The organism is Blautia sp. AF19-13LB, assembly GCF_003479105.1.
GTDB classification, from domain to species: domain Bacteria; phylum Bacillota; class Clostridia; order Lachnospirales; family Lachnospiraceae; genus Fusicatenibacter; species Fusicatenibacter saccharivorans.
Genome location: NZ_QUGO01000004.1, coordinates 1 through 57,671, shown reverse-complemented (window position 1 = coordinate 57,671; position 57,671 = coordinate 1). Strand labels below are relative to the sequence as shown.

The following is a 57,671-nucleotide window of genomic DNA, read 5'->3' as shown; positions in this document are numbered from 1 at the left end:
TCATCATCTGGCTCTGATTCTGATTTGGATACTGCTTCACCAGGTTCTGCTACTTCCGACTCCGAAATCACGCTCTCTGCAGTTGTTTCCGGTAATGGAGTTTCCTCAACAACCACTTTCTGCTCTGGCTGTTTTTTGTTTCGTACCTTTCCAGCGTACATTTCAATCTCTTCTGTGTCATCCACATCATCCATTTCCTGATCAATTCCACCGATGGTGTATGGGTCATTCTGATATTCAAGCGTGTTTACAGATTTAATGGTTTTGGTCGCTCCATCGAAATCGAAAACATGCCATAAGGTTCCTGGCTGATTTGTCGGAATCGTGTATGTTGCAATGTTTTTGCCTTCGAGGTAAACCTGAACTTTTGCTCCGGAAAGAGACATTTCATTGGCCACTTCACTGTAACTGTTGGTATAATCGTGTACGAAATAGCTGAACTTTTCGTCTGCTTTTACGTTACGTACTGTAATGGTTTCCGGACCATAACTACTTGTATCATCTACGTCTAAGTTTCCAACAGAATTTCCTTCGAAATCTGTCTGTCCGAACCAGATATGATACGGTTTGTCCGACGAGTAGCATGCAAGATGAGAATCCAGATCCCACGGCTCTTCGCCCCAGGTTAATACGATGCGGAGTTCTCCTGCGGTTTCACCGTCCCCATCTCCCGGTACAAGAACAATATTTGCTGTTTCAATCTGGTCTCCCGCTACTGTGATATTTTTGTAATTCGTCACATAGCCTTCTTTGCTGATTTCAAGCGTATAATTTCCATTTTCCATTGAAAGAGTATAGTCTGCATTTTCAAATACTCCTTCTGTCACAGCATCACCCGTTTGATTGTTCCAGCCTTTGCGTACAATGTAGGCTGTTTCTGTAATACCATCTCCCGTGACTGCATCGGTTATCGTTCCCTCTACAGAACCTGTATTAAAATCATCATGGCGCTCCACCATATAGATATCTTCTACATATCTGATTTCACTTTTCTGAACCAGAACTTCCGCAACCTTGTACGTCTGATAAGACGTTGCGGATACTGTAATTTCATAAGTTCCATCCTGCAGATTTTTGGTGCTGTACTTGCCAAACACATCGGTATAGAGAATTCTTTCTGTTTCTGTTCCTTCCTCTCTCCAGGCTCCGGCTCCTCCTGAAAAAACAGCAATTTCATTTTCTTCTGTTTCAAGGTTCCAGGCTCCATGGCTTCCGCCTCCACTGCCGCCTCCGGCTACGCTGTTTCCACCATTGCCGCTGCCTGCTCTGACTTTTCTGGAAATTCTGACTCTCGCGTTTTCTATCGGCAAACGTGTTTTGCTCGAGTAAACATATCCTGTGATACCGCCGCTGGCGTACGTACATTTTTCAACGCGGACTCCATTTTCCTTATGCATTTTTATTCTCAAGTTGTTGTTTTCATCATTTTGAAGCGGTTTGAATTCCAGATCAAAATCGAAATATTTCTTCAATACATCTCCAAGCAGGGAATCTGTATCGAGTCCATTTGTTGAGTATGGATATACCTTGATATCCTCGCATGCGAGACTTCCATTTTCTAAATCATGGTATGCAAATTCTGCCTCAACGCCTAAGCCTAAATCTGCATAATAGCCTGCTAAATCAAAAACACTGTACAAAGTCAACAGACCTTTTATGCCAATACCGCCTTCCATATTTCCCTTTACCTCAAGGGTATCAACACCATGATGAAAATCGAAAATGCCTCTCCATGTTCCATCTTTATATTCAAATCCCTGTGTTGATTCAACGCTATATGAAATATGTAAGGATCCATCTGCTTTGTATGAACAGAAAAGTACAACATCAAAGGTAAAACCGGTAGCCCCTATTGTAATTGGAAAACGCATTAATTCTACCTGACCACTGTCAGCAAATTCTTTTTCCGCCGTAATATCTTCATTTGCATTTTCCGTGACAGCAAGTTTAAGTTCATTTACCGAAACACCATTTACTCCAACGTCAACATTTACAACGCACAGAATTTCAGGAATTTCAAAATCAATTTTTCCTTTTCCTTCATCATTCGAACCAATATTAAATTCAAAATTCTTTTCGTAGCCAACATCAATAACACCACCTGCTCCTATATTAGCCTGTGTTGCAATTCCGTATTCATCCGTGTCAGCAGCTCCTCCGATAAGTGCTGTACCGCCTCCGACAAAATCAATTTTGCTGACCACTTCCCATAATTCTGGCTTTATGCATGTCAGAATCAGTTTCTCGCCATCCTCTGTTACCGTAGTTGCTTTGAGCGCGATACCTGAAATATAAACTTCATTCGCAGGAAGGATCATAACACTTCCTTCTCCGATTTTTTCTGTCTCGGTTGTTTTCGGAAGTGTAACTGTATAGGTTCCATCCGCATTCTCTACAACTGTATAATCTGTGATATTTTCCAGTTCTTTTTTCAATACACCATCTACGTACTGTGTATTATCATGCGGCTCTTCACCAATTGTTGTGTCTTCCTGTCTGATTTCATCAATTTCACAGAAAATCGATTTAACATCTTTCTTGGAAAGCAACGCATGCGGCTGGAACTGGTTTTCTGTATTTAATTCCAGAAATCCTTTCCCTACTGCAATTGCTGCTTCATTTTGATATGTAATACTATCCCAATCTGTCCAACTGTTCGTATCATACGAATGTATTCCATTGAATCCCATTGCATGTACTGCCGTATAAGCCGCAAATTCGCGTGTTGCCGGTTCATCTGGATAGAAAAACGGGATATCCTGCTCCAGATCTTCGATATCCGGTGGCGGCAGGATTCCATATTTCTCTGCGATTTCGATTGCTGCTTCATACGCATTTCCTGCCGTATCCGCATAATAATGGTTTAAGGAATCCGGATCTGTATCCAGGTTCATTTCAACCTTTTCAGCGAGCATCTGCACCCACTCACCGCGTGTATATGTTTTGGTGTCGTCCGATGGATCATCTGACTTCACGTAGGTATATTCAACTTTTGCTTTCAGCTCCACGGTAGTCTGATCCACAAGAATATTCTTGGAAAGCTCCATGACCTTTCCTATGTTTACACTTTGTGCTTCTGCTCTTGCCCGTTCCGGAAATACGCCTGCAACGGTGCTTCCCGTCATAATCAGGCACAGAAACCACGCCAACATTTTATTTCTTCTGTTTTTTTTCTTTAGTGCAACAACAACGGCTGCTCCTGCCAGCACCAGCAGTACAACCCAAACAATAATTTTGGTGTTGTCACCCATTTTCGGTGCAGATTTCAGTTTCTCAGCCTTTAAGGACTGGCCATTTTGCTTTGCGTTTCCAGTTCCCTGATCTTTTGTTAATGTCGTTCCGGAATCCTTGCTGCCCGTTGTCGTACCAGGATTCTTCGTGTCATTTGCTACGTTTCCATTTCCTGGCTTTTCATTATCTGTCGGATTCTTTTTGTCATCTCCAGAAGGATTTTCCTTATTTTCATCATCCTTCTTGTCATCTGATGCTTTTACCGTACAAACCGTTGTCAACGTAACGGTTTCTCCAGCCTGCAGAGATTCCATCTTTTTTGTTGTCTCCGCATTTTCGGCCAGCACAAAATTTTCCGGCAAAATATTTTCCAGTGACAGATTCGTTACTGCTGTATCATTTGTATTGGTTACAGTTAAAGTAACTTTGATTTCTTCACCCTGCTGGTAAGTTTCTTTGTCTGTTGTCAAGGCTGCTTCGATTCCATCCTGAAGCAGCGATGCTGCAAGAGCAGGCTGTGTCATCATTCCGGTGCATAAAAGCAGTGCCAGAAAGACAACTTGTAATTTCTTCCACACTTTCATACGTCTTCTCCCTCGTAAATGTAAAATTTCGATCCTTTTTCTCTGAATATCTGCCGCTTATGCTGTCTTCAGGATCCCTGGCGCCTTCCGTCAATGGAAAGGCGGCTTTTCTTGCTCTGCATCCAATCATTAGCTGAGCAGAGCAATGAATAGTTCATTTTCCTCCTTCTTCTGTTGTATTTCTTTTAGTGTAATACATCCTCCCTTTATTTGCAATATATTTTGTCTTGCGTTTTGCAATGCATATTTCATCGTTATTATGCAATACAATAAAACAGACTGGGATTCCAGTACTCTTTAAAATCAGAATACAGCCAGAAAAAAGCGCACTGAAATAAGCTGTCCCCCAAACAGCTTTTTCTTCATTTTTCGATTTCGCAGATTCGAAAAATTTATTTTTTGTCGAACTTTTTTTGAAACACCTTTGTTATGTTTTATGCTGCCCGTAGTTTCCACATAAGATCCGGAAGCATGCTCCGTTCTTATATTCTCCGGCAGCAGAATGGAGTTTGATATGGCATTTCAGTTAAAAGGCAACCGCAAGGAAACGGAAAACAAAACCATCCGTTTCCCCATTCACCTGATCGATCAGATCGAACAGGCAATTTCCGATTCTGACCAGGACATTACCTTTTCCAGTTTTGTGATTCAGGCGTGTGAGTATGCGCTGGATCACATGGACGCCCCGTCAGAAGAACACAATTAACTTTTATTTTTTTCAAAGCAGATTTTTATGGTTCGATGTGCATTTTCTGGCTGTTCTCTGCTTCTATTTTATCTTACCATGCTTCTTATTTTTTTCAGGACAAGATCCTGTCCTAACTCAACTCCACAACCTCATCATACAGACACACAAACACCTCTTCCACTTCCGCATCTTCATGAAAGTGTCCGAAATACCATTTCTGAAATTCTGTCTCATCCGCCACGCGCTGCAGGTACTGGCGGAGTTCCACCTCATCGTCAGACAGCTCTCCATACCCCATTGCCGCGGCCACATCTCTTGGGGCTGTGTGGGTCAGTATGTAGTCCACCTGGAAATCTTCTTTTTCCAGATTTGCCCATCCTTCTTCGTACTCTTCCCGTGACGGAATTTCTTCCGGGAACCACGAAATTCCCTCCGCGCGGGACATTTTGTCGATGCTGTAAGCACCTCCGAAGGTAAAGAATTTCAGCCCGTCAATCGTAAAGATCTGGCCGCGCATCAGATGGATCATATTGTCCTCAATGATATGCACCTTTCCGCCGTTCCACTGCTCCACGGCGTAGGAATTCAGCTGTTCGAAGTTCTCATGATTTCCGTCGATAAACAGTGTCGTCACCGGCAGACTTCGGAAAACGGCTCTCGTATTCGCTTCGTATGCTGCGGAAAAGCCACAGATGCCGACATCTCCGCAGATGATCAGACAGTCATCCCGGGTGTACTCGTCTTCGTGCTCGTTAAAATAGCGTACAACTTTTTCAATATCAAAGGTGCCATGGGTATCGCCTGTAATGACAATGCTCATTCTCAGCGTCTCCTCTCGTGTTCTCTGTTTCTGTTCTCTAAAGTATCGCAAAACATCATCCACAAATTCTGTCCGCTTTCTCTGCCGCTGCTATCGTTTCTTGCAGAGACACAGACTACGCCGCACTATTCCCGAAAATAAAACACTTCTCCCCGTGCCCGGAACGGCAGCCGGTTTCCTCTCGGAAGCAGAAATGCATGCTCTCGTCTTACCTTCAGGTCATTCTCAATCTCCCCGTCCGTAATAATCAGAATCGGCCCGTCCTTTGGAAAATCGTTCGCCTGTTCCAGACAATCCACGCCCGGCTGCAGTATGGTTCCTCCTCGTCCCGTGACTTTTACCCGTCCGGCAATATCTTCCGGTGCCAGATATCCCGCATCCGTCGCTTTGGCATCACAGAAAATGATTCTCACGAACGGAACATCTTTCGCCGCGGCATAGCTGGCGATGGAGCCAAGTGCCATACCGATCTGTTTTGCACTCATGGAACCGGACGTGTCCACGACCACACCGAAGGTCCGGCTCTCCAGATCCTGCTCGTAATACGCATATCCTGGTCTTGGAATGTCCGGCGTGGCACCCTGCCGTCTGCTCGGCCGCGCATAGGTACGGTGTTTTTCCAGCGGTGGAAACTGTACGTCAAACCACTTCGCCAGCGCGGCATCCCAGGGAATGACCGGCATCGCAAGCGTCCTGATTTCCTGCACCAGCCCGGCCGGCAGGAAACCACGATTGTGCTCCTGATGGTAATCCAATCCCTCCCGCAGTGCATTTTTCAGCAGTTCATCCAGGCTGACCCCGTTTTCTCTTCCAGTAAAATGCGGTCTGTTTCCGTTAAACATATCACCTCTGCCAAAGCCCCGGAAGGTGTTTAGTTTTTTGTACTTTCGGATCTCTTTCACGATCAGATCATAGATACTTTCTGCCGATTTGTTGTGAAGTGTTTCATCATACAACAGCCCATCCGGCGGCATTCTGCCGATCTCCATTTCGTGCAGCCAGTCGTTGATGACGTAGTCGCAGGCGATGTTCCACAAAAAGAAGTCACGCCCATTGCACCGTTTCTGGTGCTGCAGTCCGGCATGGAGATATTCATGCGCGAGAACAAAAATCCACTCTTCCTCCGAAAATCCGCACGACGGATTGGCATAAATGATTCCCTGCTCTGCGTCAACCGCTGCAATATGGATTTCATACCGATGGCACATTTCAATGTCCTCCACAATTTTAAATGTAGCTGCAAGACCTCCAAGCAGCGGATAATGGGACAGGAACCATTCTGCTGCTCTGGAAATGACGGTATTCTTTTTCGTTTTAAGATCGTATCCTCCCGCATCGCAGAGTGCAGATTTGATGGAATGAGTGACTGCATAGGAAAATTTTTCAGCATATGCATTTCTTTCTCCCTTTTTATAAACGATCGGCCGTTCTACCCCGATCATATCCTTTAATTTTTCAGAGTTTGTCCCGCAGATCTGCGCACCATTATCCTGGTGCTTCAACAGATATTCATAAATTTTCTGCTCGCTGTTCAGTTTGATCGGATATGCTTCCGCCGGATCTGCGCAGATCGGCTCGCCGAGGCGGATGTCATAAAGGAATCTGGTGATGTAGATATCACAGGCTTTGTTCCAGAGTGCCGGGACAAATTCGCAGTCGGAAGGGATGCTCGCTTTGTCAAAGTGGCCGAACGCCAGGTGCAGAAGGTTGTGTGCCATCACATAGCACCATTGTTCCGGCGACAGGTTCGCCCGCATGTTGACGTAGATATCTCCATCTTTCGTAACACAGGCCAGACTTCCTTTTGCATTCAGATGGGAGGGCTTTGCAGTGATGTACCCATCCAGTTGATGGAACAGTGTATTTTTTTCCAGCAAACCAAAGCCGGCCTCCACTCTGCGGTACCCGGCCGGCTTTTCTTCTTCGCGGTAATACCTGCTTCGAACGTATGGCATCCTTTTCTCCTTCCTTTTTCATCCGACGAGCCGCGGCAGATCACGGATGATTTCCATCATAAACCAGTCCGGCAGTGCCTCCGCCCCATCAGCTGCGACGATCATCTGGGCGATTTCGAAATTGATGACTGCGAGTTCTTTGATCATGCCCTTGGCGCGGTACGCAAAGGAAAGCATGCCGCCGGAAATTCCCTGCTTGCTTTTCGGCAGTTCTGCAAGCAGTCTGGCGCGGAAGGACTGTGCGAGAAAATACAGCACATCCCGATTTTCCGGCTTGTCCGGCCATTTTGCTTTCTGCGCGATAATGTCATCCAAGAGATGTGTGTTGCGCAGTGTTTTTGTGTAAGCAAGAAACATCCCCGCATGCTGTTCCAAGAGGCAGGCGTACGCCATCATTTTTAATGTTTCCTGCGAAATATCCTGCTCCCCGGCCCGGTATTCCTTCAACGCATCGCTCAGCATGTGCCAGGAACGCGGGGTGGAAAACGGTTCTTCGGTTTTCGGCGGTTCGGAAAAGAGGTGATCCGGCCGCTGGATGATATAGTCAATGACCCACGGATGGAGTCCTTCTGCCTGCGCCCACTTGATCCACTGTCCCACATCCGCTTTCAGCTGCACATGGAACATACGGTTTAAAAGGGCGGACGACATCGTTTTTACGATCGCGCTGTCCTCGGCACGGTTTCCTGCTCCGATCACAATGCTTCCCTCCGGAAGATGGTATTCTCCGATCCGCCGCTCATGGATCAGAGAATAGAAGGCTTTCTGCACTTCCTGCGTACAGGCGTTGAGTTCGTCCAGGAACAGGACATATGGCTCTTTTCTGGCGATCATTTTCGGCGGAAGGAATTCCGATGTCTCGCCCCGGATCTGCGGAATGCCGATAATGTCCTCCGGCGCGAGCTGGCTTCCGAGGAGCGACACGCACGGCAGGCCGACTTCGTCTGCGAATTTTTCCACTAACGCGGATTTTCCGATGCCGGGTGCACCCCAGATAAAGACCGGCCGTACCGGCGCAACCTGAAGCAAAACTTCTAATAATTCATCCTGTGTTACACTAACTGGTAAATGCATCTGATCTACTCCCTTCTGTTCGGATCCTGTTTCTTTGTCAAAGCGGATATCCGCAAGCCGCTTCACTCCTTGCTTGATTCGGTTCAATCACTTTTTCCGCCCTGCCGTGATTTTGCTGTGCTGCATTACAATATTTCTCACTATATTTCTCTGTATTTTCCCGTTTCACTGTCATATTCCAGCACCGGAATTTTTCCGCTCCGCCAAGTGGTTCCATCGAGATAATAGTGACTCTGACCGTCGTGCCAGATACCGTCATATGTCCTGTTTCCGCTGATTTTTGCCGTGGAAATGTGGCCCGCAATCACATCCTTATGGAATGCTCCACGACTTACTGTTCTTTTTCCAACCATCAGCTCCCTGCTGGTCACGCACAGCCAGTCTTTTTCGCCCCATTCGGCAATTCCGGCGTGCACCAGAATCTGGCGCTCTGTTTCATAAAAATAAGGAAGATGGCACATCCAGGTAATCAGTTCCCCCGCATCTTCGAGCATCAGCCGTACTGCTTCTGCATTTCTGGAATCCTCTGAGAGGTGTGCTTCTTTTTCCAGAAACTCTTGAAAATGTTCTTCTTTCAGAAAGCTGTGCAGCGTTTCATAGTCTCCATCTGCATCCGATGCCAGCCATTCCCGGCTGCGATATCGCTCCACACTGCCGATATGCCGGTTGACATCCGCATATTCTTCCAGCCAGTCCAGCAGTGCTTTTTCATGATTTCCCATCAGGGCAATGACTTTTTCCGAACCATATTTTTCCTGCAATGCCCTGACTTTTTCCAGCACCGCCCGGCCATCTGGCCCATAATCTATGTAATCGCCCAACAGAATCAGCTGGTTTTTCCCCGAAAGATCTGTTTTTTTCAGAGCTGCCTCGAATGCCTCCAGAAATCCGTGAATATCCGACATCATATATCGCTTCATTGCTTTTCCTCTGTTTGTTTATACGTAGAAAGTTTCCTTCGTTTCCAGGCAAAGGCATCCCAGTCTTCCATTCTCAAAGCCGCAGCCGCAGTCACACAGATAGACGTTTTCTTTTTTATTCTTCCAGATGGATCCATTTCCCATGTTCTGATGGCCGCAGACGGAAATATATCCATGCACTCCCTCATGAAGAAAAACCTTGTACCACAAATCCCCCATCAGATAATAGTTGTCCAGTTTCCATTTCCCCGGTTCTGCCGTACAGGCATGGGCAAGCAGATACGGCTGACCATCTACCTCGATTTCCACCTGTACCGGCCAGGAAAGGATGCGCTCTGCGAGCTGCTTTAAATCAACTTCCGTCAGGCGTTCCTGTAAAAGATGGAAGGAATTGTACGGATACGGCTGCAGGAGGGCGCGGTCTCTCTCATCCATCCCGTAATAGTGGAAAATGTAATTGGCAAGCCAATGATCGTGGTTGCCGCGGATCACAGTACATTTTTTCCCCAGCTTCAATACCTGAAAATACACGCCCGCCGGGTCTGGATGATCCATGCAGCGGTCAAACAAATCACCAAGCAGATACAGGTGGTCGTCCTCTTTGAGATCAATTTTTTCCAGCAATTTCATGAACCGCCAGCTGTCGTTATGTATATCGGTAATAATATAGTGCATCCAAAATCTCCTTTTCTTTCGCAGCTTTCGTGTCAGCTCCTGCAATCTTCAAAGCTTTTGTTATCCGCTCATTTTTCCCAAAACGGCTTTCCTGCTTGTGTTTTGGCATGTCCTGTTTCAAAAATCTTCCCGCTTGTTCTGCTGGTTCCGAATCCCGGTCTTCTGATACTGGCATCATGGAACGTCTAAAATCGTTCACCCATTGTTGTCCGAACTGTAAAACTCTTCCCCCGTTTCCAGACAGATTGCCGCCAGCCGCCCTCCCGGGAAGCATGCGCCGCAGTCGATCGCAATGTGGTGATATTTTTTATAAATATACCCGGGATTATCATTTTCCGGAATCGTCTGCGTCGGTGTATGTCCTGTTACCAGATTTGTATCCGCAAAGTATTCCTTCTGATAATCTGGTCTGGCCCATACAAGATCGTGCAGGGAATATTCCTCGATCCTCTTTTCCGGTGTGAATCCACCCAGCCCTCCATGCACCAGCAGATACTGTTTTTCTCCCACTGTAAGCTCCTCATACAGACTGAAATCCTCCAGAAAATTCAGTACTTCCTCCCGCATCTCCGAATCCAGCGCCCGAAATTCCCGGATCGTAGCATCACCGCCGTTATACTTCCAGAGAACCAGATTGTCCAGCAGTTCAGCATCCACTTCCTCGATGGCAAGATCTGTGATTTCCTGACAGAGAAACCGCAGACATTCCAGCGCCATCACCTCATGGTTCCCCACGATACAGAACGCATTCGGCATTTCCATCAGTTTCAATATCACCTTAATCGGATGCTCACCCCGGTCTAAAACATCACCAAGAACATAGAGTGTATCTGTATCTTTCAATTCAATTTCTTCCAGCAGCTCCATAAATCTCTCATACTCACCGTGAATATCAGAAATAACGTAAGTAGCCATAAACAGAATCCTCCCTTTTTCATCCATACGAATCTGCATACGTTCTCCATTACCAGCTTATCTTACCATACTTCCTGTTTTTTACCGGACAAACTCTTGTCCCTCCTTTTTTTGCATAATGTACACTCTAGAGCGTGTCTGAAAAAGGCTTTTCGCAAGCTGCGAGTCCCAGTTTGTGGAAATGATTTTTCAGACACGCTCTAATACATCTTCTATTGAACTTTCCTTCATGCGAAATCCCTTTTTCTTGATACTATACCACATCTATTTTTTTCTTCATTGAACTACAAGTTTAATCCTCTTTTTCTTGCTGTTTTCTCGCATTCTATCAGCATTACGCGCTGTTTATACAGCGCCTTTTATTTCTGTACAATTTATTCTCTATATGCAAAAAAGGAACGTTCTATCCAAATCGTTCCTTTTTGTTTGTAGATTATTTTATTTTTCAAATTTCTCAATCACGCACGTATGCGTCTTCGTTTTCTTATCATAAACGCGTATTTGCCGAGTGTACAGTAATGCCCGCGTCCCCCCTTCGTCATCCCACCGTCAGGCGCAAAAAATCTCCCGCCGCACAGAGCCTCTTGCCCTCCGAAACAGTGCCTGTCCGGGGACTTGTGCTCTGTGGGGCGGGAGGCCTTTTACACCGTCCGTCCCCTATTTACTTAATACCCCGTCGACCGCCGCTTTCCATCCGGCATATTTTTTCTCCCGGATTTCATCGTCCATCTTCGGTTCATACACACTTCGTTTCATATTTCCCGCGAGCTTCTCCAGATCATACACACCTGCCGAAATACCCGCCATATAAGCCGCTCCAATCCCGGAAAGCTCCTCCGCGTCCGGAATATTTACGCGTTTATTCGTAATATCGCTCTGGAACTGCATCAGATATCCGTTTCGTGTCGGGCCGCCGTCTACACGGAGTTCCTCGATCCGCATGCCGGTATCCTGCTCCATCGCACGGGCAAGGTCGGTGATCTGGTAGGCGATACAGTCGAGAGCCGCTTTTACCACCTCGGCTTTTCCTGTGGTGCGGGTAATTCCGCTGATCGATGCCGTTGCTTTCTCATCCCAGTGCGGCGCGCCAAGCCCGGTAAACGCCGGAACCAGATACGTGCGGTCTGCCGGATTTGCCTCCCTTGCCAGTCCTTCCGTCTCTTTTGCCGAAGAAATCAGCTTCAGGTCATCCTTCAGCCAGGTAATCACAGCTCCGGTGTAGTTCAGGTTGCCTTCCAGCACATAGTCCACCTTGCCGCCTCTTCCCCACGCAAGCGAAGTCACAACGCCGTGACTGCTTTTAATCGGCTTGTCTCCAATGTTCATCATCAGCGAAGAACCCGTTCCGTACGTCGCCTTGATCATGCCCGGTTTTAAACAGCCCTGTCCGAACAGAGCCGCATGAGAGTCGCCTAATACACCACAGATCGGAACCGGCTCGGAAAACAATCCTTCCATCGTCGTGGTTCCATACACCGCATCGGAATCGCACACCCTGGCCAGCGCACAAGCCGGAATCCCGAACATCTCGCAGATCTTCTCATCCCACGCCAGTGTTTTCAGATTAAACAACTGCGTTCTCGACGCATTTGAAAAATCCGTCTTAAATGCATGATCTCCCGTCAGCTTGTAAACCAGCCAGCTGTCGATGGTGCCAAGGCAGAGCTCCCCGTCTGCAGCACGTTTCTGTCTTTCTTCTCCGCCGTTTCGAAGCAGCCACGCCATCTTTGCAGCAGGAAAATAAGCCGAAAGCTGCAGACCCGTCGCCTCGCGGATCTCCTCTGCGTGCCCCTGCTCCGCAATCTCCTGCGTAATCCCGCTTGCGCGTCCGCACTGCCATACAATGGCCTCTTCCAGTGGTTCCCCGGTCGCCTTATCCCAGATCGCCGTCGTCTCACGCTGATTGCTGATGCCGATTCCGGCGATTGTTTCCGGTGCAACACCGGACTCTGTCACCAGCGTTTTTACCGTCTGTACTGTATTTCGGTAAATCTCATTCAGATCATGGGACACCCATCCCTTTTCATTGACGATCTGCCGATGCGGCAGGTCGGTACGGCGGAGTAAATGTCCCTCCCCATCAAAGAGCAGCGCTTTCGTTCCCTGCGTGCTCTGGTCAATTCCGATGATATACCTTTTCTCCATTTTTTCAGCTCCATTCCTAAAATTTTATAAATATCCAGATTCCCATCTCGAATAACGCTGAATGCACCCTGTTTTTCAACACACCATGCGTCATTTTCTATTGTCGCAGCATTCACCCTGCCCCTATAGGCAAGATCTTTGGCGATTACCACACATTCCAACATCTTCCGCAGAACGATTTATTCCTGATTATATAGAAAAAGTTCCTGCGTTCCCGGATTTTCTTCCGCCCGGGCACGCAGGAACATGGCATACGCAGACCTGCGGCAGTTTACAGTTCCCTGCGGGCTATCACATTCACCGCTGATTCCATTTCTGATTAAGCCAGTAATTCTTTCGCTTTTTTTGCAATGCCCTCGGCATTCAATCCATAATAGTCAAATACTTCTTTGGAAGTTCCCGTAATCACCGGCGCATCCGGCAGAGACATAGGAATGACTTTGCGCGGGCATTCCGCACCGACCACCTGACTCACCATCGATCCAAGACCGCCGAATGGAGCGTGCTCTTCGATCGAAATGACAACTTTTGCCTTCTTTGCAGCTTCTACCAGGCCCTCTTTGTCCAGCGGTTTCACACAGTACATATCGAGCAGTCCTGCGCTGATTCCCTCTTCTTTCAGCATAGCAGCCGCATCGAGCGCCGGGCGGACCATCTCACCGCAGGCTACCAGTAAAACATCGGTGCCTTCCGAGAGAGCCGTTGCCCTATCCATCTCAAACGGGGTATTTTCTTCGCTGTAAATATCCGCAACGGCATTTCTTCCCACTCGGATATAAGCCGGTTTTTCATCGGTAAGGAGCGCCTCAACCAGTTTTGCTGTCTGGAAGCGGTCGCTCGGCAGATAAACGCGCATGTTCGGAATAGCTGCCATTGCTGCGATGTCCTGTGCAGAATGATGGCTCATGCCGAGTGCACCGTAGCTCACACCGCCGCTGATACCGATCAGCTTTACATTGGTGTTGGAGTATGCACAGTCAATCTTTGCCTGCTCATAGCTTCTTGTAGAAAGGAAGCACGCCGGAGATGCCGCAAATGCTTTCTTGCCGCATTTTGCAAGACCGGCAGAAACGCTGACCAGATCCTGCTCCGCAATACCCATCTCCACAAACTGCTCCGGATACGCATTTGCAAACGGTGTCAGGGAAGCACTTCCCCTAGAATCGCTGCAGAGCACCACGATATCTTTATCCGTCTCGGCATGTTTCATTAAAACCTCGCAAATGGCCTGTCTGTTTGGAATCTTATTCATGACAGTGCCTCCTTTCTCTCATCCAGATCCTTCATGATCTGTTCTACTTCCTCCGGTGTCGGCACTTTATGATGCCACTCCGCCTTATTTTCCATCACGGAAGAACCACAGCCCTTCGTTGTGTTTGCAATAATAACCGTCGGTTTTCCCTTGCAGTGTTTCGCCAGCTCAAACGCATGAACGAGCGCGTCCATATCGTTGCCCGGTACGGAAAGAACATTCCATCCGAACGCTGCCCATCTCTCCTCCTGGCTGTCCTGTTTCATGACATCCTCGGTATTTCCGGAGATCTGCAGACGGTTGCGGTCTACGATCGCACAGAGGTTGTCCAGCTTGTAGTTTCCTGCGGACATTGCGCCCTCCCAGACAGAGCCTTCTGCCAGCTCGCCGTCACCCATAACGGTGTAGACACGGTAATCTTTTTTATCCATTTTTCCTGCCAGCGCCATTCCCACGCAGACCGGAAGTCCGTGGCCGAGAGAACCGGAATTCATCTCGATGCCCGGCAGTTTATTGTTCGGATGGCCGATGTACGGGCTGCCGAATTTGGAGAATTTTTCGATGACCTCTTCCATCGGGAAGAACCCCTTTGCCGCAAGTACTGCATAATATGCCTCAACGGAATGACCTTTACTCATTACAAAACGGTCGCGGTCCGGGTCGTCCATGTTCTTAGGGCTGATGTTCATCTCTTTAAAATACAGCGCTACAAGCACATCAATGACACTCATGTCACCGCCAATGTGGCCGCCCTTGCCGGAAACTACCATTTCCACTACTTTCTTCCGCAGATCATACGCCAGACAACTCAATTCCTTGTATTCACTCATGATTTTCATTCTCCTCTTAAATATGCTTTGACATCTTCCTCGATCGGATCATATAAATCCGGGGCAATGCCGATGTATTTGCATGCTTCATACAGAACCGGCACAACGTTCTCGTGGATACCGACACAGTGGTGGATGTATGGTCCTTCCACGATTTTTGCCTCGAGGCGTTTCAGGTTCTGTACCTCAACCCATACGTAGGTTCCCTTCGTGTAAGGTCCCTCGACACCTTTTGCATTTCCAAGCAGCAGGGAGTACTCTCCGTTGTCTCCGTCGAAACGCGCCAGTGTCATTTCGCCTAATTTTGCCTGTGCCTCTACAGCGCCCGGATGGCTGAATGCCAGAGGATAACCGATCGTCGGTTTTTCCTGTGCAACAGAAATCGGCCACGGTCCGCAGTGCTGAAGCAGCTCGCCGTTCTCGTTGTCCGGGTGGCGCACCGTCCAGTCGGCAAAGAAGCTTCTCTTATCGTTTCTGCCGGCAGCCTCTACCATCAGAGCGGTGATGGCGCCATGGATATCGGTCTCACAGACGACCGGAATTCCCTCTTCGTTCAGCAGAGAGTTTGCCGCACACGGCATGATGCCAATCTCACCCTGCAGTGCGTTCCAGCACTGGATCGCGATAGCATTGCAGGAATATTTTGCAGCCAGATTCTTCATCGCAACCTTCAGAGCTGCTACATTTTCCAGTTCTTCCGGTTTGATCTTTACACACATATTGGTATTGCAGTATGCAACAACTTTTTCTACCTCGCTGCCCTCTGCTTTTACTTTTTTCATCTCCGCAGTCAGTTCCGGGAGCGGAATCGGGGAAAGCTGAATGTTGAATTTTTCCAGCAGCTCGCCCTCATTGCACATGGTGGACCAGAAATCGAACGGACGCGGTCCGATCTGAAGGATTCTGGTGTGGCGGAAGGTATCTACCACATTACATACAGCAAGGAAATCCTTGATGCCGCGCTCAAATTCCGGATCGGTCAGACGGCAGTTCGTCATATAGGTGAACGGAACACCAAAACGGCGCAGCACTTTTCCGGTTGCAAACAGGCCGCACTGGCTGTCGCGGAGACGCACACCGTTCTCATCCGGTCTCTCATCGCGCGGTCCCCAGAGGAGTACCGGAAGCCCCATTTCCTTTGCCAGTCTTGCACAGACATATTCCGTTCCGAAGTTTCCGTGCGGGAAGAAAATTCCCTTTACGTTTTCACGGCGGAATTTCTCCTGGATTTTCTCACGGTCCGCCTCATCGTAAAACAGACCCTCCTCATTGATGTCTGTGATATCGACAAATTCAACGCCGAGCTCTTTTAAACGCTCTCTCGTCAGGTTGGCGTATTTTACGGCATCCGGGGCACTGAAAATGCTTCTTCTCGTAGGTGCAAATCCGATCTTAATTGATTTCATATTCATTTCCTCCACTTAATTTTCTTTAAACTCTGCTAAATTATGTCTTGAATTTCCCTGTTCTTTATGGCTCTTATATTACTAAATTCTTTTGAACTTGTCAACATCTATTCAGCTTTATTAAATCTTTTTTAGTAATTTATACAAAAAAGAATGGCTGTTTTTATGCATTTCTTCATATTTCATTTTTTTACAGTTCAGAAGTTGACTTCTTTTTTAATTCATATTAAAATCAATGCATAAGTTTAATATTTTTCAGATAAATACTGAAATAAATTTCAACATCCCGCATGCACAAAACAAACGAAAGCACCATGCGGGCTGATTTTATCGAACAGGAGCTGAACTCTTATGAATATTTCTGCGAAAGAACTGGCAAAGCTGATCAACGTATCGCCTGCCACGGTTTCTATGGTTTTCAATAACAAACCCGGCATCAGCGATGCCACAAGAGAGCTGGTTTTAAAAACCGCAGCCGAGTATGGCTATGCGCCGAAAAAAACTGAAGCCTCCGGCGCTTCCTCCCGCATTATTCAGCTGGTCAATTATAAAAAGCACGGAAAGGTCGCTGCCGACACGCCGTTTTTCTCCCAGCTGACCGAAGGAATCTCCACCGAATGCACCCGCCAGGGCTGTGCGCTTCATATCTCCTATTTTTATGAGACCATGGATATTGACAGCCAGCTCGATGCACTCCGCGCTGTGGACTGTGAGGGCATTCTTCTTCTTGCAACCGAAATGGCTCCGTCCGATTTCCGCAAGTTCCGCGATTTTTCTGTTCCGATCGTTGTCGTGGACTGCTATTACGATGAGCTCGATTACGACTGCGTTCTGATCAACAACATTCAGGGGGCGTTCAACGCCACGAATTATCTGATTCAGTGCGGACACAAAAACGTGGGCTACTTTCACTCGAGCCTCGACATCAGCAACTTCTCCGAACGCGCCGACGGCTACTACAAAGCGCTCCGTGCAAACGGCATCAGCACCTCGCATCCATATGTTCACCTGGTTTCCCCGACCTCGGACGAAGGCTACCGCGACATGCTGCGCCTTCTCGAATCGAAAGCTCCGATCGCGGATGCCTACTTTGCCGATAATGACATCATCGCGGCGGCCGCCATGCGTGCACTGCGTGAAAACGGCTACCGCATCCCGGAGGATGTCTCCATCATCGGCTTTGATGACGTTCCGATGTGCGATATGATGGTTCCGCCGCTTTCCACCATGAAGGTCAGAAAACGCGAGCTTGGCGCCACTGCCGTCCAGCGCCTGCTTGACCGCGTGGCCGATCCGAAACGCGAATGTCTGAAAATGTGCATGGCAACCAAGCTGGTGAAGCGCCAGAGTGTTTCCAGACGTTAAAGCTTTTTGGATGAGGCTGTCGTCCAGCGCGTGTCTGAAAAATCATTTCCGCAAACCGGAACTCGCAGCTTGCGAAAAGCCTTTCTCAGACACGCTCTGTACGGCAGCCTCACCTTTTTATTTTGAAAGGAGTTTTTTTCATGCAATCTGCAAATGACCTGAAACAGCTTTTATTCAGTATCAATCACAAAAGCTATCCCGCCTATAAATCTACCCGCGGTGCCTATCAGTTTCCGCGCTACACACTCTCCATCGACCACGTGCAGGGCGATCCGTTCGCCGCTCCATCGCGCGTCAGCGTTCATGTGAATGGAAGAACTGCCGCTTTCCCGGCATCACTCTATGATACGTATGAAAAGCGCGCCGCCCTCCAGGATTACCTGCTGCGCCAGTTTGCGCGCGCTATCGCACCGTATTCGTTCCGCGCAAAGGGCTCCGGCAAAAGTGGTCTGCTTGGGATAAGCCGCTGCGGGCAGGAAATTCTTGAGCGTACTGCCTGTGTTCTGAATCCTTCCGACGGCAGTCTTATCGTCAACATGGAAATCGGCTTTCCGGCTAACGGCCGCACCATCGCCTCGCAGGAGCTGATCCGCATTCTTTTCGACTTTCTTCCCGGCTGCGTAGAAAAATCACTGTTCTACCGTGCTCTGGATCCAAAAGCATGTGCCAATGTCGCCTATCTCTGTGAGGATCAGCAGGCGATCCGTTCCGCATTAAAAGAAAAAGGGCTTACTGCCTTCATCGCCGACGGCTCCATTCTCCCGCGCGAGACCGGTGTTTCCGATCTGCCGATGAAGCACGCCGTTCCGTTTACCTCACCGGAATCCCTGCGCGTTACCCTCGATCTTCCAAACCGCGGACCTGTTTCCGGCATGGGAATTCCACTCGGTGTCACACTGATCGTAGGCGGAGGCTTCCACGGAAAATCTACCCTTCTGCAGGCTCTTGAGCGCGGCGTATACAACCACATCGCCGGGGACGGCCGTGAATATGTCATCACCGATGCAAGCGCCGGAAAGCTCCGCTCCGAGGACTCCAGAAGCATCAGCAATGTCGATATCTCCCTCTTCATCCACGATCTTCCCGGAAAGAGCGACACCACCTCATTTTCGACTCCAGATGCCAGCGGAAGCACCTCGCAGGCCGCCAACGTGATCGAGGGCATCGAATCCGGCACGAGCCTCTTTCTGATTGATGAGGACACATCCGCCACCAACTTTATGGTGCGCGATGAGCTGATGCAGCGCGTCGTTGCCGACAGCGAAGAACCGATCACACCGTTTATCAGCCGCGTGCGGGATCTGTATGAGAAGCTCGGCATCTCGTCGGTTCTCGTTGCCGGAAGCTCCGGTTCTTACTTCCATGTGGCAGACACTGTCATTCAGATGAAAGAATACGTTCCTTATGACATTACGGATCGCGCAAAAACCACAGCCGCGGAATTTCCGCCGTTTACTGCCTCCATACGCCCTTTTTCCGTTCCAGCCTTTCACCGCTGCCCGCAGCCGGGTAAAGGCCTGACGGGAAGTGACCGCACGAAAGTCAAAGTGATGGGACGGGAATCCATCCTCATCAACAAATCTCTGACGGATCTGCGCGCCGTGGAACAGCTCACGGACAGTGAACAGCTGAACGGGCTGGCTGCGCTTCTTTTAGAAGCAGCGGAGCACAAGATGGACGGTAAGAAAACACTGGTGCAGGTGGTGGATCTGCTGGAAAAACAGATGGATGAAAAAGGTCTTGCTTCTCTTCTCGCCCCGGGAAGGCCAGGCGATCTGGCACGGCCGAGACGGCAGGAAATCTTTGCATGCCTGAACCGGTGCAGGGAACTGCGGTTCTGAGAAAATTTTTAGCAATTCAGAGCCATAAAAAATCTTCAGGCAAACCTTGTTCTTTTCAGAATCTATCGGTTTGGCTGAAGATCTTTTTTATCTTTTATTTTTCAATTATTTATTCCCCGCAGATCCGCACAATCGCCTCCGCGAAGATCACAACGCATTCTTTCAGGCATTCGATTTCCACGAACTCGTCTGCTCCGTGCATACGGTTGTCGACTTCAAGGTCTGCGCATCCAAACGCAACACCGTTTTTCAGATGATGCACATACGTTCCGCCGCCGATCGCAAATGGTTTGCCTGGTTTTCCAGTGACATCCGTGTAGCACTGCAGCAGGTTCTGGACAAACGGGCTGTCGGCCGGGACGTGGTGTGGTGGGAACATTCCGCTGCCTTCCATGGAGAAGCCGCCTTTTTTCATGTTCTGCCCGGCGGTATCGTACAGGTTTTCTTTTGTCGCGCAGATCGGGGCGCGGCAGTCGTAGGAACCGATCAAGGTTTTGCCGTCGTAGTTCATGAGGTCGAGGCTTAAGGTGAGCTCGCCGGACTCTTCATCTGACATGGCGACACCGAGGCCTGCGCCTTTGCCGTCGCCGTGCGGGTAAACTTTTGCAAGGAAACTGATGTCGTTTTTCAGTTCACTCTCTTCCATTCCAACAGATGCGAGAAGCTGCAGCAGTGCGGTCAGTGCGTTGTTACCCATTTCCGGGGTGGATGCGTGGGCGAAGGCACCGCAGGCTGTGATTTTTATATTGCCGTTTTCGGTGTCTTCCAGAACGAAGGAAACGCCGGTCTTCTGCTCAGTCTCGTCAGCGCAGGTTTTCAGGTCTTCTTTTGCCATGCCGGCAAGCTCTGCATATGCTTTGCCTGGTACAACGTTCAGTTTGGTGCCGGCCTGTAAGGATACAAGGCGCACGCCTGTCGTTCCGGCATCGGATGTTTTTTCGAAGTGGCCGCGCATGCCGCCTTTTTCAATGTTGATGACCGGGAATTCGGCATCCGGTGAGAAGGTGCATGGTGCTTCCACTTCTTTCTTATAATAATATTCGAGGTCAGAGCTTCCACACTCCTCGTCGGAACCGAGGACAAGACGGACGTTTTTCTTTAATGGGTAACCGAGTTCTTTGACAGCGCGCATTGCGTAGATAGCTGCGATCGCCGGTCCTTTGTCGTCTGCGGTTCCGCGGCCGAACATTTTTCCTTCTTTGATGCGCGGGGTGAATGGATCGGTCTCCTGCCAGCCTTCGCCTGCCGGTACGACATCGAGATGGGCGAGAATATCAAGGCCCTTTTCTTCCTGATTAAAGTCAGCTGCAATCGCGTAGTTGTCGTAGTTGGTTACGGCAAAGCCGTATTTTTCCAGAATTTCGATTCCCTGCGCCAGTGCTTCTGCCGCCGGTGCGCCGAATGGTTTGCCTGGCTCTGCCGCCTGTTTTTCGCTTGGAATCCGGATCAGGCTTTTCAGATCCTCGATCATTTCGGATTCGTGGTTTTCAATATATGTTCTCAATTCTTCTTTCCGCATCGTAACTTCTCCTTTTCTCTTCTCTGGCACCGTCGCAGTGCCGTTCTTTTCCTATCATAGCGCAGAAAGAGCAGAAAATCCACATTTTCTGCTCTTTCTGCCAAATAATCATTTGTTTTTGTCCAAATTGACTGTAATTTCATAATAATCGCACGGATGCGCCGTAAGCCCCGTCACGCCCTCGCCGGATACCATCGACATTTTGAGGTGTGATGTGAAGAAAAACATGTGGTCATCCAGCAGCATCTGCGTCATCTCGATGGCCAGTTCGGTTCGTTTTTCGGTATCAAACTCGCCGCTTAACTGCTGTTCCAGCATCTCGAGTGTCTCACTGTAATAACCGCCGCGGTTCTTGGAGGAATCCTGCAGGCAGTGCGTTGTAAAGAAATACTCGGGATCGCCCGTCGGTGCGCTGACAAATGCGCTGACATAAACATCCCAGTTTCCTTTTTTCAGCAGTTCCAGATGATTTGCCGTGCACTGGATCTGTACTTCGATTCCGATTTTCTTCAGCGATGCCTGTGCACTCTCCGCGAGAAGCGGCAGTTCCTGGCGGCTCGGATACGTGAGCCAGCAGATGGTCAGGCGTTTTCCGTCTTTTTCCACGTAGCCGTCGCCGTCCTCATCGGTCCAGCCTGCTTCAGCCAGCAGTTCTCTGGAATACTCAAGATCATAGGACTCTTCCTGCACTTTGCTGTCGCCGAATGCAAAGTAAGAGGGGAACGGGCCTTCCGCCACGCTTCCGTTTCCTTCCATCAGCGTATTCACAAAGCCCTCCCGGTCGATCGCTCCGATGACTGCCTCGCGCACGCGGTCGTCCTGCAGCACCTCGGATGATCCGTTGAACTGTCCGAAGAAGGTACGCGACGTATCCGCCGAAGAAATCGTGTATGGTTCATCGCGGAACAGGATCAGATTGGAATACGGCAGGCCGTACGCCGCGTCGAGCTCGCCTGACTGTAACGCCATCGTCATCGTATCGCCGTCGCGGATCGTTTTTACTTCGATCCGGTCGAGCTTTGGCGTTCCGTTCCAGTAATTGTCATTTTTCATGAGTGTCAGTCCCTGATCCGTCTCCACCTGTACTGCGCGGTACGGGCCGGTTCCGGCGACATTGCCGTCATCCGTCACACCTGCCTGCATATCAATGATGCATCCATATGGGTCGGACAGATAATTCAGAAGCGCCGGGACAGGCTGTTCGGTGTGAATCGTTACGATCAGGCCGTCTGCCTCGATGCTCTCAATTTTCAGATCCCCGCGTGCACGGTCATGTACTGCGATCAGATCCTCGAGACATTCTTTGACCGCCTCCGCGTCGAGAGTGCGCCCACTTGTAAAGGAGATGCCTTCATGCAGTGTAATCCGCCATGTTGTATCGTCCACAAGCTCATAGCTTTCTGCCAGCCATGGCTCGATCTCCATAGAATCGGAATAATGAAACAGCGTCTCACCGATCCCATAGCGGATACACGCCCAGCCGGAATAGCCGTTGTGCGGGTTGACATCGGACTCGTCGTTTTCGGCGTTGAATGTCGTGTCGCCGTATACGAAAACTTTTTCATCTGTACCATCTGCCGCTGTGCTCTGACAACCGGAAAACAGTACCACCGCCAGAATGCCGCACAAAACATATGCAATTTTTTTCCTTCTGCCGTTCTTTCTCTGCATTCTGTACTTCTCCTGTTTTCGCAAATGGCACCACCATTTCCGCTGTCTGATTTTCTGTTTCAACAGTTTTCTCACAGACTATACTCCATCAACAGTTTCGTATATTCCTCTTTCGGGTACTCCAATACCTCCCGCGTCTCCCCCTGCTCCACGATTTTTCCCTGCCGCATGACAATCACACGGCTGCAGAGTTCCCGCACCAGCGCAAGGTCGTGGCCGATCCACAGCATCGCAAGTTCTTCTTCCCGCTGCAGTTTTTTCAGCAGTTGAACGATCTGCGCCTGTACCGCCGCATCGAGCGCACTCGTTGCCTCGTCGCAGATCAGAAGAGACGGCTGCACAGCAAGAGCCCGCGCAATTGCGGCTCTCTGGCACTCTCCGCCGCTCGTCTCGCGGGGATAGCGTTTCGCCGTTTCCGGGGCAAGCTCCACTTTTTCCAGCAGTTCCGGCAGACGAAGACAGGCTTCTTTCCGGCTCATTCCCTGATTCCGAAAAGCTTCCAGAATCCCGGTTTCGAGCGTCTGCATTGGATCGAAGGAATCCTGCGGGGTCTGGAAGACCATCTGTATTTTCCGGTAAACTTCGCGCTGCCGCCTGCCTTTTCTTCCGAGGATTTCCTCGCCTTCCAACAGAACGCTGCCTGCATCCGCCTGGACCAATCCGGTGATCAGACGGGCCGTCGTGCTTTTTCCGCATCCGCTCTCCCCGATCAGGCCAAGACATTCACCCGCATCCAGTGTGAAGCTGATGCCGTCCACGGCGGCAAATTCCGTTTCCCGGCCGGTTCCAGCAAAGTTTTTGCTTAAGTTGTTTACTTCCAGCATGTTATGATTATGCATCGTTCTTCCCTCTTCCCGGCACAGCCGCAAGGAGATTTTTTGTATATTCGTCCTTTGGGTGATCGAAAACCGTCCTTGTCTCCCCCTGCTCCACGATGTTTCCATCCTTCAAAACAGCAACCCTGTCTGCCATCTGCTCGAGAACCGCAAGATTGTGCGTCACCAGCACCATCCCCGTCTGCTCTTTCTGCTGCAACGCCTGAAGCTCCCGCAGCACCTGCGCCTGCGAAACCACATCGAGTGCACTCGTCGGCTCGTCCGCCAGAAGAAGCGACGGATGCAGCAGCATTGCGAGCGCAATCCCGACGCGCTGGTTCATGCCGCCGGAGAGCGACGATGGATAGCTGTTCCAGATCGTCTCGCCATCCGAAAGCCCCATATCCGCAAATCGCTGGAGCGTCATATCTTTGATTTCTCTGCGGCTTTTTCTGCCAGACATTCCCCCAGAAATCGGGGTGATGAATCCGCAGCGTTTCTCATGGGCGCGCACGCTTTCACAGATCTGTGCTCCGATTTTCCGGGTCGGACAGAGTGATGCCCCTGTATTCTGGAAAATCATACCAATTTCTGAACCGCACAGACTCCGCAGCTTCTTTTCGGACATGCCCGTCAGCTCCTCTCCGCGAAATGTGATCTGCCCGCCGGTGATGGAGCTATTCTTTCCCATCAGCCGCAGGATCGCTCGCAGCAAGGTACTTTTTCCACTGCCCGACTCCCCGGCGATGCCGACGGTTTCTCCTTTTTCGACGGAAAAACAGATGTTATTTAAAATTTGCTCCCCCTCATAACAGACAGAAAGGCCGCTGATTTCCAGCAGTTTTTCGCTCATGTTTTTGCTCCCTTTGTTTCCATTTTCGTTTGCCCCTTATCCCTGATCCACCGTTTTCCGTACCGCCTCACCAAGCAGATTGCAGACAAGAACGGTCAGAAAAATCGCCAGTCCCGGCGCCAGAATGACCCAGGGCGCGGTCTGCAGCATACTTCTTCCGTTGCTCATCATCGCTCCCCACTCCGCCGACGGCGCTTCCGCACCAAGGCCGAGGAAGGACAGACCCGCGATTTCCAGCATCATCGTTCCGATATCAAGCACCGCTGTGACAATCGTCTGCCCCGCAAGATTCGGCAGAATATGGCGTCCGATCATCTTCCATGTTCCGTTTCCTGTAAGGCGCGCCGCCGCGATGAACGGCATGTGTTTCAGTGCCAGCACACGGTTCCGTGCAAGCCGTGCATATTTCGGCCAGGAAACAAGGATCAGCGACACAACGGCTCCCGTCATGCCGCTCTGCAGAACGCCGGAAAATGCGATTGCAAATACCATACCCGGAAAGGCCAGAAAAATATCGGAGATCTGCATCAGAACCGTATCCGTTTTACCTTCCAGCCAGCCGCTGAAAATTCCGGCGAGTGTTCCGATCAGAGCGCTTGCCGCAACGACAAGAAGTGCTGAAAAAATGCTGACCCGCGCGCCGGAGAGAATCCTTGAAAACAGATCTCTTCCATAGCGGTCCGTCCCCATCCAGTGCGCCGCGGACGGCGGAAGAAGGGACAGTTCCAGATTCTGCTCATACGGATCGTACGGTGCCAGATGGGCCGCACACGCGGCAAACAGCAGCAGCGCACCGGCGAGGATGCCATAAAAAAGGATCTTTCTTTTCTGTTCTTTTTTCATCGCATTCCCTCCAGCTTCGCCCGCGGGTCCAGTGCCCCCATCAGCAGATCAGCAATGAGATGCAGCAGCAGATAGATCGCCGCCATCCACACCAGATATGCCTGAATCACGGGAATATCGTGCATGGAAACGGCATCCACGGCCATTTTTCCGACACCATTCCACATGAAAATCGTCTCAACGATGGCGGTTCCTCCAAGCAGCGAACCGGCGGATAAGAATAGCAGCGTGACCATCCGAAGCAGCACGGATTTTAATATATTTCCGAACAGAATCCGGTTTTCACTTAACCCACGTGCCCGTGCACCCGCCACGTACTCCTGCTCCAGCTCTGCAAGCACGGCAGAACGCACCTGACGGGTGTATTTTGCCGTCATCGAAACCGCAAGCGTCGCCGCCGGAAGCACACAGCTTTTCCATCCCTTTCCCATACTGAGAACCGGAAAAAGATTCCATTTCAGCGAAAAGAAATACAAGAGAAGAAGTGCAGTGAAAAACCCCGGAAACGAATTACCTGCAAAGCAGAACAGGCTGATACTGCGGTCCGCCCACGTATTCTGATATTTTGCACTTAAGATACCGAGCGGAAACGAAAGACAGACCGTCATGGCAAGCGCCAGCGCCGCAAGTGCAATCGTTGCGGGCAGTTTTTCGCAGAAGCTTACAAGCACCGGTTTGCCGGAAACGTACGACTCCCCGAAGTCACCGCGCAGGGCGTTTTTCAGCCATTGCAGGTACTGGACAGCTTTCGGCTCATTCAGTCCCAGCTCCTCCCGCATCGCTTCTTTTTCCGCCTCCGACATCACGCCGCCGCTGCTGCTCTCTTTTAAATCCACCGCATCGACCGAGGAAAGTCCCGTCAGCAGAAAAGCGAGAATCGTCACGCCGAGGAATACCGGAATCAGGCGAAGCAGTCGTTTTAACAGATATTTTTTCACAAATACTCCTTTACTGCTTCACGGCACAAATCGAAAACATCGGTGCCGGGTTATAGAACTCGTCTTTTTCCAGATAAATGCGTTTTCCAAGGCTCGTATCAATGCGGATTTCTCCCGCTGTGTTTTCGCACAGCACCGCCACATCGTACGCCGGCCGGTTTTTGCGGCTGATCGGGAGCTGTGATTTGATCCGTTCGCACTCTTCTAGCATCTCGTTTCCAACCTTGAAATGGGCATGCGCCTCCGGAAGTCCCTTCGTATCGGCAACATCTTCTTTTCCGTAATTGGCATCGAAGTTCAGCAGCACACCGCCCGTTTTCAGCACACGCATCCACTCGCCGTAAGCATGCTCCGCATTCGGCAGCGTCCACGTCAGGTTTCGGGAAATGACAACATCGAACGTTTCATCCGCAAACATCGGATTTTCCGCGTCCATGACCTGGAAGCAGCAGTCGGCATTCTCTTCTTCGGCAAGCTGGATTGCATTCTCAATCATCTCCGGTGTCAGGTCGATGCCGAATACCTCGTGGCCCTCTTTTGCCAGCAGGATCGAGAAAAATCCGGCTCCGCAGCCCACATCAAGGATCTTTAACCGTCTTCCCGCCGGGATCTGTTTTTCAATCTCTTTCATCCAGCGCTTCGCAATCGGGTTTGCAAGTTCGGAGCGTCTCTGCTCTAAAAAGCTCTCGCTCCGTTTCTCCCAGTAATGGACAATCTGCTCTTTGCGGTCGTCGTACTCCGGCTCGCGCACAATTCTTCCGTAAGCAACGACAGGGCCCCCTTCTGTTACCATATCGCCCGGTTTTGCCGCCGGATACCAGAGGCCGTCTTCGGAAGCCGCCTGATATTTTTCGCCGCGGCGGACGGTCACATCACCAAGCTGGAAGGACTGCTCTGCGCTTTTTTCCGCGCGCACCAGAAACATCGGTGTCGATGCATAGTTCAGTCTCTCTTCCTCGCTCCAGACGCGCTTCCAGATTTCGGAATCGGTCTGGATGGAACAGACGCCGAGGGATTCGAGCACCTTCGTATCCCACGCCGGCCGTTCCATCGCAGAGAGCGGCACCTGGCGCGCAATGTTTTCCATGCGGTCAATGTCCGTGCACAGATAATGGTCGTCGAGCTGCTGCTCTTCCACTTTCTTCCGGTCTGCCTCGTACGCTTCTTTTTTCTCCTCGTCATAGAGATAACCGTACCAGTTCGCATCAAAATTGAGCAACACGCCGCCCGGTTTCAGGACACGCATCCACTCTTGGTATGCCTGCTCCGGCTTTTCCAGATTCCAGGTCAGATTTCTGGAAATGACAACATCAAAGGTCTCATCCGCAAACTCCAGATTCTGTGCATCCATCCGCTGCAGCGTCACGCGCTCCAGACCGTATTTCGTATATTTTCCCAGATTCTCTTTCGCCTTTTCCAGCATCTCCTCCGTGTAGTCAACAGCCGTCACCGTATAACCTGCCTCCGACAAAATCATCGGGAAGAATCCCGGGCCGGTTCCGATATCGAGAATCTTCATCTCTTCTTTCTTTTTCTCTGGAAACTGCTCCTCTAATACATGCAGCCACGCTTCTCTCTGGCTTCCCGCCAGTTCTTTTTCATTGACCTCAGAATACCCCTCCGCACGGGTTCCCCAGTAGGAGGCAATTTCCTGTAATAATTCCTGTTCCATATCTTCCGCTTCTTTCTTCTTTTTCTTAACTTTCCCGGCGGGGTCGTTCTCCAACCGCTCAAATATCCCTTTACTCTACCAAAAATCGGCCTTTTTCACAAGCCCCCACGGGGGATATTCTTAACGCCGGCGCAGGGTATTCAGGTGATCGGCGGCGCGGATCTGATTATCTGCGGACGTCAGACAACCGACGGCGATACCGCGCAGGTCGGCCCTTTGATTGCGAAACATCTGACGATCCCGCATGCCGCCTGGGTCGCAGAGGTTACCGATGTCACGGATCATTCCATCACCGTCCGTCAGGATCTTGTGAGTGTTTCCCAGGTTTCCGAACTCCCTTATTCGTGCCTGATTACCATCGAGTTTCTCGAGCGCGAGCTGATCGACATTTTGTTTCCGGATATTTTTAAAGGAGAACCGTCATTCACTCGGTTCTCCTTTATATTGCCAGAATACCATCAGCTTTCTTGTCGCCGTATCCTCGCTGTATGTATATTTTACGGACCCGAGTCCGTAATAGCTGCAAAGATAGCCGGAAGCCTTATCGAGAAGCTCCGGTCGGGCTTCCATGACCTGTGCCATCAGATCATCGGTGGCAAATTTAAATTCGGAATACTCTTTTGTCTCTTCAATATCCGTCTCCATTTCCCACAGAATCTGCGTCGCATCAAATGTATCCATGTACCGGCCGATCTGGCGGTAATACTCGAGGTCATCTGCATTGCACGCCGGGAGCGGCAGATTCGCATCCGCCTGATGCGTGTCCGAAAATTCCGCATCGGAAACGCAGAGAAAATCGTAGTAGATCAGGTCGTCCGGCAGATTGTACTCGCCGCTCTCGCCCTCTGCGAATACCGGATCGCCCCAGGTTACATCGACGTTGTAATAATTGTCTCCGCACTTTACGATATTCCAGCCGTGCGCCTCGCCGGTGTCTGTCGTTCCCGTCACATAAATGACCGGGATGTCCAGGCGGTTCATCAGATACTGGAACGTTCTGGCATAGCCTGCGCAGACCGTCTGTCCGTTCACAAGTCCGCTGTAGAGTGTCTGATTCTCCGGCGCATCTTTCACATAATCAATCTGCCGGATACATTTTTCGAAGACAGCCTTGATCTTCCCATAGTCATCCATCGAACGGTCGATATCACTTAAGAAATCATTTCCCGCCCCTTTGATCTGGGTCTGGCGGCCTGTGATCTCCTCCGCAGAAATCGTGTATTCCGGAACTACCTCACAGTAGTTTTTCGGCTCACCGTATCCCGTGACATGTGATGCTCCGTTGATCCAGCAGTACTCCGGGTAATCCATATAGACCCATCCGTAAACCTCCGCCGTCACATCGGGATCGCCGCCTTTTGTGATGATGGTTTCCTGGTGTTCCGCGATTCCCTGCACCAGTTCGCGGTAAATCATCTGTCTGTTTTCATCGAGCTGGCTGTAATAATACCGCTTCGCCAGCTCCTCCTCATCTGTATTTTCCGCCTGAAACTGTGTTGCGCCATTCTCTGACAGACCATTGTTTTCGTCTGCCGTCTGTGAAGCAGTGCTGCTGTCCGCTCCGCTTCCGTTCTGCGCGGGATCGCTCTCATCAAACTCTCCGAATACCAGATAAGCCGCCAGCAGGGCAAGCATAAGCGGAAGCAGCGCCCGCAGCGGTCTCTTCCGTCTTCGTCTGTGTCTTCTCTTTGCCATTCTTCTTTTCTCCCAGATACGTTAAAACGCCGTCACACAGTGCATCCGCCACCTTTTTCTGGTACTCCTTTGTGTTCAGGAGCGCTTCTTCCTCCGGATTTGAGAGGAATCCGCACTCGCAGATCACCAGCACTGCGTCTGTCTTCTTCAGCATGTAATACGTTTTGTTTCCCTTGGCTTTCCTGTGATTCGCCGGATCGAGCCCCGCGACCAGTGCAGCCTGCATGCAGAGCGCCAGTTTTTCGCCTTCTTTTGAATCCGTATAATAAAACACCTGCGCCCCTTTGACCGCCGCATCCGGGTAGCTGTTCTGGTGAATGCTGATCACACAGTCCGGCTTTTTTTCATGAATCAGCTGCACGCGCCGCTGCAGATCCTGCACTTTCGCATTCACGGCTCCCGGATCGGAGAGATCATTCTCCCCTTCCCGCGTCATCACCACAAGGATTCCCTGCTTTTCCAGCTTCTTTTTCAGCAGACGGGCAATCGCAAGGTTGATGTCCTTTTCTTTGACACCGTTTGCCCCGATTTTGCCGGGATCGTCGCCGCCGTGGCCGCTGTCCAGCACCACTACTTTTGTGGCTGCCTTCTGTGCTGCCACCAGCCGTGCGCCCTCGCGGGACAGAACATACGCCGCCGAAAGCAGAATCACCGCCATCAGCCATTCCAGTTTTTTCCCTTTTTCCAAATAAAAAGCCCCCTGCTGCAAATTTCCTTTCTTGGTCATTTTATGCAGCAGCGGGGCAGGTTACAACTCTTATTGCTTCCGGTTACTCTTCCTCATCTTCTTCATCATGCGCGCGATTCGGGATTTCATCCTCTTCTTCGTCGTTGTCATCATCAAGATAATCCGGCTCATTTTCGAAATCGATGACTGCGGAATTTTCGACGATTTCGTCTTCTTCCTCTGCTTCTTCTGCGGTATCTTCACGGTCTGGCTCTGCGGCTGTTTCTTTTGCCTCTCCGGGAAAGATACTTTTTACCGGATCTTTCATGAAGGTTTCCACTTCCGATGCAGAACGTTTCATCTCCTCACGCATTTTTTCGATGCCGGCAAAGGTCTCCTCAAAAATTCTGCGATTCTTCTCGAGTACACTCGTCATGGTTTCCATCTCGGCGTAAATCTTCTGGTATCTGGTGTTGGCTTTCTGCAGCTCCGCGTCCATATGGCTCTGGATTTCTTCTGCTTCGGCCTGCAGTTTTTCTTCATAAACAGCAGCCAGTTCCTCGCCCTTCTGACGTGCGCTCTCTACCATGTATTCGCACTGTTCCTTCGTCTCGCGGCGCTGCTTTGCACAGGATTCCTTTGTCTCTTCCCGCTGTTTCCGGCAGGACTCGTTTGTCTCCTCTCTCTTTTTGCAGCACGCCTCATCCGTTTCCTCCGTTTTCTCGCGGCAGGACTCGTCCGTTTCTTCGGTTTTCCGGCGGCAGGCTTCCTCGGTCTCTTCTTTTAGCTTTCTGCAGCTCTCCTCTGTTTCCTGTGTCAGTTTTTTCGCTTTCACCTGTGCCTCAAACACAAGGCCGCTGATGCTGTCATAATTGTCGATATAGCTCTGGTATTTCTCATGAATATTTTTTTCGAGCTCCTCGATTTTATCCTCACGCTCGCGGATCTTGCGGTTCAGCTTCTCGATTTCCTGCTCTTTTTCCTCGATCTTCGCTTCCAGTTTCTTCTGAGCGGCATACGCCTGATCTTTCAGGTTCTGCACTTTCGTCATGACATCGTCCTTATCGAAACCGCCCATCAGCGTTGTTTTAAATAATTCTTCGTGATTGTTTTCTGACATGTATACTCCTCCTTCGTGCCCGGGCTTTTATCATTCCCCTTATCCTTCCCGGACTCCTCGTCAACTGTTTGTTTCAATATATTCTGAAATCAGACTCCAGACGTCTGCGCACTCGAATCCGAGCTTCCACTCTGCCACCCCGGCGAGATCAGCGCTTTGGATCACTTTCAGTTTTTCCTCCATGGACTGCTCATCCTCCATCCAGATCGTGTATCTGGCATCGGAAGTTTCTACCGTTGCCACATTCTGGCCAAGGGATGCATCCCAGGTTTCTGTCATCTGATTCTCTTTGGCATAGTTTTTGGCGCCATCCATGCCCAGCACCTCGCTGGTAATGGCGCTCTGTCCGAACTTTTCCGTCCAGACACGGGTATAAAACGGGATTCCGCAGATCACCTGATCGGCAGGCATCACCCGCGTCATCTCCTCCACGGCCTGCTGTACGAACGGGAGGGATGAAACAGAGCCTGCCTCCTCGCTTCCCGCGAAATGCTCGTCATAGGCCATGACAATCATATAGTCCACAAATCTTGCCTGCTCGCCGCGCTGATAATACATCGTGTAAGCCTGCGGTACCGGCGTATCGACCGACACCACAAGATTCTGTGCATGCGCCGCGCTCGTCAGTTCCCGCAGAAACTGCAGGTAATGCGGGATTCCGGCCTCTTTCAGATTCTCGAAATCCACGTTGATGCCGTCCATGCCGCACGATGCTGCCTCGGCGAGCAGCTGCTCAATGATTCTACTGCGCACGGATGCGTAGGCAAGATCGGTTGTTTCGTCAAATGCTTCATTAAAGTTATCAATCAATCCCCAGACTTCCCGTCCCGCTTCATGCGCCAGTTTCACGTAATCGGCGCTCGCAAGGCTGGAAATCGTACCGGTTTCGTCTGTCACGGAAAACCAGGTCGGTGAAATCACGTTCACGCCGGTCATTTCTGCTGTCATCTCTGCCATCGCGTCGTTCGACTCGGTCGATGTGCTCTGATGCCAGACCAGATTGATTTTGTGATCCCGTGTAATTCTTTCATAGGAATCTTTCTTTGCCGTCCGCGCTTCGATGTCCTCCGGCTCGGAGATATCCTCTGTCTGGATGTAGCCGGTATAGCCGTCCGCCGTCATGACTTTGCACCAGTTGTCCAGATTTTCCAGATACAGCAGGGTGTCACCCTTCTGTACATCCGCAAGAATCAGACTCTTGATGCCGCCTTTCTGGCGCACCTGCGCGGTGTCTGACTGTACCGTCGCCTGCTCCACTCCGTCCCATTCATTCCGGATTACAACACGGTTGGGATCGCTGTAATATGCATAGTCGAGATCTGTGTATTCTTTTACGACATCCAGCGAAATGTAAACCGTTCCGTCGCTCTCCTGCTGTACGGCAGGCTGTCCGCCCGGTGTTTTGGCAACGGCCGCATCGCCCGGAAGCAGTGTCTGCACGCCGCCGCTCGTTGTAAGCAGGATTCCTTTTGTTTCTTCATCCCAGTAGAAGCAGCTGTTCAGCTGGGATTCTACATATGTGTACGCCGCATACGGCTCTCCTCCGATAAGGACGGCCTGCTCTTCCAGAAGTTCTCCGTTCTGGATCAGCGCAACGCTGTTTTCGTCTGTCAGGTTAAAATATTCGTTCCCGGCCATGTATTCGGTTCCGGGTTTATATCGGTTTATCAAAAATGAAACAATGCCTGCTGCACCGACTAGCACGATCAGAATCAGTACGACCAGTACCGGCGCTGCTTTTTTCTTCTGTTGCTCCTTCATGTGTTCTTTTCCCCTTTTCTTCGCTCTGAAGATCTCCCCACTTGCGCCCATTATAACAAAAAAAATACCCAATAGCAACCGTTATGCGCAAGGGAACCGCATGCGAGTCAGAAAGTATCGTTACAGTTCACTGGTTCCCAGCGAACTGTAACATTCGCAGCCCTCATTTAAAGTTTTGCTTCGCAAAAGGAGGGCTGCTCACACCTGAATCATGTTCTTACGCAGCGAAACAGCAGGTGTTTCACTGCTGATTGAACAGTAACGAAAGTATCGTTGCTTTTTGCTATTGGGTATTTTTCAAAAAATCTGTTTAAAAAGTTTTGTCGATTGTTTGTTTCATGGCTTATTTGCAGTTGTGACGTACAAAAAAGAAAGCCCCATAGATCCGTATGAAATACTTTTGTTTTTAGTTTCAATGATCATGTTTCACGGGGACGCCTTCTTATCCGATCCGTTTTTTCTGTGCCTGCTTCTGGCCGGAGTATGCACCCTCCGGGCAGAAGCAAAGGTTTCCCCAACTCCTATTATACTTCAAGCCGGGGGAATTACAAATAAAGTTTGTCCCTTCATTTCTGAAAAAATTATGCGAAATGTAAAAAAAATCTTAAGTTCTTTACTTCTTTCCGTGATGTGTTATACTATATTGTAAGCAGCCCTATTTATATAAGTAAAGAGTAATTAAGGACGTGAGAGTTATGAAAATAGAAAAAATCAATGATAACAAGATCCGCTGCACACTGACCAGCGCCGATCTTGCCGAAAGAAATTTAAAGCTCAGCGAACTGGCTTACGGCACGGAAAAGGCCCGCAGCCTGTTTCAGGATATGATGCTTGAAGCCAACCAGCAGTTCGGCTTCAATGTGGATAATGCCCCGCTCATGGTCGAGGCCGTTCCGGTGGCTCCGGACAGCATTGTCCTCATTATCACCAGAGTCGAGGATCCACAGGAGCTCGACACCCGCTTCGCCAAATTTGCTCCATCCGGCGACGATACGGACGGACCGGAACCGGTACAGTATTCCGGCGCGGACGACATCATCGACCTGTTCCACAAGCTCTGCGATGTGAAGAACAAGGCACAGGAAATCGCAAAGAAAGCGGCACAGAAGGAAAACGAAAAAGAGCCTGCAGCATCCGAGGAAAAGAATGTGGATCTGGTACGCACCTTCCACTTCTCAACCCTCGACGATGTCATCAGCTCCGCAAAAGCGCTGAACCAGTATTTTACCGGCAGCAATTCCCTCTATAAGAACACGGCAGATGCCAACTATCAGCTCGTTCTGCACCAGTCCGGCTGCAAACCGGAAGAATTCAACAAGGTCTGCAACATTCTTTCCGAGTACGGCAGACAGGAATCCTTCTCCCTGGCCGCTGAAGCATTTCTGCTGGAACATGGAAATGCAATGGTAAAAGAGAATGCTCTGCAGGAGCTGGCTTCTCTGTAAGTTTTGAAACGTATGTATAAAAAAAGGAAGTCCGCGAAGGACTTCCTTTTTTGTACGTTCCGTACAAATTACTCTTCTGTGATAGCCTCGGTTGGACATACGCTTGCGCATGTTCCGCACTCAACGCATACATCCGGGTTGATTTCGTAATGGGAATCTCCCTCAGCGATAGCCTCTACTGGACATTCTCCAGCGCAGGTTCCGCAGCTTACACATTCGTCTGTGATTACATATGCCATGATCTTATCCTCCTTGTAGATTTTTTGGCCCTTTCGGTACTATCCACATTGTAAACGATTGCCCCCTGAAATACAAGTACAAAATTATAAACATTCTATAATCTTATGAATTTGTTCTTGCATTCCCCCCGGGGGTACGCTATAATCAAAATAGCCGTCAAAATCGGAACGACGGGTATATACACATTTAAAGGAGGAACTTTAAGATGGCAAAGATCTCGAAAGACATGACAATCGGCGAGTTAATCGCAATGGATACAAATATCATCGGAATCCTGATGGGAGCCGGCATGCACTGCATCGGCTGCCCTTCTGCACAGGGTGAGTCCCTGGAAGAAGCAGCTATGGTTCACGGCCTGGACGCTCAGGTTCTGGAAGACCAGATCAACGATTATCTGGCTGCAAAATAAGCCGGATTTCCGCGTGGATCCAAAAAGAACGCCTCTCACAGGCGTTCTTTTTTTCTGTCCGATTTACCCATTGTTCCGATAGCCCCGTTTTGCTTTCGTCCGTTTTCCTTTCTGCTCCAGCGTCGCCGCTGCTTCTCTCCGGCTCTGCTGGTGGCGGCGGATCGCCTCATCCACACGGCGGCTCCGCTCTTCCTGGCGCCGCTTCTGTATCATCTGATCGAGCAGACGGCCGAGCACGCGGTAAAACTCCGTCTGACGCTCCTCCTCTTCCTGCCGCATCACAGTGTCCGCCAGCTGTTCTGCTTCCCGCTCGGGCAGAAGATCGACAACCACCTCCGGCACTTCGTCCGCTTTTCCCGGTATTGCCGGATCCGGCTTCTCCTTTGCCGTCTCTGCCGCTTCCGCCGGAAACGCTTTGATCTCCGCCGTTGCCTGCACCAGCTTCGGCATCAGCTCGCGGATCGCTTTCAGGTGAAGCCCCTTTTTCTTCAGTTCCCGGATTCCCAGAAAAATCTGAATGTCCTGCGCAGTATAGCAGCGGTGTCCCAGCGAATTGCGGTGGATTTCCATGCCGAGCTCGTCCTCCCAGTACCGGAGCACATGCGCTTTCTCCCCGGTCAGCTTCTCCGCCTCCGTGACCAGATACGTTCTATTTTCCATACGGCAGCCACTCCCTTCTTCCCTTTATTATAGGATCTGTTATCCCCTGCCGCAAGAAAATCTCATCGTAATATTCCGACAAATTCATACAATTATACACAAAAAACGTGCCGCAGGACTATCCCACGACACGTTCTGACACATAAAATATTTTCTTTTATCTCTCTGCATTCGCAAATTTCGTATAATCCGGCAGCCAGACCAGATTGACGGTTCCGATCGGGCCGTTTCGCTGTTTGGCGATGATGATTTCCGCGATTCCCTTATTCTCGGAATCCTTATTATAGTAATCATCTCGATAGATAAACATAACAACGTCGGCATCCTGCTCGATCGCTCCCGACTCACGCAGGTCGGAAAGCATCGGACGGTGGTCGGTACGCTGCTCAACAGCCCGGGAAAGCTGGGACAGTGCAACAACCGGCACATTCAGCTCTCTCGCGAGTGCTTTTAAGGAACGGCTGATATCCGAAATCTCCTGCTGACGCGATTCCGAGGAGCTCTTTCCGCTTCCCGACATCAGCTGCAGGTAGTCAATGATGATGATATCAAGACCGTGCTCCAGCTTGTATTTGCGGCATTTCGACCGCATCTCTCCGATCGAGATACCAGGTGTATCGTCGATCATCAGTCGGGATTCACCGATCATGCCGGCGCTCTCGATCAGCTTGCTCCATTCGTCGTCTTTCAGGTTTCCGGTTCTCAGATGCTGGGAATCTACTTTCGACTCCATCGAGAGCAGACGGTTCATCAGCTGCTCCCGCGACATCTCGAGACTGAAAATCGCAACGGCTTTGTCTTTCTTAAACGCCATATACTGCGCAATATTGAGGACAAACGCCGTTTTACCCATAGACGGACGTGCCGCAATCAGGATAAAGTCAGAGTTCTGCAGACCCGATGTCTTGTAGTCCAGATCCGTGAATCCGGTCGGAATACCCGTGACATTTCCCTTCGTCTTCGATGCACGCTCGATGTTCTCCAGCGTATTGATGACAACCTGGCGGATCGGCATGAAGTCTCCGGAATTCCGCTGGCCCAATAACTGGAACATCTTCTTTTCCGTCTCCTCCATGATGACTTCCACCGGCTCTTTGTTCAGATAGCAGTCATTCTCAATCTCTTCTGTCAGCTTAATGAGACGGCGCAGCACCGCTTTCTCGCTGACGATGTTCGCATAATGGCGCACATTCGCCGAAGTCGGCACCGCATTTAAAAGATCGCGGACAAACTCCATCGAACTGATCTCCGGCGGAACATCCTTTTCACGCAGGCGGTTCTGCAGGGTGACCAGATCGACCGGTTTTCCCTCATTGAACAGCTCCACCATGGCATCAAAAATGACGCCGTACTGGTGCTGGTAAAAATCGTCGCTCGTCAGGATTTCCGATGCCGCCATGATGGCTTCGCGCCCCATCAGCATGGAACCGATGACCGACTGCTCCGCCTCGATGCTGTGCGGAAGGATTCGTTTAATCAGTGCTTCTTCCATAGAATTATGCTTCTTTTACGATAACTTTCAGCTTTGCAGTTACTTTGGTATGCAGGCGGATCGGCACTTCTGTCGTTCCAAGAACCTTGATCGGGTTCGGAAGCTGCATTTTCTTTTTGTCGATGTCGTATCCGAGCTGCTCTTTTGCTGCCTCAGCGATCTCTTTTGCCGATACGCTTCCGAATACTTTTCCGCCTTCACCGACTTTGATGGCTACGGTAACCTGTTTTTCCTCGATCTCTTTTGCGAAAGCCTGTGCCTCGGCAAGCTGCTCTGCTGCCACTTTGTCCTCGTGTGCTTTCTGCAGTTTCAGTTCATTCAGGTTCTTTGCGGTTGCCTCGATGCCAAGCTTTTTCGGCAGAAGCATGTTTCTTGCATATCCGTCACTTACGTTTACAGTCTGTCCTTTTTTACCAAGTGCTTTTACGTCTTCCAGTAAGATAACTTTCATATCAGATTTCTCCTCCATCCTGCATTTCTGTTAAGGTTGATTTTAGGAGGCTGCGCGCCCCCTCCAGATCGACGGTCTCGAGCTGGCATCCCGCCATATTCAGATGACCGCCGCCGCCCATCCGCTCCATGATGATCTGTACATTGACCTCATCGATCGCGCGGGCGCTGATATAGATCACGCCTTTATACTCGGTCAATACAAAGGACGCCTTGACACCGACAATGTTCAGCAGCTCGTTCGCCGCTTGTGCTCCGACCACCGTCGGGCTGTCCACATAGTCGCTCGGGCATTCGGAAATCGCGAACTGGCCGCGGAACAGCTCCGCATTGCGGATCGTCTCTCCTCTTGCCTTGTAATCGTTCATATCCTCACGGAACAGCTTGCGCACACGCGTCACATCCGCACCGCAGCGGCGCAGGAACGCTGCCGCCTCGAACGTGCGGACACCTGTTTTCTGCATAAAGTTGTCGGTATCGATCATGATGCCGGCATAGATGCTGTCCGCCTCCACGTTCCGGATGCGGATTCCCTCGGTAAAATACTGGAGAATCTCGGCAACCATCTCGCTCGCGGATGATGCATACGGCTCAATATAGGAAAGCACCGAGTTGCGGATCGTATCGCTTCCCTGCCGGTGATGATCCAGCACGACGATCATTTTCGCCATGTACAGCAGATCCTCACACTGTGTGATGCTCGGCTTGTTCGTATCGACCACAACGAGCAGCGTGTTGTCGTCCATGATCTCTTTCGCCTCATGATTATTGACAAACATGTCCGCCTCATAATCCTGGTTGTCGCGGAACGTATTCATCAGCGGAATAATCGAGCTGGTCGGGTTGTCGATGACGATGTACGCTTTTTTATTCAGCGTTTTCGCCGCACGGTAGATACCGATGGCCGCACCGAACGAATCGGCATCCGGCAGGCGGTGTCCCATGACAACGACCTTCTCTTTCGTGTTCATAAACTCTTTCAGCGCGTGCGCCTTGACGCGGGCTTTGACTCTCGTATTCTTTTCCACAGCCTGCGTTTTTCCGCCGAAATACTGAATCTTCGAACCGTCCTTTAAAACGACCTGATCGCCGCCCCGGCCAAGAGCCAGGTCGATCGCGATTTTCGCATACTCGGAGTTTTTCGCAAACGATCCAGCATCTGCTCCGATACCCATACTGATTGTGACCGCCATCTCGTTTCCGATGTTGATGGTCTTGACGTCCTCGAGGATATCGAACTTTTTCTCTTTCAGTTCATTTAACGAACTCCGGCGCATGACCACGATGTATTTGTCGTTCTCATACCGCTTCACCAGTCCATCGAGATCGTTGAAATATTTGTTGATCTTTCGCTCGACCAGTGCGGTCAGAAGGGAACGGCGGACCTCCTCGACGCTCTCCAGCGCCTCGTCGTAGTTGTCCAGATACAGAAGACCGGTGACCATCGTTTCGTCCTCGAATTTCCGCATATACTCGCGGAGCTCCGTCTCATCGAACAGATACAGTGCCTGAATAAAATAGCCTTTGATATCTGTGTTGATCATCTCCGAATTCTGGATCAGCTCGTCGATGCAGACGCTTTTTACATGGGCACGGAAATTCTTTTCGCCGTAAGCCACGTTGATGTCGGTCTCCTCCTCATTTTTCGGCAGCCGCTCGACCGTCAGCTCCGGAAAAATGGTGGCGATACATTTATGATACTGTGTATCCTTCCCTGTGATTTTTGTAAACTCTTTGTTGACCCAGAGAAGTTTTCCCTGCGAATCCATAACGGCATAGGGCAGCGCCAGTTCCTGGATCAGATGCTTCTGAACCTGGCCGTATTCGGTCGCAAAGGTAATCAGCTCGTTGATCACCTGCGGACGCTGTCTGTAATAGAGAACTGCGGCTGCGATCACATAGACTGCAAAAAACAGCGTGAACCACATTCCTGCCATCACATCCACAAAATACATGCCGATATTCATCACAAGCATCAGGATGGACAAAATCAGCGGCCATCGAAGATAGCTCCGCAATTGGCCGCTCAACTTCATTTTGCTTTTCATTTCCTAACACCTTTCCAACGTTGCGTGTTGTATTTCGCTCCTGTCCTTCCGATTATACCACTTTGACCTGTACTTTGGCAACAAGATACTTCTGGATACAAAAAAGGTACCCGCCCTTTTCGGGCAGATACCTCCATTTATTTACCGATTCAAAATGAACGTTCGGACAGTGCTTAGCGCAAGTCAGAATCAATCATCTACGTACGGCATAATAGCCATATGTCTTGCTCTCTTAACGGCTACTGTTACTGCTCTCTGATGTTTTGCGCAGGTTCCAGTTACACGTCTCGGCAGGATTTTACCACGCTCGGATACATATTTTTTCAGTTTAGCTGCATCCTTGTAGCTGATCTCTTCTCCACCACAGAAAACACAAACTTTTCTTCTTCTGCGGGCCGGTCTTCTGGAAGCTGGTCTTTCACTATTATTATAAGCCATGATCAATCTCTCCTTTTCTATCAATTAAATGGCAATTCTTCGTCAATGCCATCGGGAATATTCATAAAACCATCGGCACTGCCCAGGTCAGATGTATTCGCGGACGGAGCCGGATTGTTATGCTGCGGTGCGGAGTATCCTCCGTTGTTTCCGCCTGCATTTTTGCTCTCTGCAAACTCCTGCTCTTCTACAACTACGTCTGTCGTGTAGACCTTCTGGCCTTCACGGTTGGTGTAGCTTCCGGTCTGAATGCGGCCGGTGATGGCGATCTTCGTTCCCTGACGCAGGTATTTCTCTGCAAATTCTGCCTGGCGGCCGAAAGCAACGCATCCGATAAAGTCTGCGGTTGCGGAATCGCCGTCTCTGCGGAATCTGCGGTCAACAGCCAGTGTATAACGGGCTACCGCTGTGGAGTTCTCTCCAGCAGAGTATCTGACGTCGGGATCTCTGGTCAATCTTCCCATCAATATAACTTTATTCATTCGCTTACCTCTTAAGCTTCCTTTTTAACGACTAAGTATCTCAGTACGTTATCCATAATACGCATATGGCTCTCGATCTCTGCCGGAGCTGTTGCGTCTGCTTCAAACTGAATAAAGTAGTAATATGCTTCACGCATATGCTGAATTTCGTATGCAAGGCGTTTTTTGCCCCACTCTTCTACTTCGCCAACTGTTCCGCCGTAACGGGTTACATAACCTTTGGCTTTCTCAACTACAGCTGCGCGTTCCTCTTCTTCAAGTTTTGCATTCACAACCAGTGCTAATTCGTACTTGTTCATGCTTTACCTCCTTTTGGACTTTTTGGCACCCCATTTTCATTATGGGGAGCAAGGAATTATTTTTATACGTCACAATTTGTTATTTTAACATAAAAAAGGGCTTATAGCAAGCCCTTTTTCGCGTGTTTTCTTGTTTTTTTCACGATATTACGCATCTTTTTTTCGTAATCCGCGGGTGTTTTTCTCGACCAGCTTGCGTGCTACCATGATCTGGTGGCCGCAGCCGGTGCATTTGAGACGGAAATCTGCGCCGACACGCAGGATTTCCCACTCGCTGCTGCCGCACGGATGCGGCTTTTTCAGTTTTACAATATCGCCTACTTCGTAATGTTCTGCCATGTTTCTTCCGCCTTATATTTTCTAATTAAAATCTATCTTACTTTGATGCTGCCGAGCACCTGCCCGATCGGCTGCTGGATCAGAAGATCCGCGTTTTTATCCATCGGCGTTGCGCCCTTGTTGATGAGAACCAGCGCATCGCCCTCAAAATACTGGAGAAGGCCTGCCGCCGGATAAACCGCAAGTGACGTTCCGCCGACAATCAGAAGATCTGCCGCCGCAATCGAGCGGATCGCACCGTCGAGCACTTTCTCATTCAGACTCTCCTCGTAGAGTACGACATCCGGTTTGATCATGCCTCCGCATTTTTCACATCTTGGAACGCCGCTGCTCCTTCTCACCAGCTCTGTATCGCAGAATGCCCCGCATTTCATACAGTAATTGCGGTGTATGCTTCCGTGCAGTTCATACACTACTTTACTTCCCGCCGCCTGATGCAGTCCGTCAATGTTCTGCGTCACAACCGCTTTTAATTTTCCCGCCGCTTCCAGCTCTGCAAGTTTCTTATGCGCCGCGTTCGGTTTCGCGCCGACCGGAAGCATTTTGTCGCGGTAAAAGGCATAAAACTTTTCCGGGTACCGCAGGAAATAGCTGTGGCTTAAAATTGTCTCCGGCGGAACGTCATACTTCTGATGATAAAGGCCATCCACGCTCCGGAAATCCGGAATCCCGCTCTCCGTGGACACGCCCGCGCCGCCGAAGAATACGATATTTTCATGCGTATCAATCAATCTCTGCAGTTCTTCGATTTTTCTTTCCTCTTCCATCTGTCATTCCTCCTCCTGACCAATCATTACCGGTTCCGCCGCACGCCCAGAACGACGAACCGTCCAGTCGTATCGCTCGCCGCACAGGTGGACAGCACAATAATATGGCTGTTTTCATCCATCTCCGGCTGCTCCACCGGGATCTCTGACCGCGCCGCCATGGTATTCAGATACTGTACAAACGCTTCACCCCCGCCGGAATACAGCGTGTAGACATCACTGTCTGCCTCCGTATAAAAGGCAGAAAAAATCTGGTACACATCGTTTGATTCCGGCGTCAGCATCCAGAAATAGACGCTGTCCCTATATTTTTCCTGCTCCTTCATCTGTTTCAATTTTCCGAACATGGAGAGATTCTTCATATTATGACCGTAAACGATTGTGTTTCCATCACTGAAATCACCCTGATTCTGGTAATCGAGGAAAATGGAACCCGCAAAGTTGCTCGTTCCCTCATACGTCGTATGAAGATACGCAACATTGTCCGGCCCCTGTACGACCGGGTAACTGATGTCGAGAGCTTCGATATAAAGCCATCCCTTCACATCCGGGTTAATCGCTTTTAAGGATTCAAAATCGACGGCAAGCGGCGGTTCTGTCGGATACGACAGTGGTTCCGGCTCCGGTTCGGAAGGCTCCGCCGGTTCGGATTCCGCCTGTGGCTCCTCTGTTTTCGTCGTTGCCGGTGTCTCTGGTGTTTTTGTAATTTCCGTCGTATACTGCTGCAGATCCCGGTATTCATCCGTGCCGGTCTTGTAATCCAGGTAAATGCCGATCAGCTTGTACCCGGAAAAGCAGAAAACAGCAAGTGCCGCTAAAAATACCAGAGTCCAAAGCGGATTGCCGCGTTTTTTCTGTTTCTTTTTCTGTTTTCCCATGCGTCTCCTTTATCACTTTTTTACTGTCTGAGCTGTTTTCTCGAAGCGCTCTGAATTTGTCTCAATTATAAGCGTGCCCCTTTCTTTTGTCAACTTATGCCCCCGGAAAAGGATTGCACCCGCCCCCATCTTATGATAGACTAAAAGTCGACTGACAAGTCACTTGTGAATACAGTAACACACCACATACATGAGGAGGAATTCCATATGCGAACAATCAAAAAAGTCGCCTCGCACATCTTCATTGATGGCTTCGGCGGCATGACGCAGGGTCTTTTTGCAACCCTGATTATTGGTACGATGATTCAGCAGATCGGTCTTCTGATCGGCGGTTCGACCGGAAATGTGATCTATCTGCTTGGAAAAGCTGCCGCAGCCCTGACAAGTGCCGGTATCGGTGTCGGCGTGGCAGTGAAATATGGGGAAAGCCCGCTTGTCACGGTTTCTGCAGCCGTCGCCGCCATGGTCGGCGGTTATGCCGGCAAGATCACCGGCGGCACATTCTTTGTGGACGGAAATGCCGTTCTGGCAGGACCTGGCGAACCGCTCGGCGCTTTCATCGCAGCTTTCGCAGGCATCACCTGCGGCCATCTGGTTTCCGGCAAGACCAAGGTTGATATCATCGTGACACCGGTCATCACCATCGGAGCCGGTTCCGTTGTCGGACTGCTCGTCGGACCGCCGATCTCCCAGATGATGACAGGCCTTGGAAGCATCATCAACTGGGCAACGGAACAGCGGCCGTTCATCATGGGCATCGTTGTTTCGGTCGTCATGGGTATGGTTCTGACACTGCCGATCAGCTCCGCTGCACTCGGCATCATTCTGAATCTTTCCGGTCTTGCCGCCGGTGCCGCAACGATCGGCTGCTGCTGCAACATGGTCGGATTCGCGGTTGCAAGTTATCGGGAAAACAAATTCGGCGGCCTTGTCGCACAGGGTCTTGGAACCTCGATGCTCCAGGTGCCGAACATCATGCGTCATCCACTGATCTGGCTGCCCGTCATCTTCTCGAGTGCGATTTTAGGACCCGTCTCCACAATCCTCGCCAATATGCAGAATAATGCAACGGGAAGCGGCATGGGTTCCGCAGGTCTTGTCGGACAGATCACAACGTATCAGACGATGATCGCTTACGATGATCCGAAGCTCGTCATCATCAAAATCATTCTGCTCCACTTCGTGCTTCCGGCTGTGATCACCTTGTTCTTCTCAGAGGTATTCCGCAAGGCAAACCTGATCAAATCCGGCGATATGGCTTTGAATCTGTAATCTGTATTTTTAAAAGGGAATGGAACTGCGCATCCGGCAGCTCCATTCCCTTTTTTATCCACATTTCTCTTCTGATTTTTTCTGTTTTTACACCGTTTCTTCTGCGTTTTCCGCATTTTCCACTGCCGCGGCCGATTCAGCTTCCGCTGCCGCTTCTTCTGTCTCCGTTTCTTCCCCCGGCCGCACGCGGTGTGCCTCTACCATTGGCTCAATGGTCTGTGCCATCAGCAGATGGATCATGTCAAGGCTCCGCTCGCGGAACCGCGACGGCAGAAGCGGTGCGATCGCCACATCCGTCACGAGGGATTCAAGGCCCTCGATAATCAGATCCTTGCCCGGCGTCTCATTCCACTCCAGTCTGATCCGCTCGAAATCACGCTGGAAAATGATTTTGACCCTCCGTCTTGCGGCCTCTTCCAGAAATGCAAACTCAAGCTTCAGCACCAGTTCGCCGTCTTCATTCTCCGCAAACTGTCCCGTCGTTCCGAGCAGATACGATTCCTCGTTTTCCACCCATTCTACAACTTTGGACCCCGTAAGACCGATCTCAATGCGCTGTGTTTTTTCTCCCTCGGTCAGCGCTACAAAGAAACGGCCTTTTTCATAGAAGAAACCGATGCGGCGGATGCCGTCGGAAAAGTTGTTGTGGAAGACCTGCAGCGTCAGCGGAAACATGCCGACATGCGTGTCTTCCATTTTATATTCTTTTCCGTGCAGAAGCTGCGCCATGTCGATCTGACGCGGTGTTCCGCTGTTCCGCGGCCCCGGTGTTCTCCGCTTCCAGCCGCCGCGCAGGATTCTTCCCGGTGTCTCTTTCGCGCCCTCCAGATCACGGCAGGTCTGCACCAGCTTCTGATATGCCATCGGGCTTTCCGCCTCGCCGGATTTCAGCTCTGCACCAAATTCCGCGCCGAAATACTTCCGCACAATGTCGAGCATCTCACACGTCTGGAACAGCTCGTTGCTGCCCGCATTCGTCACAATCACCACGCCGGTATCCGGATAACCGAGCACGTTCTGCCCCAGCATGCCATTGAACGCAAAGCTGCCCGGCCGCTCCTCCATCCAGACCTGGTAACCATAGCCATATTTTCCCATCTTTTCCGGCGGTGTCGCATGAACGGAGGTGGACGCTGCGACCCATTCCGCCGGGACGATCTGTTTTCCTTCGAATTTTCCGCCGTTCACGTACATCACCCCGAGCTTGGCCGCGTCCTCCGGGCACAGGAAGAGGCCCCAGCCGCCTTTCGTAATCCCTGCCGGGCAGCTCTCCCAGAAAACTTTCCGGATGCCGAGAGGCTCAAACAGACGCGGCCGCAGGTAATCTACCATTTTCATGCCGGTGCGCTCCTGTATGATTGCAGACAGCAGATACGTGTTCATACTGTTGTACTCAAACGCTTCGCCCGGCGTTCCCTTGACCGGCGCATTTAAGAAGCTGTCCACCCAGTCGTTGCCGGAAACAACGCCCATCTCGTTGAACTGTACGCCGCTCTTCATCGTCAGAAGATGCTTCACGGTCAGATTCGGGCGCAGGATCTTCTGCAGCAGACCGTTTCGTTTTTCAAAAATATCATAGACGTTCTCGTCCAGGGAAAGTTTTCCTTCACTGATCAGAAAACCAGCCGCCATGCCAGTGATGCTCTTACACATAGAATACGTCGCATGCCAGATGCCGCTGCGGTATGGGGCGAAATTGCATTCGCAGATGACATGTCCGTTCCGCAGGACCAGCAGATGATGCATGTCCGTATGGCGCGCAGCGGCGAGCTCACGAAGCATCTGCGTCAGCTTTTCCGATGAGATGCTCTCGCTCTCCGGCACCACGCGCGGAAAATACGTTTCCGGAGATGCAAAATCCCCGAACGCTTCCTTCTGCGGCGCAAAGTCCGTCTTTCCCATATGTCCTGTCGTCCCACTCATAAATCCCCAGATCATTTCCATTGCGGTTAACTGTTCTTTCGCTGCCATGTACGATGCCTCCTGTCTCATGCGGTTGGATTTCCCTGTTTTTCCAGTTTTCCTCATTATATCCAGATTCCTTGAAAATCGCAATGCTTCTTCTGATAAAAAAGAACCGACATAGAAATCTGTATTTCAATTTCTGCCGGTTCTTTTCCGTGTGTGATTTTTTTATTTTACTTTAGCTTACTCATTCCAGAGTTTCATACGCTCCTGATAATTCTGCGTGATAACTTTTTCTACATCTTCCAGTCCTGCGTCATTCATTTCGGAAATCATCTTGTCGTACTCTTCCATTGCCGCATCGTGGCTGTCTGCATTCACAATCTTCGGATATTCCTGATCGTAGATATCCTGGATTTTCTGCCATTTCAAGCCATCCGGAGTGCTTCCTGCCGGGGTAAGGCCTGCAAATTCTGCGGTATCCCATCTGTCGTTCTCACCAAAGTGATTCATAGCCACCTGCCGGGTCTCTTTTACTTTATACTGTGATACATCGTATGGAGTTCCGTCTGTACCATTTCCGTTCTTTACAAACCAGGTCCATTTGCGGACGCCGGTATCCAGTTTTGTTTTGTCAAAATCCGTCTGGAATCCTTCAATCAGATCATCGTTCGGAACGTGTTTTCCATCTTCCATATTCCAGTTGGTTCCCTCAATACCCCACATCAGAAGATACTGTCCTTCTTCGCTTGCAAGGTAGTTGATCATCTTCATGGCTGCTTCCGGATTTTTACAATTCTTGGTGATCGCGATTGCATCCCAGCCAAGTGTACTTCTTCCGGAGTAAGTAGTTTCATCTGCACTGATTCCGTTTCCAAGGATTTTATAGGAATAGAATTTTGCATCTTCTCCTACAGAAGAAGCAAGTGCTGTATTTGCTGCATCGGTATCCCAGTAGGAAGCAAAGGTACTGAATACGTTGCCTGCAGACAGTTTCTGCGTCCACTGATTTTTCTTGTTGACAACCCACTCTTTGTCCAGAAGGCCTTCGGTATACAGTTCATTGGCAAAGGACATCATCTCTTTGAAGTTTGGTGCTTTGGCAACATGTTCCAGATTGTCCCCATCCTGATAATATGTTTTCAGACCATACATTCCTTTTAATGTTCCATCGTAGTTTTTGGATTCTGCATCAAAGGTAATGGCAATACTCTCTTTTCCGTCAATGGTCGGATGAAGTTCTTTGAATTTCTTACAAATGTCAATATACTCTTCCTGTGTAAATGGCTCATCGCTGTCTGCGCGGTCTTTTCCAACGATTTCGCACAGATAATCATAGCGCATCAGAACACCGGCTACCGGATCCGGATCTTCTCCGTACCAGTTATTCAGATAGTAATTTTTTCCATCGGTATAACGACTCTTGTTTAAGGTTTCCCCGTACATCTCTTTTACATCCGGGCCGTACTCATCGATCAGATCATTCAACGGAAGCAGTGCGCCTGCCTCAATGTAACGGTTTACAATATCATTTCCACGATCCATCAGGACGATATCCGGGTAATTCTGACCGGTCAGCATCAGGTTCAATTTTTCCAGCGGATCTCCGGTTGGATTTTCTACCTGAATTTTGACACCTGTTTTTTCCTCAATTGCTTTTGCAACTGGATCATCAAAGGTATTGCTTCCGGAGTTTTTGTCAAAGATAGAAATCGTAACTCCGTCTGTTGATACCTCGCCCGATGCAGATGATGCACTGCCGGATGCAGTACTTGATGATGTACTGCCATTTGATCCGCATCCTGCAAGCATTCCCGCTGCCATCAGGACACTCATCGCCATTGCGATACACAACGCCAAAGTAAGAAACATTTTCATATCCAACCGCCAGACTCACTTCCCGTACTTTATTTTTCTTATTCTTTAACAGTTCCGCCGCCCTCTGCAGACGCATTTCCGTATTGTATTCCAAAATCGTTTTTCCTGTTGCCTCTTTAAACAGGCTCCTCAGATAATTCGGAGACAAACCGACCTCCGCGGCCAGCTTCTCGATATCTGCGCTTTCCGAGCAGTGCTCCTGAAGATATGTTTTTACCTGATAAACGGCATAGTAATTTGGATTTTGATTCTGTTCTTCAAAAAATGCCAACATCCGTTCCAGATACTGCTTCATCTTTTCCCGCATCTGATAACTGTTGTTTGCTTCAAAAATTTCATTTTCTCTCAAAATTTTTTCTGCTTCCATCCAGTTTTCCAGCAGTTCATCGCTCAAAACAAGACGGTTCCATAGATACATATAGAGATTATAAACTTCTCCCGCAAATGTTTTCGGCGCAAGCCCCTTTAGCTGTTGAAAATAATCTTTCATGGTCTGCAGCGTTTCCTGCTTTTTCCCGCTGCTGACCAGACGACAGATTTCTTCTCTCCGCTCCTTCTGTTCCCGGAAATGATATGCTTTTTCCTCTTCCGTTTCTTTTTCATCTGCACAGAAAAGTTCCGGTGGATCCATATGAAATGCCAGAACACAACAGTTCCGAAGTTTTTCCGCCTTTTCGTACAGGCAGTCAGCTGTCCATGCTCCACTGCACCATCCAACGGCTCTCGGTGCGTCTTCTTTCAAATCATTCCAGATCTGAAATGCCGTATCTTTCACCGACAGATACCCCGCCAGCAGCAGAATGCTGATCCGTTCCGTTTTGCTGATGTAACGGATGCCCTTGTATTTTTCCTGAATTTGGCTACAGATGTTTTCTTCCGTTTTTCCATAAACCGCTATGATTCCAAACCTGCACTCTTCCAGTTCTTCTCCAAATACACCACGGAAATTTTTCCGTAAAAGCTCTGTTTCCTGTTTTTCCCGCAAAGCCATTTCCAGCAACTGCTTCGCCGCCGTTTTCCGCGACCAGTCTGCTATCTCACTTTTCTCCAATTCACTTCTCACTTTTTTCAGACATGCTTCTACTTCTTCAATCGTAAATGGCTTTAAAAGGTAATCCACGGCATTCACCTGAAAAGCGGAATGGATATAGGAAAAATCATCATATCCTGTCAGAAAAACAATTTTGCATGGATACCCCCGGCGTACGATCGTCTCTGCCAGTTCAATTCCACTCATTCCTGGCATCTGAATATCCGTAATCACAATATCTGCCATATTTTCTTCCAGGCACTCCAGTGCCCTTCTGCCATTGCGCGCGGTAAATACTCTGGAAATCCCGTTCTTTTTCCAGTCAATATAATCCCGCAATGTCTCCAGTTCAATTTCTTCATCTTCTACAAGAAGAACGCGATACATTTTCTCCCTCCTGTTTCCAGTTGCTCCTGCAGTTTTCTTCTCCTGCTGCTTTTCATTTCTGTCTTTTTACTGCAGAAGTTCAATCATATACGCCTCATACGGCTGTAACTTCCACACTTCTTTTGTGAGACTTTCTGTATCATTATGAATCAGAACCGTTCCTTTTGTCAAATCATATCGGGCTTTCATCTCTGCCGCGGTATCCCGGAAATTGCAGAGCACAATCAGCTTTTTCTCTCCCAGATTTCTCTCATAAGCAAAAATATCCGGATTTTCTTCCTCAATCAGACGGAAATCCCCATAAACAAGAGTGTCATTTTTCCTACGCAGCGCAATTAGTTTTTGATAGAAATAGAAGAGGGAATCCGGATTTTTTCTGCTGTTTTCCACATTGATCTCCTCGTAATTCTGATTTTCCGCCATCCACGGTGTTCCCGCTGTAAATCCGGCGTGTTTTTCCGCATTCCACTGCATTGGCGTCCGCGCATGGTCCCGGCTGTTCCGTGCAAGATAGGTACGAATTTTTTCTTCCTCCCAGCCTTCTTTTTTACGGTCTTCGGCAAAATTTACAGACTCGATATCCTGATAGTCATCGATCCGAAGCCCTGACACATTTGTCATACCGATTTCTTCCCCCTGGTAAATATAAGGAGTTCCTTTCATCCCATGGAGAAGGACAGCCAACATTTTTGCTGATTTTTCCCGATACGGTTCCCTGTCATTTCCAAAGCGCGATATGACACGCGGAAAATCATGGTTTCCCCAGAACAGACTGTTCCATCCTTTTTCTTCCAGTCCCGTCTGCCATTTTTCAAAGATCTGCTTCAGTTGCGGCAGCGTATACGGTTTCGGATCCCAGTTTCCACTTCGGATGCCGTCGATTCCCATCAGTTCAAACTGAAAAATCATACTGAGCTCCTGGCTTTCCGGATCAGAATACTGCTGTGCCATTTCTACCGTAGCACCTCCGGTTTCCCCCACTGTCAGGATCTGTTCTGATTTTCCATACGTATTCTGATTCATTTCCATTAAGTATGTATGAATCTGCTCCGAATGAGTATCATTTCCTCCATGTCCATCTTTTACAATATTGTCAATTGCATCCAGCCGGAAACCACGGATCCCTTTATCCATCCAGAACTGGATCATCCGGTACAGCTCTTTCCGAAGCGACGGATTTTTCCAGTTCAGATCCGGCTGCATTACACTGAAACTGTGATAATAATATTCCTGAACCTCCGGCACCCATTCCCAGGTGCTTCCTCCAAAGAATGCTCCGCCGCCTTCTGGCGGCTGCTCCTTCGTTCCTTCCTTCCAGATGTAAAAATCATGGTATTTACTGTTTCGATCCTTTCTGGCTTCCAGGAACCATGGGTGCAGATGGGAACTATGATTTAAAACAAGATCCATCATGACCACAATTTCCCGCTTTTCACAGGCTGCGATCAGTTCTTCCAGCTCTTCCATTGTGCCCGCTTCTTCCATTACTTTATAATAGTCACTGACATCATATCCATTGTCGTAATTAGGAGAATCGTTAAAAGGCGAAAGCCAGATGGCTCCAACACCAAGCTCCTGCAGATAGTCCAGCTTCTGCAGAATCCCTCCAAAATCGCCGATGCCGTCTCCGTTGCTGTCACAGAAGCTTCTGGTGTAAATCTGATATACGGTTAAGCTATGCCACCACTCTCTTTTCATTTTCTGTCCTCTCTTTCTTTTTTCCTATAAGAGCAGTATAATGATATTATCTTATATTTTCTAACCTGATTTTCGTATTTAATGAAAGGATTTTGACTTTTATGAAAAAAGAACGTTCAAAAGAGCTCTTTTCTCCTGAATCTTGTTCCCCTGTTCTTTCTGGCGGAATCCGGGATTTTACCGTGCATGGAACCGAACCTGTTCCGCTCCATATCTATCATCAGGATTATACTCATGGCGGGCTCTCTGTTCCTTTTCACTGGCATAAAGAATTAGAATGGATCTGGGTTGAAAAAGGTACTCTCACTCTGACACTGAAAACTGAAACCCGGACAATTTCCGAAGGTACTTTTCTTTTCATCAACAGTCACGAACTGCATCAGCTCTGCAGCATTGGAACTGCCCCTTCGGTTCACCATGCCCTTGTATTTCTTCCAGAAATTCTCTCATGTGCCTATCTGGATTCCTGTGAAGCAGACTGGATTCGTCCGCTGCTCTCTCATCAACTGCTTCTTCCGGCTTTTCCATTGGAAGAGCTTTCTGCTGCTGAAGCCTCCTCTCAGACACAGAAAACATTTGTACTGACATTATCTGAGCTTTTCCAGGAAATCCTGTATGCATACGATACCAAACCCATCGGCTGGTTTCTTCTGATCAAAAGTGACATGTATCGGATTCTTGCACTTCTGGCGCAATACCAGCTTTTTCTTCATCCGGAACCCCTCTGCACTCGTAAAAAAGAAAGATCTGATCAGTGTAAAAAACTCTTACGTTATATTCAGGATAACTATGATTCTAAAATCCGTCTTTCAGATCTTGCTGCTATACTCAATATGAATCCACAATATTTTTGTCGTTTCTTCAAAACGCACTTTCACACAACGCCTATTTCCTATATCAACCAGTACCGCGTAACCCAAGCCGCGGATCTTCTTACCGGCAGCTCGCTTTCTATCTTGGAAATTGCTCTGCATACCGGATTTGAAAGCCCCAGCTATTTTGCCAGCATTTTCCGCCGGACTTTTGGTATGTCACCGGAAGAATATCGAAAAGCCATGCCCTGACCCGGCAAATTTTTTCCTTCTGAATGCACGGCAACACAAATCTCAAAAATTTTTGATTTTTTTTCAAAAAACACTTGCCAAACTCGTTTTCTTATGATAATATACTACTTGTCGCTGAGCAAAAATCACGGCAGACAAAACAAAAACTTCGGCTCCGTGGTCAAGCGGTTAAGACATCGCCCTTTCACGGCGGTAACACGGGTTCGATTCCCGTCGGAGTCATATGGCGTCGTAGCCAAGTGGTAAGGCAATGGTCTGCAACACCAGTATCCACCGGTTCAAATCCGGTCGACGCCTCTTCTTTCCCGGAAACAGATAGTTTCTGGGATTTTTCTTTTTCAAAATTATTTCAAAAAAGCTGCCGGTTCTGTTTGCTTCGGCAGCTTTTTTGAAAATATCATTCTTTTTTAATTTTCTTTTTCTTTCACATAGTCTTCGTACACATACGCCGTTTTTCCCTCATACGAAATCTTGTACCATCCGTTCTCTTTTCCGAGCATTTCCACTTCTTCCCCTGTCGTCAGAGCTCCGATAACCTGGCTTGTGCTGACGTTGGGTTCTGTACGTACATTGACCGGTGAGATACAGGTGACGGTTTTCTTACCCTTCTGCTTTTTCACGCCATCCGAATTATTTTCTGCTTCCAGCGCTCTTTTCTGCTCCTGGCAGGCCGTCTGAAATGTTTCTGTCAGCAGCTCATTGTCCGGGAACTGCAGAGACTCCAGTATTTCCGGCACGATTTGCTGTGTATCGTTGCTGCCGTTTCCTTTTTTCCATATAATCTGATACCCTTCATTCTCCGTTTTCACTCCGCAGAAAAATGCGGTCGGAATCTGCAGGGAATTTTTTACCTGGAAACGATAAAAGGAACTCTCTTTACTTTTTCCTTCGTTAACTGTTTTCGCTACAAAATCACTGATGCTGTTTTCCCCGGTTATTTCATTTTGATCGATTAATTTTTCAGCACTCTCTTCGTCCTCCGGGAAATCCATAAGTATCACTTTTGCCATTCCTTCCCGATACGATATCTCAAGACTTTCCCCATCTTCCGATATGAAACTGCATTGAATTTTTTCATCTCTCATTACATTCCAGCCTTCTGGAAGTGTGATTATAATATTCTGGTATGTAGAAAGAAACTCTTTTTCACCATCTTCTGACTCATCCTGGACACTGGATGCTCTTTCGGAGACAACCGATGGATTCTCCTTTTCCACCTGCTGATTTCCACATCCCATTACCACAATAGTTGTCATCAGAAGAACAGCTAAACAGTTTTTTTTGTTTCTCATGTACAATTTCCTTTCTTGACAGTTCCCTCTTTATTTTCTGTCAGAAAATTTCTTTTGCTTATTGTATCATAACTATTTTTGCACTGTAAAGAGTACGTTCCTTCCCTCCTGCTTTGATTTTCTTTATGCAAAAAAATCTCCAACCAGATTGAGGTTCCCTTCCTCTCAAATCCAGTTGAAGATTTTTCTTATCTTTTTTATTTTACTTCTGTAAATTCGACCCGGATACTCTCATACTCTCCCAGCACCTGCTGCAGCGTCAGTCCCGCACGGTTCCAAGTACGGCCGGAGCGGATTTCTCCATCCAGACTGCAGCGGTACAGCTTATCCTCTGCAAGACCGCACACTTTCGTGTGAACCGGAAGCGGATTTCCTTCTGCATCCGTCTTTACCAGTGTAAGCAGTGCGCGGCTCTGATCTTTTGCCACGAACTCCCATGCCATGAAATCCTGCTTTTTCAGCCCGGTCAGACGGTAATACAGGCCTTCGTGCGTCAGATCGTAATATGTATGCATTGCAGCAACCTGCTCTTTTACCATCTCTTTCTCTTCATCCGAAATCTTGTTCAGGTCCATCTCATAGCCGAAGCTTCCTGCAAGAGCTACATCACCTCTTGTCTTGAATGGAGTTACGCGGCCGGTCTGATGGTTCGGGCATACCGAAACGTGGGATCCAACCGTGCTGATAGGATAGAAGAAGGAACTTCCATACTGAATCGACAGACGGTTGATCGCGTCCGTGTTATCACTGCACCAGATCTGCGGGGAATAATACATCATACCGGCATCAAATCTTCCGCCGCCTCCGCTGCATCCCTCAAGCAGCAGATCCGGGCACGCGGCAAGGAAACGCTCGAGCAGATCATAAACACCGAGCACATAGCGGTGATACAGCTCTCCGTTTCGGCTCTGTGCTGCCACATGGCTGTAAACATCGCAGACACTGCGGTTCATATCCCATTTGACATAATCAATTTCTGCATCGTGGACGATGGTCGTCAAACGCTCCAGCAGATACTCCCGCACATCGTCACGCGTCATATCCAGTACAAGCTGATTTCTTCCATGGTTTGGCACACGTCCCGGAACTGCAAATGCCCAGTCCGGATGTGCACGGTAGAGATCACTGTCCTCGGAAATCATCTCCGGCTCGAACCAGAGACCGAATTTCATGCCCATCTTGTGGATTTTTTCTGCAAGCTGTGCCATGGAACCGTTCATCTTCTTCTCGTTGACAAACCAGTCGCCAAGGCCGCTGTTGTCATCATCTCGTTTTCCGAACCAGCCATCATCAAGCACCAGCATTTCGATGCCGAGTTTCTGCGCCTGCTCTGCGATTTTCAGAATTTTCTCTTCATTGAAATCAAAATACGTTGCCTCCCAGTTGTTGATCAGGATCGGACGTTCGGCATGTTTATACGCACCGCGGCAGATATGCTCGCGGATGATCTCATGATACTGCTGTGACAGTTTGGTAAGGCCGCTTCCGGAGTAGCTCAGGATCACCTGCGGGGTATCGAACACTTTTCCTTTTTCCAGGTGGAAACAGAAGTTTGCCGGGTGAATACCCATCTGGAAACGGGTCTGGTTTTTCTGATCCTTCTGTGCCGCTGCAACAAAGTTTCCGCTGTAAACAAGGCATGCGCCGATGCAGGAACCGTGTGTCTCGTCAGCCCCCTCCTCGCAGAGGATTACGGCCGAATTGTAATGATGGCTCGACGTGCCGCGGATGCTGCCGATCTCGACTTTTGCGCGCTGCACCGGAATCCGCTCTGCCGTACGCTCCATCGCATGACGGCCGGAGAAATAGATCATCTCATAATTTTCATACATCAGATCCATGCTGAAAGACAGCATTTTTTCCAGCTCGATTGCCGTCTCTCCGTGGTTTTCCAGTCTTGCCGCTCTCGTAATCACGTTTTCGTTTTCAAATACTCCGTAGAACAATTTCAGTACAACACCGGAAGCTTTCTCTTTCATCGTGATGACAAGCGTTTCTCCTTTTTCTTCCTCTGTATCGTACAGTGCCGGCATACCCGGAACCGCATAGGAATGATCGAGGATTTCATAAGAATCGAAACGGAAATCTGCCGCACAGCTTCCATCCACCTGACGAATCCGAACCATATCATCACGGTAATCGCCGACTCCGCTCGAAGGTACTTCCTGCGGCAGTGTATCCAGAGAATACGTGCGATCGCTTCCGGCTTCCTCCGGATTTCCTGCAAATCCCATATCCGTACAGAAAATCAGACCGGAAAGATTTTCCTCACCGATTTTTTCTCCATAGTAGAGATGCAGAAGCACATTTTTGTCATCTGCGAACATCTGGTAACTGCTGTCTTTTGTCTGGAGGGTAAATAACCGTCCATTTTCACTTACTTTGATTGCCATGGTTTTTTCTCCTTTATCTTATCGCATTTTTTCGGGCTGCTCACACCAAAATCACTTTCTTACATACCCGAACAACAAGTGTTCCGGTGCTGCGTGAACCGTAACGGCTGCTACTCCGGGCTTTTGATCTCCTACAGCTGCTTGCAGTATCCTGCAAAACACGATATAATTTTACTGATATTTCGGAATCTCATCCTTTTGTGACATTCCGGCTTTTCTGATGATTCATTTTGTGAGGTATACTTATGGAAACTTCCTGGACACTTCCTGTCCCAAAGCATAAATTTTCGGATCTTTATCTCTGCTTCTGCGGCTACGAAGCCTGCCAGCCGTTCCACAGCTACGGCCCGGCTGTCCGCCCCAATTACGTGATCCACTACATTATTTCCGGAAAAGGCACTTTTACCATCGGAAACCGCACTTACCGCTTAACCGCCGGACAGGGCTTTTTCCTGATGCCAAATGTCCGCACCTACTATGAAGCCGATGCGGATGATCCCTGGACATATCTCTGGATCGGTTTTGACGGCGAAAAAGCTGCCTCTTATGTACAGGAACTCGGTCTTTCCGAGGAGCACCCTGTCTACCAGTGCAACTTTTCCGGTGAACTGCAGTCCCTCTTGTTTCAGATGCAAAAGCACAATACCTATGACACCTCGGACCAGTATCTTCTGGAAGGCTGTCTGTACCAGTTTTTCTCAATTCTTTCCCGCGAAATCACGCTTGCCGATCCTTCTGCACGGGAGAGCGGCAATCTTTACGTGGAAAAAGCCGTTGAGTTTATCCGAAATAATTATTCCAATGAAATTCTTGTCTCGGATATTGCCAGATATGTCTGCATCAACCGGAGTTACCTTTATACCCTGTTTCAGAAATATCTCCATACCTCACCGCAGAACTATCTTTCTTCCTGCCGGATCACGCGTGCGCTCGAGCTTTTATCGTATACGGATCTCTCCATCGAAACGGTCGCTTTTTCCTGTGGTTACCGGAATGCCGAAGTTTTTACCAAAGCCTTCCGCCAGAAGCAGGGCATGACGCCAAGTGCCTATCGGAAAAAGTTCCGCCTTGACACGACTCCTGACTCTGCACATGTTCCGTGATCTGTCTGATTTTATTATAACGAAATCTTTCTTCCATGAACAGGAAGAAATGTTATGGAAAACCGTCAAAATGTTAGATGGCGTTTCTTAATGGCTACAGACAGCAAAAAAGCGATACAGTTATGATTTCTCATTTCTGTATCGCTTCTTCATTTTAGCTCCCCGAGTTGGGCTCGAACCAACAACCCTTCGGTTAACAGCCGAATGCTCTACCATTGAGCTATCGAGGAATACCTCAGGAATCTTTTCCTGACAATCGTTACTATAGCACAATCTTTTTCGAAAAACAAGTATTTTGCGGAAAATAATTGCAAAAGGCCATCGGATCTCTCCGATGGCCTTTCCGATATACCTTCAAAACCGCATACACTATACATCTATCATTCCATTTTTGTGAACACAACCATTCAGGTCAAGCCCTCGACCGATTAGTAACAGTCAGCTCCA

Annotated in this window: 48 protein-coding genes, 3 tRNA genes and 1 pseudogene (1 of these 52 running past the window's edge); 11 read left to right on the top strand and 41 right to left on the bottom strand. The window is 49.3% G+C overall.

Annotated elements, in window-relative coordinates:
• Positions 1-3,815: the 5' portion of a PEGA domain-containing protein gene (locus tag DWX32_RS05340; protein WP_118659370.1), read on the bottom strand. The gene continues 34 nt to the left of window position 1, outside the view; the window shows 3,815 of its 3,849 coding nt (coding positions 1-3,815); its start codon is at positions 3,813-3,815; the stop codon falls past the left edge of the window.
• A gap of 514 nt (positions 3,816-4,329) precedes the next feature.
• On the opposite strand from DWX32_RS05340, the gene DWX32_RS05335 reads away from it, so the two are divergent.
• The gene (locus DWX32_RS05335) at positions 4,330-4,521 is read left to right on the top strand and encodes a YlcI/YnfO family protein (RefSeq protein ID WP_055220177.1); all 192 of its coding nucleotides are present in this window, start codon (positions 4,330-4,332) and stop codon (positions 4,519-4,521) included.
• Positions 4,522-4,633: 112 nt separating this feature from the next.
• Here the strand turns inward: DWX32_RS05335 and DWX32_RS05330 are convergent, their stop codons facing one another.
• The 11 genes from DWX32_RS05330 to DWX32_RS05280 form a co-directional block, all read right to left on the bottom strand.
• A complete protein-coding gene (locus tag DWX32_RS05330; RefSeq protein ID WP_118659369.1) occupies positions 4,634-5,323 on the bottom strand; it encodes a metallophosphoesterase family protein in 690 nt (229 codons plus the stop codon).
• A gap of 125 nt (positions 5,324-5,448) precedes the next feature.
• The gene (locus tag DWX32_RS05325) at positions 5,449-7,278 is read right to left on the bottom strand and encodes a vWA domain-containing protein (RefSeq protein WP_118659368.1); all 1,830 of its coding nucleotides are present in this window, start codon (positions 7,276-7,278) and stop codon (positions 5,449-5,451) included.
• Between the two features lie 18 nt (positions 7,279-7,296).
• Entirely contained in the window at positions 7,297-8,439 is a 1,143-nt protein-coding gene (locus tag DWX32_RS05320) for an AAA family ATPase (protein WP_243037558.1), read from the bottom strand.
• Positions 8,440-8,492: 53 nt separating this feature from the next.
• Positions 8,493-9,272, bottom strand: coding sequence for a metallophosphoesterase (locus tag DWX32_RS05315; RefSeq protein WP_118594830.1), 780 nt, complete (start codon positions 9,270-9,272; stop codon positions 8,493-8,495).
• A gap of 18 nt (positions 9,273-9,290) precedes the next feature.
• Positions 9,291-9,947 carry a metallophosphoesterase gene (locus DWX32_RS05310; RefSeq protein WP_117509785.1) on the bottom strand — a complete coding sequence of 219 codons (657 nt, stop codon included), beginning with the start codon at positions 9,945-9,947 and terminating at the stop codon, positions 9,291-9,293.
• Positions 9,948-10,142: 195 nt separating this feature from the next.
• Complete coding sequence (locus tag DWX32_RS05300) at positions 10,143-10,862, bottom strand: metallophosphoesterase (protein ID WP_118594884.1); 720 nt, start codon at positions 10,860-10,862, stop codon at positions 10,143-10,145.
• An 81-nt stretch (positions 10,863-10,943) separates the two neighbouring features.
• Positions 10,944-11,045, bottom strand: coding sequence for a DUF6783 domain-containing protein (locus tag DWX32_RS20850; RefSeq protein ID WP_368249762.1), 102 nt, complete (start codon positions 11,043-11,045; stop codon positions 10,944-10,946).
• Positions 11,046-11,519: 474 nt separating this feature from the next.
• The gene (locus tag DWX32_RS05295; RefSeq protein ID WP_118659367.1) at positions 11,520-13,007 is read right to left on the bottom strand and encodes an FGGY-family carbohydrate kinase; all 1,488 of its coding nucleotides are present in this window, start codon (positions 13,005-13,007) and stop codon (positions 11,520-11,522) included.
• Between the two features lie 319 nt (positions 13,008-13,326).
• The gene (locus DWX32_RS05290; protein WP_118594827.1) at positions 13,327-14,259 is read right to left on the bottom strand and encodes a transketolase family protein; all 933 of its coding nucleotides are present in this window, start codon (positions 14,257-14,259) and stop codon (positions 13,327-13,329) included.
• Positions 14,256-15,089: a transketolase gene (locus DWX32_RS05285; RefSeq protein ID WP_117509781.1), complete on the bottom strand. Its 834-nt coding sequence runs from the start codon at positions 15,087-15,089 to the stop codon at positions 14,256-14,258. Before DWX32_RS05285 ends, DWX32_RS05290 begins: the two co-directional genes overlap by 4 nt.
• Positions 15,090-15,094: 5 nt before the next feature.
• Entirely contained in the window at positions 15,095-16,495 is a 1,401-nt protein-coding gene (locus DWX32_RS05280; RefSeq protein WP_117814507.1) for an L-fucose/L-arabinose isomerase family protein, read from the bottom strand.
• Between the two features lie 351 nt (positions 16,496-16,846).
• Here DWX32_RS05280 and DWX32_RS05275 point away from each other — a divergent pair, with 351 nt between their 5' ends.
• Together DWX32_RS05275 and DWX32_RS05270 are read left to right on the top strand one after the other, a co-directional pair.
• Positions 16,847-17,860, top strand: coding sequence for a LacI family DNA-binding transcriptional regulator (locus DWX32_RS05275; RefSeq protein ID WP_117509779.1), 1,014 nt, complete (start codon positions 16,847-16,849; stop codon positions 17,858-17,860).
• A gap of 140 nt (positions 17,861-18,000) precedes the next feature.
• A complete protein-coding gene (locus tag DWX32_RS05270; RefSeq protein ID WP_118659366.1) occupies positions 18,001-19,701 on the top strand; it encodes an ABC-ATPase domain-containing protein in 1,701 nt (566 codons plus the stop codon).
• Positions 19,702-19,810: 109 nt separating this feature from the next.
• Here the strand turns inward: DWX32_RS05270 and DWX32_RS05265 are convergent, their stop codons facing one another.
• The 7 genes from DWX32_RS05265 to DWX32_RS05235 all read right to left on the bottom strand — a co-directional run bounded on the left by DWX32_RS05265 (position 19,811) and on the right by DWX32_RS05235 (position 28,012).
• Entirely contained in the window at positions 19,811-21,220 is a 1,410-nt protein-coding gene (locus DWX32_RS05265; RefSeq protein WP_118659365.1) for a Sapep family Mn(2+)-dependent dipeptidase, read from the bottom strand.
• Between the two features lie 108 nt (positions 21,221-21,328).
• A complete protein-coding gene (locus DWX32_RS05260) occupies positions 21,329-22,891 on the bottom strand; it encodes an ABC transporter substrate-binding protein (protein ID WP_118659364.1) in 1,563 nt (520 codons plus the stop codon).
• Positions 22,892-22,962: 71 nt separating this feature from the next.
• Positions 22,963-23,730: an ABC transporter ATP-binding protein gene (locus tag DWX32_RS05255; protein WP_243002065.1), complete on the bottom strand. Its 768-nt coding sequence runs from the start codon at positions 23,728-23,730 to the stop codon at positions 22,963-22,965.
• On the bottom strand, positions 23,723-24,559 hold the full coding sequence (locus tag DWX32_RS05250) for an ABC transporter ATP-binding protein (RefSeq protein WP_118659363.1): 837 nt from the start codon (positions 24,557-24,559) through the stop codon (positions 23,723-23,725). The genes DWX32_RS05255 and DWX32_RS05250 overlap by 8 nt, the downstream gene beginning before the upstream one ends.
• A 36-nt stretch (positions 24,560-24,595) precedes the next feature.
• Positions 24,596-25,402, bottom strand: a complete 807-nt coding sequence (nikC, locus tag DWX32_RS05245) for a nickel transporter permease (RefSeq protein WP_055228100.1) — start codon at positions 25,400-25,402, stop codon at positions 24,596-24,598.
• Positions 25,399-26,340: an ABC transporter permease gene (locus DWX32_RS05240; RefSeq protein WP_118659362.1), complete on the bottom strand. Its 942-nt coding sequence runs from the start codon at positions 26,338-26,340 to the stop codon at positions 25,399-25,401. Before DWX32_RS05240 ends, nikC begins: the two co-directional genes overlap by 4 nt.
• A 10-nt stretch (positions 26,341-26,350) precedes the next feature.
• Entirely contained in the window at positions 26,351-28,012 is a 1,662-nt protein-coding gene (locus DWX32_RS05235) for a class I SAM-dependent methyltransferase (RefSeq protein WP_118659426.1), read from the bottom strand.
• A 144-nt stretch (positions 28,013-28,156) separates the two neighbouring features.
• Here DWX32_RS05235 and DWX32_RS20845 point away from each other — a divergent pair.
• Positions 28,157-28,312, top strand: a pseudogene (locus DWX32_RS20845) (electron transfer flavoprotein subunit beta); the annotation flags it as partial.
• A gap of 120 nt (positions 28,313-28,432) precedes the next feature.
• Here the strand turns inward: DWX32_RS20845 and DWX32_RS05225 are convergent.
• The 4 genes from DWX32_RS05225 to DWX32_RS05210 form a co-directional block, all read right to left on the bottom strand.
• Positions 28,433-29,707, bottom strand: a complete 1,275-nt coding sequence (locus DWX32_RS05225) for a transglutaminase domain-containing protein (RefSeq protein ID WP_118659361.1) — start codon at positions 29,705-29,707, stop codon at positions 28,433-28,435.
• Positions 29,604-30,395 carry an N-acetylmuramoyl-L-alanine amidase gene (locus DWX32_RS05220; RefSeq protein WP_330421815.1) on the bottom strand — a complete coding sequence of 264 codons (792 nt, stop codon included), beginning with the start codon at positions 30,393-30,395 and terminating at the stop codon, positions 29,604-29,606. Before DWX32_RS05220 ends, DWX32_RS05225 begins: the two co-directional genes overlap by 104 nt.
• An 82-nt stretch (positions 30,396-30,477) precedes the next feature.
• A complete protein-coding gene (locus DWX32_RS05215) occupies positions 30,478-31,494 on the bottom strand; it encodes a hypothetical protein (RefSeq protein ID WP_117814513.1) in 1,017 nt (338 codons plus the stop codon).
• Between the two features lie 60 nt (positions 31,495-31,554).
• Positions 31,555-33,255 (bottom strand): glycosyl hydrolase family 18 protein, encoded by a 1,701-nt coding sequence (locus tag DWX32_RS05210; protein ID WP_158579555.1) that lies wholly within the window; start codon positions 33,253-33,255, stop codon positions 31,555-31,557.
• 695 nt (positions 33,256-33,950) lie between these two features.
• Here DWX32_RS05210 and DWX32_RS05205 point away from each other — a divergent pair.
• Positions 33,951-34,700: an adaptor protein MecA gene (locus DWX32_RS05205; RefSeq protein ID WP_022461617.1), complete on the top strand. Its 750-nt coding sequence runs from the start codon at positions 33,951-33,953 to the stop codon at positions 34,698-34,700.
• Positions 34,701-34,768: 68 nt separating this feature from the next.
• Here the strand turns inward: DWX32_RS05205 and DWX32_RS05200 are convergent, their stop codons facing one another.
• Positions 34,769-34,939, bottom strand: a complete 171-nt coding sequence (locus tag DWX32_RS05200; RefSeq protein WP_022461616.1) for a DUF362 domain-containing protein — start codon at positions 34,937-34,939, stop codon at positions 34,769-34,771.
• Between the two features lie 206 nt (positions 34,940-35,145).
• On the opposite strand from DWX32_RS05200, the gene DWX32_RS05195 reads away from it, so the two are divergent.
• On the top strand, positions 35,146-35,349 hold the full coding sequence (locus DWX32_RS05195; protein ID WP_022461615.1) for a DUF1858 domain-containing protein: 204 nt from the start codon (positions 35,146-35,148) through the stop codon (positions 35,347-35,349).
• 63 nt (positions 35,350-35,412) lie between these two features.
• Here DWX32_RS05195 and DWX32_RS05190 read toward each other — a convergent pair whose 3' ends face one another.
• From DWX32_RS05190 to srtB, 10 genes are all read right to left on the bottom strand, one after another.
• The gene (locus DWX32_RS05190; RefSeq protein ID WP_118659359.1) at positions 35,413-36,009 is read right to left on the bottom strand and encodes a MerR family transcriptional regulator; all 597 of its coding nucleotides are present in this window, start codon (positions 36,007-36,009) and stop codon (positions 35,413-35,415) included.
• 157 nt (positions 36,010-36,166) lie between these two features.
• Positions 36,167-37,501, bottom strand: a complete 1,335-nt coding sequence (dnaB, locus tag DWX32_RS05185; RefSeq protein WP_022461614.1) for a replicative DNA helicase — start codon at positions 37,499-37,501, stop codon at positions 36,167-36,169.
• 4 nt (positions 37,502-37,505) lie between these two features.
• Complete coding sequence (gene rplI, locus DWX32_RS05180) at positions 37,506-37,952, bottom strand: 50S ribosomal protein L9 (RefSeq protein WP_118659358.1); 447 nt, start codon at positions 37,950-37,952, stop codon at positions 37,506-37,508.
• A 1-nt stretch (position 37,953) separates the two neighbouring features.
• Positions 37,954-39,999: a DHH family phosphoesterase gene (locus DWX32_RS05175; RefSeq protein WP_117802327.1), complete on the bottom strand. Its 2,046-nt coding sequence runs from the start codon at positions 39,997-39,999 to the stop codon at positions 37,954-37,956.
• 189 nt (positions 40,000-40,188) lie between these two features.
• Positions 40,189-40,437 carry a 30S ribosomal protein S18 gene (gene rpsR, locus DWX32_RS05170; protein WP_022461611.1) on the bottom strand — a complete coding sequence of 83 codons (249 nt, stop codon included), beginning with the start codon at positions 40,435-40,437 and terminating at the stop codon, positions 40,189-40,191.
• Positions 40,438-40,457: 20 nt separating this feature from the next.
• The gene (locus DWX32_RS05165; protein ID WP_055220137.1) at positions 40,458-40,919 is read right to left on the bottom strand and encodes a single-stranded DNA-binding protein; all 462 of its coding nucleotides are present in this window, start codon (positions 40,917-40,919) and stop codon (positions 40,458-40,460) included.
• A gap of 11 nt (positions 40,920-40,930) precedes the next feature.
• Positions 40,931-41,218 (bottom strand): 30S ribosomal protein S6, encoded by a 288-nt coding sequence (gene rpsF, locus DWX32_RS05160; RefSeq protein ID WP_022461610.1) that lies wholly within the window; start codon positions 41,216-41,218, stop codon positions 40,931-40,933.
• A gap of 147 nt (positions 41,219-41,365) precedes the next feature.
• Positions 41,366-41,557, bottom strand: coding sequence for a DUF951 domain-containing protein (locus DWX32_RS05155; RefSeq protein ID WP_022461609.1), 192 nt, complete (start codon positions 41,555-41,557; stop codon positions 41,366-41,368).
• A 32-nt stretch (positions 41,558-41,589) separates the two neighbouring features.
• The gene (locus DWX32_RS05150) at positions 41,590-42,324 is read right to left on the bottom strand and encodes an NAD-dependent protein deacylase (protein WP_118601002.1); all 735 of its coding nucleotides are present in this window, start codon (positions 42,322-42,324) and stop codon (positions 41,590-41,592) included.
• Positions 42,325-42,350: 26 nt separating this feature from the next.
• Positions 42,351-43,202 (bottom strand): class B sortase, encoded by an 852-nt coding sequence (srtB, locus tag DWX32_RS05145; RefSeq protein WP_118659357.1) that lies wholly within the window; start codon positions 43,200-43,202, stop codon positions 42,351-42,353.
• Between the two features lie 207 nt (positions 43,203-43,409).
• Between srtB and DWX32_RS05140 the strand changes: the two genes are divergently transcribed.
• Positions 43,410-44,474, top strand: coding sequence for a PTS transporter subunit IIC (locus tag DWX32_RS05140; protein WP_117509767.1), 1,065 nt, complete (start codon positions 43,410-43,412; stop codon positions 44,472-44,474).
• 87 nt (positions 44,475-44,561) lie between these two features.
• Here the strand turns inward: DWX32_RS05140 and DWX32_RS05135 are convergent, their stop codons facing one another.
• The 4 genes from DWX32_RS05135 to DWX32_RS05120 form a co-directional block, all read right to left on the bottom strand.
• Positions 44,562-46,445 (bottom strand): serine hydrolase domain-containing protein, encoded by a 1,884-nt coding sequence (locus tag DWX32_RS05135; protein ID WP_158568372.1) that lies wholly within the window; start codon positions 46,443-46,445, stop codon positions 44,562-44,564.
• Positions 46,446-46,622: 177 nt separating this feature from the next.
• Complete coding sequence (locus DWX32_RS20080) at positions 46,623-48,191, bottom strand: extracellular solute-binding protein (protein ID WP_242856747.1); 1,569 nt, start codon at positions 48,189-48,191, stop codon at positions 46,623-46,625.
• The gene (locus DWX32_RS05125; protein ID WP_117804869.1) at positions 48,079-49,674 is read right to left on the bottom strand and encodes a response regulator transcription factor; all 1,596 of its coding nucleotides are present in this window, start codon (positions 49,672-49,674) and stop codon (positions 48,079-48,081) included. Before DWX32_RS05125 ends, DWX32_RS20080 begins: the two co-directional genes overlap by 113 nt.
• A gap of 66 nt (positions 49,675-49,740) precedes the next feature.
• Positions 49,741-51,372, bottom strand: a complete 1,632-nt coding sequence (locus DWX32_RS05120; protein WP_118659356.1) for a glycoside hydrolase family 13 protein — start codon at positions 51,370-51,372, stop codon at positions 49,741-49,743.
• Positions 51,373-51,473: 101 nt separating this feature from the next.
• On the opposite strand from DWX32_RS05120, the gene DWX32_RS05115 reads away from it, so the two are divergent.
• The 3 genes from DWX32_RS05115 to DWX32_RS05105 all read left to right on the top strand — a co-directional run bounded on the left by DWX32_RS05115 (position 51,474) and on the right by DWX32_RS05105 (position 52,733).
• A complete protein-coding gene (locus tag DWX32_RS05115) occupies positions 51,474-52,436 on the top strand; it encodes an AraC family transcriptional regulator (protein ID WP_118659355.1) in 963 nt (320 codons plus the stop codon).
• Positions 52,437-52,586: 150 nt separating this feature from the next.
• Positions 52,587-52,658: transfer RNA gene (locus tag DWX32_RS05110), tRNA-Glu, on the top strand.
• 3 nt (positions 52,659-52,661) lie between these two features.
• Positions 52,662-52,733, top strand: a tRNA-Cys gene (locus DWX32_RS05105).
• A gap of 110 nt (positions 52,734-52,843) precedes the next feature.
• Here DWX32_RS05105 and DWX32_RS05100 read toward each other — a convergent pair.
• Together DWX32_RS05100 and DWX32_RS05095 are read right to left on the bottom strand one after the other, a co-directional pair.
• Positions 52,844-53,728 carry an SH3 domain-containing protein gene (locus DWX32_RS05100; RefSeq protein WP_117761931.1) on the bottom strand — a complete coding sequence of 295 codons (885 nt, stop codon included), beginning with the start codon at positions 53,726-53,728 and terminating at the stop codon, positions 52,844-52,846.
• A gap of 197 nt (positions 53,729-53,925) precedes the next feature.
• On the bottom strand, positions 53,926-56,121 hold the full coding sequence (locus tag DWX32_RS05095; RefSeq protein ID WP_117761930.1) for an alpha-galactosidase: 2,196 nt from the start codon (positions 56,119-56,121) through the stop codon (positions 53,926-53,928).
• A 245-nt stretch (positions 56,122-56,366) separates the two neighbouring features.
• On the opposite strand from DWX32_RS05095, the gene DWX32_RS05090 reads away from it, so the two are divergent.
• The gene (locus tag DWX32_RS05090; RefSeq protein ID WP_118659354.1) at positions 56,367-57,224 is read left to right on the top strand and encodes an AraC family transcriptional regulator; all 858 of its coding nucleotides are present in this window, start codon (positions 56,367-56,369) and stop codon (positions 57,222-57,224) included.
• Positions 57,225-57,382: 158 nt separating this feature from the next.
• Here DWX32_RS05090 and DWX32_RS05085 read toward each other — a convergent pair.
• A tRNA-Asn gene (locus DWX32_RS05085) sits at positions 57,383-57,454 on the bottom strand.
• Positions 57,455-57,671 lie beyond the last annotated feature (217 nt).

Coding starts and splice junctions, on each gene's coding strand:
- DWX32_RS05335 (WP_055220177.1), top strand. CDS start 4,330: ATGGCATTTCAGTTAAAAGGCAACCGCAAGGAAACGGAAAACAAAACC.
- DWX32_RS05330 (WP_118659369.1), bottom strand. CDS start 5,323: ATGAGCATTGTCATTACAGGCGATACCCATGGCACCTTTGATATTGAA.
- DWX32_RS05325 (WP_118659368.1), bottom strand. CDS start 7,278: ATGCCATACGTTCGAAGCAGGTATTACCGCGAAGAAGAAAAGCCGGCC.
- DWX32_RS05315 (WP_118594830.1), bottom strand. CDS start 9,272: ATGAAGCGATATATGATGTCGGATATTCACGGATTTCTGGAGGCATTC.
- DWX32_RS05310 (WP_117509785.1), bottom strand. CDS start 9,947: ATGCACTATATTATTACCGATATACATAACGACAGCTGGCGGTTCATG.
- DWX32_RS05300 (WP_118594884.1), bottom strand. CDS start 10,862: ATGGCTACTTACGTTATTTCTGATATTCACGGTGAGTATGAGAGATTT.
- DWX32_RS05295 (WP_118659367.1), bottom strand. CDS start 13,007: ATGGAGAAAAGGTATATCATCGGAATTGACCAGAGCACGCAGGGAACG.
- DWX32_RS05290 (WP_118594827.1), bottom strand. CDS start 14,259: ATGAATAAGATTCCAAACAGACAGGCCATTTGCGAGGTTTTAATGAAA.
- DWX32_RS05285 (WP_117509781.1), bottom strand. CDS start 15,089: ATGAGTGAATACAAGGAATTGAGTTGTCTGGCGTATGATCTGCGGAAG.
- DWX32_RS05280 (WP_117814507.1), bottom strand. CDS start 16,495: ATGAAATCAATTAAGATCGGATTTGCACCTACGAGAAGAAGCATTTTC.
- DWX32_RS05275 (WP_117509779.1), top strand. CDS start 16,847: ATGAATATTTCTGCGAAAGAACTGGCAAAGCTGATCAACGTATCGCCT.
- DWX32_RS05270 (WP_118659366.1), top strand. CDS start 18,001: ATGCAATCTGCAAATGACCTGAAACAGCTTTTATTCAGTATCAATCAC.
- DWX32_RS05265 (WP_118659365.1), bottom strand. CDS start 21,220: ATGCGGAAAGAAGAATTGAGAACATATATTGAAAACCACGAATCCGAA.
- DWX32_RS05260 (WP_118659364.1), bottom strand. CDS start 22,891: ATGCAGAGAAAGAACGGCAGAAGGAAAAAAATTGCATATGTTTTGTGC.
- DWX32_RS05255 (WP_243002065.1), bottom strand. CDS start 23,730: ATGCATAATCATAACATGCTGGAAGTAAACAACTTAAGCAAAAACTTT.
- DWX32_RS05250 (WP_118659363.1), bottom strand. CDS start 24,559: ATGAGCGAAAAACTGCTGGAAATCAGCGGCCTTTCTGTCTGTTATGAG.
- nikC (WP_055228100.1), bottom strand. CDS start 25,402: ATGAAAAAAGAACAGAAAAGAAAGATCCTTTTTTATGGCATCCTCGCC.
- DWX32_RS05235 (WP_118659426.1), bottom strand. CDS start 28,012: ATGGAACAGGAATTATTACAGGAAATTGCCTCCTACTGGGGAACCCGT.
- DWX32_RS05225 (WP_118659361.1), bottom strand. CDS start 29,707: ATGGCAAAGAGAAGACACAGACGAAGACGGAAGAGACCGCTGCGGGCG.
- DWX32_RS05215 (WP_117814513.1), bottom strand. CDS start 31,494: ATGTCAGAAAACAATCACGAAGAATTATTTAAAACAACGCTGATGGGC.
- DWX32_RS05210 (WP_158579555.1), bottom strand. CDS start 33,255: ATGAAGGAGCAACAGAAGAAAAAAGCAGCGCCGGTACTGGTCGTACTG.
- DWX32_RS05205 (WP_022461617.1), top strand. CDS start 33,951: ATGAAAATAGAAAAAATCAATGATAACAAGATCCGCTGCACACTGACC.
- DWX32_RS05200 (WP_022461616.1), bottom strand. CDS start 34,939: ATGGCATATGTAATCACAGACGAATGTGTAAGCTGCGGAACCTGCGCT.
- DWX32_RS05195 (WP_022461615.1), top strand. CDS start 35,146: ATGGCAAAGATCTCGAAAGACATGACAATCGGCGAGTTAATCGCAATG.
- DWX32_RS05190 (WP_118659359.1), bottom strand. CDS start 36,009: ATGGAAAATAGAACGTATCTGGTCACGGAGGCGGAGAAGCTGACCGGG.
- dnaB (WP_022461614.1), bottom strand. CDS start 37,501: ATGGAAGAAGCACTGATTAAACGAATCCTTCCGCACAGCATCGAGGCG.
- rplI (WP_118659358.1), bottom strand. CDS start 37,952: ATGAAAGTTATCTTACTGGAAGACGTAAAAGCACTTGGTAAAAAAGGA.
- DWX32_RS05175 (WP_117802327.1), bottom strand. CDS start 39,999: ATGAAAAGCAAAATGAAGTTGAGCGGCCAATTGCGGAGCTATCTTCGA.
- rpsR (WP_022461611.1), bottom strand. CDS start 40,437: ATGGCTTATAATAATAGTGAAAGACCAGCTTCCAGAAGACCGGCCCGC.
- DWX32_RS05165 (WP_055220137.1), bottom strand. CDS start 40,919: ATGAATAAAGTTATATTGATGGGAAGATTGACCAGAGATCCCGACGTC.
- rpsF (WP_022461610.1), bottom strand. CDS start 41,218: ATGAACAAGTACGAATTAGCACTGGTTGTGAATGCAAAACTTGAAGAA.
- DWX32_RS05155 (WP_022461609.1), bottom strand. CDS start 41,557: ATGGCAGAACATTACGAAGTAGGCGATATTGTAAAACTGAAAAAGCCG.
- DWX32_RS05150 (WP_118601002.1), bottom strand. CDS start 42,324: ATGGAAGAGGAAAGAAAAATCGAAGAACTGCAGAGATTGATTGATACG.
- srtB (WP_118659357.1), bottom strand. CDS start 43,202: ATGGGAAAACAGAAAAAGAAACAGAAAAAACGCGGCAATCCGCTTTGG.
- DWX32_RS05140 (WP_117509767.1), top strand. CDS start 43,410: ATGCGAACAATCAAAAAAGTCGCCTCGCACATCTTCATTGATGGCTTC.
- DWX32_RS05135 (WP_158568372.1), bottom strand. CDS start 46,445: ATGGCAGCGAAAGAACAGTTAACCGCAATGGAAATGATCTGGGGATTT.
- DWX32_RS20080 (WP_242856747.1), bottom strand. CDS start 48,191: ATGCTTGCAGGATGCGGATCAAATGGCAGTACATCATCAAGTACTGCA.
- DWX32_RS05125 (WP_117804869.1), bottom strand. CDS start 49,674: ATGTATCGCGTTCTTCTTGTAGAAGATGAAGAAATTGAACTGGAGACA.
- DWX32_RS05120 (WP_118659356.1), bottom strand. CDS start 51,372: ATGAAAAGAGAGTGGTGGCATAGCTTAACCGTATATCAGATTTACACC.
- DWX32_RS05115 (WP_118659355.1), top strand. CDS start 51,474: ATGAAAAAAGAACGTTCAAAAGAGCTCTTTTCTCCTGAATCTTGTTCC.
- DWX32_RS05100 (WP_117761931.1), bottom strand. CDS start 53,728: ATGAGAAACAAAAAAAACTGTTTAGCTGTTCTTCTGATGACAACTATT.
- DWX32_RS05095 (WP_117761930.1), bottom strand. CDS start 56,121: ATGGCAATCAAAGTAAGTGAAAATGGACGGTTATTTACCCTCCAGACA.
- DWX32_RS05090 (WP_118659354.1), top strand. CDS start 56,367: ATGGAAACTTCCTGGACACTTCCTGTCCCAAAGCATAAATTTTCGGAT.